Origin of the sequence: Mariniflexile gromovii, assembly GCF_017814435.1 — a bacterium.
Classification (GTDB): Bacteria; Bacteroidota; Bacteroidia; order Flavobacteriales; family Flavobacteriaceae; genus Mariniflexile; species Mariniflexile gromovii.
In genome coordinates, this window is the sequence record NZ_JAGJCB010000001.1 from 115343 (window position 1) to 173013 (window position 57671).

Here is a 57671-nt window from a genome sequence, read left to right on the forward strand (position 1 = left end):
GAGTCCTCCGTTTTATGAACCTTTTTTATTTTAAAATCTATCTTTTTTCTTGTGTTTATATAATCGGTAAAAAACCAATCAATGTTTTTATTTGTTTTCGATTTTAAATAAGCCTCAAAATCTGTTGTAGAAACTGGTTTTAACTTGTTTTCAATAATGAATGATGATAAACTGTTTTCAACCACATCATGGTTTATAAAATCATCTAAATATTTTAATCCCACGCCAGCTTTGTATTTGTTGGCAATGCTATTGTTGAATTTTAACAACGAATCTTTGGAAGTTGTTAACGATTGGTCTCTATTGGTTCTAGCCATTAGCATATAGGCTAGGGTGTATTTGTCGTTATATTTCATGTTGGCAGCATGAAAGGAACGAATCCCCCAAATTCCTGCTAAATTTCCTAAAAATTTCATATTGGGGTAATACTTGTCAACATAATCTATTAAATAATACATTTGAATACCATCAAGCAACCATTGATCGGTTCTTGGGTTTATAAGCAATGTATTTTCTAAATAATTATTTAAGGCAATTTTTAAAAGTTTCAGTTCATATTGAAAATGGTTAGGATAGGTTTTAATAAAGTTTGGCAAAAAATTTAAGCCATACACGGGGTTTTTGTTATAATCAATATCTGATAAAAGAAGTTGGTTGTGCGGGTAAGCCCCAAGTTTTTCTTGAATAAAGTTTGTTACCTTTTCGGTAATTAAAACCTTATCAATCATTTCTAAACCTTCATCATCAATATTGGTGATAAGTGAAAAGCCATCTTTTTGAATTGTATTGAATTTTGAAGTTTTACTTATGAATAATTTGTTGTTCAGAATATTTTCTCCTTCTAACGTAATAAGCTGTTTGTTAGCAGATTGTGTTTGGTTAATTACGTCTAATTCTGAAGTTAATTTATACCCCAATGGGTATTCAATTTCTAAATGTACATCGGCTGGAGGAATGTACATGTCATCTAAATCTTTATTGCTGTAGTAATGCCACTTACCATTGTAAACGGCAGGTGTAATATACCAATATCTTAAGTTTAAAGCACCTGTGTTTGTAATACCATAACTTGTGAATTTATCGCTAGGTATTTGTACTAGATATTCTAATTGAATGTTGTAAAAGTCATTTGGTTTTAAGGGCTTTTTAAGTTCAACTTTAATAATATCTATTTGGTTTTTTACATTTTGAAACACTAAATCTTCACCATCTTGTTTAATTGAAGCTATTACAGAATAACCTCTTTCTTCATTTTTAGCTAAATGAAACACATTTTTGTATTCATCTGCCAATCTTTGCGCAAGTGGTGTTTTTTTTGTTGAATAACTATTGTTCCAATCGTTTAAATAAATGGTTTGAAGCTCATCTTGGGTTGTGTTTTGGTATTGAATGGTTTGCGATATTTTAATTTGTTTGTTTTTAATATCAAAAACCGCCTTTAAGTCAATTTTGTTTTGACCAAAGCCTGCATAACATACCAATGCATATAACGCACAACAGAAAAGACGTAATTTCAATTTACTTTTAAACATTTAGAGGTTAAAAATTCGTAAGGCGATGCAATATAATAAAATAAACCTGCAATTTTTTGTTTGCAGGGCTAAGTTAGAAATTAGGACTCAATCCAGACCCATTATAGAAAGAGTCTAGAATGGTAACTACTTCTTCTTCAGTATCAACAAGATGGATTAAATCTAAATCTTTGGCACTTATATTTCCAAAAGACTCTAAAAGCGTGGTTTTAATCCAATCTAAAAGTCCTTCCCAAAATTTGGTTCCTACTAAAATAATAGGGAATTTTTCAATTTTATGTGTTTGAATAAGCGTAATGGCTTCAAACAACTCATCTAAGGTACCAAAACCTCCGGGCATAACTACAAAGCCCTGTGAATACTTTACAAACATGACTTTACGAACAAAAAAGTAATCAAAATCCAAACTTTTATCAGAATCGATATAAGGGTTATCGTGTTGTTCGAAAGGTAAATCTATATTCAATCCTACCGAGGTTCCGCCACCTAAATGAGCACCTTTATTTCCCGCTTCCATAATACCAGGACCACCACCGGTAATAACACCATAACCAGCTTCTACAATACGTTTTGCAATTTTCTCTGCAAGAAGGTAGTATGCATCTTCTGGTTTCGTTCTTGCTGAACCGAATATGGATACACACGGACCAATTTTACTTAGCTTTTCATAACCATTAACAAATTCGCCCATGATTTTAAAAATAGCCCAAGAATCGTTTGTTTTAATCTCGTTCCATGCTTTACTATGTTTTTCTAATCTCATATTGTGTCTATTTGTTTATTCGTTTAAATTCAATTATCAATTATCAATTATCAATTATCAATGGAGCTAATTCCTTTTTAAGAAACTTAGCCGTATAGCTTTTTTTGTGGTTGGCCACTACTTCGGGAGTACCTTCAACAACTACTTGTCCGCCACCTCTTCCGCCTTCATAACCAATATCGATAATGTGGTCTACAGTTTTAATAACGTCCAAATTATGTTCAATAATTAATACCGTATTGCCCTTATCTGCCAGTTTATTAAGTACGATCATTAATACTCGAATATCTTCAAAATGCAAGCCGGTTGTGGGTTCATCAAGTATGTAAAACGTGTTTCCGGTATCGCGTTTACTTAATTCGGTTGCCAATTTAATGCGTTGTGCTTCACCACCAGAAAGCGTTGTGCTTTGTTGCCCTAAAGTGATGTATCCCAGACCAACATCTTTAATGGTTTTTAATTTATTGTGAATTTTTGGAATGTGCTCAAAGAAAGGAACCGCTTCGTTGATGGTCATATCCAACACATCGCTGATGCTTTTTCCTTTGTATCGAATTTCTAAAGTTTCGCGATTGAAACGTTTACCTTGGCAAGTTTCGCATTCCACATATACATCGGGTAGAAAATTCATTTCTATAACCCTTAAACCACCACCTTGGCAGGTTTCACAACGACCGCCTTTTACATTGAAACTGAAACGGCCTGCTTTGTAACCACGAATCATGGCTTCGGGGATTTTAGCAAACAAACTGCGAATTTCGTCAAACGTCTTCGTATATGTTGCAGGATTGCTTCGTGGTGTACGGCCAATGGGCGACTGGTTGATATCAATCACTTTATCAATATGTTCTAAACCGCTAATACTTTTATAGGGCATCGGTTTTTTAACGCCATTAAAGTAATGGGCGTTTAAAATGGGGTAGAGGGTTTCGTTAATTAAAGTCGATTTTCCACTACCAGAAACGCCCGTAACCCCAATCATTTTTCCTAAAGGAATTTTTACCGATACATTTTTTAGATTATTGCCCGTACAGCCTTTAAGCTCGATAAACTTCCCATTGCCTTCACGTCGTTTTTTAGGAATTTCAATTTGTTTGGTACCGTTTAAATAATCGGCCGTTAAAGTATGGTGTGTTAAAAGCTCTTTTGGGGTGCCAATGCTTATTATTTCTCCTCCATATTTCCCAGCTTTTGGTCCAATATCTATCACATAATCGGCACGCTCAATCATGTCTTTATCGTGTTCAACCACAATGACTGAGTTGCCAATATCACGAAGTGATACCAGTGAATTTATCAATTTTTCGTTATCGCGCTGATGCAAACCAATACTAGGCTCATCTAAAATATAAAGGACTCCAACCAATTGTGAGCCAATTTGGGTTGCCAATCGGATGCGTTGTGCTTCACCACCCGAAAGTGATTTTGAGCTTCGGTTTAACGATAAATAATCTAAGCCTACATCCAATAAAAATTGAAGTCTCGATTTTATTTCCTTTATTACTTCTTCAGCAATTTGTAATTGTTTTTCAGATAAATGATGGTGTAAATCGTTAAACCATTGGGTTAACTCCACAACATCGGCATTCGCTAATTCAGCAATGTTTTTGTTGTTTATCTTGAAGAAAAGTGATTCTTTTTTTAAACGAGACCCTTCGCATTCAGGACATTTTACTTTGTCCATATAATCTTTTGCCCATCGTTTTAAAGAAGTAGATTCGGCTGTTTTATATTGATTTTCAATAAAATTGGCGACACCTTCAAAATCTATTTTATAATCGCGGGTAACACCCAAAGTTTTGCTTTGTACCGAAAATTTTTCATTCCCTCCATACAAAATCATTTGTTTGGCTTCTTCAGGAATGTCTTTATAAGCATCGGTTAATTTGAAGTTGAAACGTTGTGCAATGGTTTCAAACTGTTTAAAAATCCAACTACTTTTTTCGGGGCCATGTGGTGCAAGGGCTCCCGCTTTTATAGAAATACTATCGTCTGGAACTATTTTCTTTTCGTTCACTTTATATAGTGTGCCAATACCGTTACAAGTATCACAAGCGCCTTTTGGTGAGTTGAAAGAGAAATTGTTGGGTTCAGGATTTGGATATGAAATGCCCGAAGTAGGACACATTAAACTTCTGCTAAAATAGCGGGTTTCATTGGTGTCTTGATCTAAAACCATCAATACATCATCACCATGATGCATGGCGGTATTTATGGTTTCTGTAAGGCGTTTATCGTTATCTGCTGAATCGTCAATAACCAATCTATCTATAACAATTTCAATATCGTGGGTTTTGTATCGGTCCAGCATCATGCCTTTTGTAAGGTCTTTTATCTCGCCATCCGTCCTCACTTTTACAAAACCTTGTTTTGCTATTTGTTCAAATAATTCGCGATAATGACCTTTACGTGAACGTATTATAGGAGCTAAAACATTAATGCGTTTCCCTTTAAAATCGCTAATAATGAGTTCTTTAATTTGGGCATCACTATAGCTTACCATTTTATCGCCCGTATTGTAACTGTATGCATCACTGGCTCGTGCGTATAAAAGACGGAGGAAATCGTAAATTTCTGTGATGGTACCCACCGTAGATCGTGGCGATTTGCTGGTTGTTTTTTGTTCGATGGCAATTACGGGACTTAAACCATCAATTTTGTCAACATCTGGACGTTCCAATCCACCTAAAAACTGACGTGCATACGCCGAAAACGTTTCAATATATCTACGTTGTCCTTCGGCATAAATAGTATCAAAAGCCAATGATGATTTTCCACTGCCAGATAAACCAGTAATAACTACAAGTTTTTCACGGGGAATAGAAACATCAATATTTTTAAGGTTATGGACTCTAGCTCCTTTAACTTCAATAAAATCGTCAAATTGGGTCATAAATTGGCAAAAGCGCAAAGTTACGATTTTAGTTGTTAAATTCTTGTGAAGATTTATTTCATCTTTAATTACTGTTTGTTATTCCAATGCTTATCCGTTATTAATCATAAATTACTTCAAAGTGAGGTCTCGACTGCGCTCGACCTGACACGGGAAGTTTTATTATGATTGTTTATAGATATTCAAATTATTTCAGAAGATAAAATGAAATAATAGAATTTTAATTCTCAAGCGGTTCTTCAAGCACTTCAAGATTTACAATTAAATAACCACGTAATTTAAACTTGGCAATTTCCATGAAGGCTTTTTTTGATAAATCAATTTCTCTGCCTTTTACAAAAGGTCCTCTGTCGTTTACCGTTACAATAACCGATTCGCCATTAACCGTATTGGTTACCTTCACTTTGGTGCCAAATTTTAGGGTTTTGTGTGCGGCTGTATATAGGTTATTATCAAACTTTTCACCACTCGCCGTTTTTCTTCCATTAAATTTATCGTGGTAATAAGAGGCATGTGCATTTTCAAGATATGGTATATATGCAGTTGATGTAGAATCTATAAATATTGAATCGCTTAAAATGGAATCTATTTGAACGATATTGTACGAAGCACTTTTTTCCGTTCTTGTATTTGAAGATTTAAAGCTGCTTAAAATAATAATAAGCCCTAAAAAACCTATAATTTGAGTCGTTAACTTCATATACTTCTTTTAATAATTCTTACAAGTAACGAAAGAATTGATTTTTAATTATACGCCTAAAACAACTTTTTAGACTTTTTACTTCAAAAAAAAAAGAAGCTATATCATTACGACATAGCTTCTAAATATGTATGCTTGAAAATCTTTTTACGGATTAACTTTAGACATTTCACCAGAAGATAATGCTTTTGAGTAGTTAGCTTCTACATGTTTTACAACCCCAAAAAATTTAGTGTTGTCTTCGTTTCCTAAAAGCACTTTAGTATGGCCACTTTCATGATTAACAACCTCTTTTATTACCACACGCTTTCCATGTACACTTTTGTAATTAGCAACATTTCCTTTTTTTACTATGATGTTTAATTGTGGAAAATCTATATGGTTATACTTAATATTTGATGTTGAATTGATAACTAAAACATCGCCAATTTTTGGGTCGTTTTGTTTTAATTCAAGCGGATGTGTGTTATTTGCAAAAGCAAAACCAGATACGAGTAATAGTAATAAATAAATTCTTTTCATAATTTAAAATTTTTAAAGATTATTAATGTTCGAAGACTAAAATAGTAACAGAAAAGTAATTTTTAATACCGTTTAGAATTGTTTAACTTTTTTAGAATTTTCAAATAAAAATGAACGACCCTAACTAAATATGGGTGTAAGAAATGGGAGAAGATATTTAATGGTTTTTTGCTATTCCTTTTTATGTACTCAGGTTAAAAAATAGATGATTTTTATAGCTTTTGCCCTTAAAAAACTAGGGGTATTTTCAAAGTGTAAATTATGCTTAATTAACAAAAAATTAACTTTTGTACAGTATTGCTTAAATCTCGATGTCTCCTCGAGCATTGCCGAAGACAAAACGTGTTTTGGTTGAAGGTAGCTCGCAAAGCGAATCGAGAAGTGTTTTTATTAACTCAAGTAATAAAGAGGTCTCAACTACGCTCGATCTGACATGGAAATTGAATTATAACTAGTTACTGACTATCAGTTTCTAATTTTTCAGAATTCAATTTAGGTTTTTGTGAAGTTTTAGTATCATTGTAAATAGAATTAACATAAAAATATCAATATGAAATTATTAGGAATAGGCTCTAGGATTAACCATGCTGAATACGGAAAAGGTGTTGTAACCAATGTAACATCGCAACATTATTGGGTAACTTTTATAGAAAACGGATTGGAAACCATTGATTTGGATAGTGATTTTGAAGTTATTGAAGCGGCTGATGGTGATGTGGATACCGTAAGTTTTTTTGATGTTGAAAGTAGCTTGGTGAACATTTTAAAGAAGTGGAGCGATGCTAGTGAAATTGTGCCCATTGCCGATAAATATAAAGGAGGAAAACTTATTTTAGAACCAGCAGATACCAATTTAAAGTCATACGAATTGCCAATTGATACTTTTTTTCATAAAATAACCATGGTGCGCGACCGCTTACGTGTTATGGAGCAACGCGTTAATGCCAGTGATTTGGATGAGCAAGGTAAAATAGATTTGCAACAATATATTACTAGAATTTACGGCAGTTTAACCAGTTTTAATATTCTGTTTAAATCGGATAGTCATCGTTTTGTTGGGCAGAAGGGGAGTTAATACTAAGTTTGCAGTCTCAGTTTCAGTTTTCAGTAAAAGATAGTGATTGTGACTGAGACTAAAAACTCATTCAGTTCCTTTGATATGGCTAATTTCCAACCCAAAAACTCCCATTTTATGGAATGTAGGTAATTGAGCGCCACTTTCTGTGGTGGTCCAATCGCTCCATGTAGCTGTTAAGCCATTAATAGGTAAAATATCAACCCACATTTGAAAACTTGTGGGTTTTCCGTTATTATCCAAATGCCATAAATACGAATCTCCTGGAGTTGTGCCACCAGAAGTGTAGGTTACTAAAAGTGCTTTTTTATTGTTTTCTAAGTTTACCAAACGGCGTTCAGCCCCTTTGTCAAATACTTTATAAGGTGCCACTAACCAAAACGAATCGTTGTTAAAGTATTTAACGGCTTTTTCAATAAGTTCTTTTGATAAATCGGCATCCATAACCCTAAAACTGTGTACAAATGCTTGGTTTTTCGATGCATCTTTTAAATCAAGACTTACCTTATAATCTTTCCAGTAAACATCACAGGTGTTTTTGTTTTTCTGCCATTTAAATAGGTGCCTTCGTTTAAAAGTCCATTCTAAATAGTCTGTATTTTCAAAAGCTTTGTAATTAAGTGCTTCCAACATTTTGTAAGCTAAAGCATCGGCTTCCTTTCCTGTAATACCTTCGGGTAAATCTTCGTTATACTTAAAATATAAAAAACAAAAAAGCAGTAAACTGGGCAGTGTTAAAAACACAAGAACTCCAGTGGTAATTTTTACTGTTTTTTTAGATATCATTTAAGAGTGTTCAGGTAATAAAAAACCTAAATTATTAATTACTAATATATTAATCAAAGAAAACTGTTGAAAACCGACAGCGGCATGGTCTATTCGATTATCTGTATCTAGGTTTGCAGTTTATCTTTAAAATTAGAATACTGTCGAGTTTGTTTTTACTCAAAATTTAACGAATACTCTTTTAGTCTTTCTTTTGAAAAGCTAATGAGTTCGTCAAAAAAGGAAGAAAACTCCGTTTCAAATTCATTGTAAAACAGTTCTAATTCTTTAACTGCTTCATCCATTCCAGAAACATTTTTGGTACGTCTATTCATACCTGCCAAAACTCTAGAAATTCCTTCTATGGAAGCATAGCTCAGCAACCAATTGTCGGTAAGCATATAGGGCATCATTTTTTGAATGCGTTGTGGTAAGATTTCAAAATTGTTTTCTAACGAATTATAAAACGTTTCAACATAATTTTTTAGAGGGATATCACTGTATGTGTCCCAGTTTTTTGCCAAAAAATGATCGTATAGAATATCTACTATAATACCTGAATAATGCCCGTATTTTTCGTGCAATCGTTTGGTACTTAGTCTAACGGTTGGGTGCGCATCAGTGAATGTGTCAATGTTTCGATGAAGCAAAATTCCAATTTGAATGTCTTTCGGATAATTTTTATACGATTTGCCTTTAATACCATCTGCAATAAAATTTCCAATGGTAATCAAATCGTTATCTCCAGACAGGTAAATGTGCGCTAAATAATTCATTTGTGAAATTTACGAATTACGAATTTAGAATTGCAACTTTGAAATCGTAATTAATAATATTTTAAAAAATTGAACACTAAATTATTATAAAGCGATACCATATGACTATAAAAAAACAATAAAATATACATTTGAAGTGGTATATTTGTTCAATAATTTGAAAAAAACTTTATGACACTTATAAAATCAATTTCAGGAATTAGAGGAACTATTGGCGGAAACGTGGCTGATAATTTAACACCTATTGATGCTGTAAAATTTGCTGCAGCTTATGGTGTGTGGTTAAAACAACAACGCCAAAAGGATACTTACAAAGTTGTGGTTGGTAGAGATGCACGTATTTCCGGAGCCATGATTCAAAATTTAGTAATGAATACATTGGTTGGTTTAGGTATTAATGTAGTTGATTTAGGCTTGTCTACAACACCTACCGTTGAAATGGCTGTACCTATGGAACATGCCGATGGTGGTATTATTTTAACAGCAAGCCACAACCCCAAACAATGGAATGCATTAAAGTTATTGAATGAAAAAGGTGAGTTTTTAGATGCTGTTGAAGGTGCTAAAATATTAGATATTGCAGAAAGTGATAACATGAGTTTTGCCGATGTAGATAGTTTGGGTAAAATCACAAAAAACAAAGCATATATAGATTTACATATTATAGAAGTTTTAGATTTGCCTTTGGTAACCGTTCCTGCCATTGAGGAAGCCCGTTTTAAAGTGGTGGTAGATGGCGTAAATTCTACCGGAGGTATTGCTGTTCCTTTACTTTTAGAGCGTTTAGGGGTTGAAGTTGTAAAGCTATATTGTGAACCAAACGGTCAGTTTCCGCACAATCCAGAGCCTTTAAAAGAACATTTAACCGATTTGTCTGAAGCTGTAAAAAAACACAATGCCGATTTTGGTATTGTTGTAGATCCAGATGTAGACCGTTTAGCGTTCATGGATGAAAACGGCGACATGTTTGGTGAGGAATATACTTTGGTTGCTTGTGCCGATTATGTACTAAGCAAAACCCCAGGAAACACCGTAAGCAATATGAGTTCTACCAGAGCATTGCGTGATGTAACCGAAAAACATGGCGGTATGTACGAAGCCAGTGCAGTAGGTGAAGTGAATGTGGTAAAATTAATGAAGAAAAATAAAGTGGTTATTGGTGGTGAAGGTAACGGTGGTATTATTTATCCAGAATCCCATTATGGTCGTGATGCGCTAGTTGGCATCGCCTTATTTTTGAGTTTATTGGCAGAAAGAGGTATCTCTGTAAGCGAACTTAGAAAAAGCTACCCTAATTATTTTATGAGCAAAAAGAAAATTGAATTAACGCCTGGGTTAGATGTTGATGGTATTTTAAAGAAGATTGAAACCCGTTACCAAAACGAGCAATTAACCACTATTGATGGTGTTAAAATTGATTTTTCTGAAAGCTGGGTGCATTTACGCAAAAGCAATACCGAGCCTATTATTAGAATCTATACCGAAGCAAAATCGCAACAAGAAGCTGATGTCTTAGCCGATAAATTTATTGAAGAAATAGGCAGTATAGCTAAAGGCTAATTAAAAATAAGTATGAACATGAAATACATAAATACATATAATCTATGCACTTTAATAGTTATTTTGCTATTTAATTTTTCATGTCAAAAAGAAAAAGAAATAAGTTCGGTGCATCCTACAAACTGGAAACACCGAACCGTTAACCATCCTTTAAGCGATAGTTTGGAACAAGGTAAAACCTACCTATCTGTTTATTCTGAAATTTATAGTGAAACCGAACATCGGGTCCATAGTTTAACTGCTACCGTTAGTCTTCGCAACATCAATACAAACGACACGGTTTATATAGATAAAGCAACATACTATAATACCCATGGTGAAGCAATTAGAACCTATTTTAACAAAACAATTTTTATCGCTCCTATGGAAACTGTTGAAATTGTTATAGACGAGCTAGATAAAACAGGGGGCACCGGAGCTAATTTTTTATTTAATTGGAGAATTAAACCAGAATCAAACGCACCTTTTTTTGAAAGTGTTATGATTTCTACTTCGGGGCAACAAGGTATTTCATTTACAACACAAGGAAAAACTCTAAATTAATATGTTTGCTGCAATAGTTACTAAAATTTTATTCATGATTGCTGTCATTGACCCATTAGGGTCGGTACCAGTTTATTTAGAGGCAACAAAACATTTTGATTTAAAGTATAAAAGGAAGGTAGCCATAAGAGCATCAATTGTGGCTTTTTTAATTTTATTGTTTTTTATTCTAGTAGGTCAATTAATTTTGGAAGGCATGCAAGTATCTTTAGATGCTTTTCAAATTTCTGGCGGTGTGATACTATTCTTGTTTGCCTTAACCATGATTTTTGGCGAAGGGAAGCCAGAATCAGAAAAACATTCCATTAAAGATTATAAACACGTTACCATTTTCCCTGTTGCCATTCCATCCATTGCGTCACCTGGAGCTATTATGGCAGTGGTGCTTATGACGGATAATCATTTATATACTATTGAAGAACAGTTTATAACCATACTGTTGGTACTATTTGTTGTGGTATTAACCATGCTTTTACTACTGGCTGCTAATGGTGTTCAAAAAAGGGTAGGTGAGTATGGAATTACGGTAATTAGTAAAATAATGGGACTTATACTTGCATCTTACGCAGTACAAAGTATTCTTAGTGGTTTACGTGATTTTTTTGTAATCTTAAAATAGCTTATCTAAATTCAATATTTTATAGCTATGAATACCAAAAAACTATTGTCACCAGAACAACAAGAGGCGCTAATCAAAACTCTAAAAGTTCGTTTTGAAAAAAACACCAAACGTCATTTAGGTATAGATTGGTCTCAGGTAGAATTGAAGTTACGCACTAATGAAGAAAAACTTTGGTCTTTAAACGAAATGGAAGTATCAGGTGGTGAACCCGATGTGGTTGCGTATGATAAAAATACAGATGAATTCATTTTTTATGATTGTTCTGATGAAAGCCCTAAAGGACGTAGAAGTTTTTGTTACGACCGTGAAGCTTTAGATGCCAGAAAAGAGCACAAGCCAAAAAATAGCGCGATTGATATGGCTAAAGCAATGGGAATAGAACTGCTAACAGAAAATCAATATAGGGAATTACAACAACTTGGTGATTTCGATTTGAAAACCTCCAGTTGGCTAAAAACCCCCGATGATATAAGAAAACTTGATGGTGCTATTTTTGGTGATAAACGCTATAACAACGTTTTTGTATATCATAATGGTGTACAATCGTACTATGCTGCCAGAGGGTTTCGTGGGATGTTAAAAGTTTGAAATTTATTTTACGTGGTCTCCCTGTTATGTTTCCAACGCTTGTGTGTCCAAAAGTAATATTCTGGGGCTTCGTAAATTTGTTTTTCTACTTCACGTAAAAATAAATCTGTCAATTCATAATCTTTGAAATCTTTTGGATTTTCAGAAAGCGTTATAATTTCAGCTTCATAATGTCCACGCTTTACTTTGTTCACTTTTAAATAGGCAATGGTTAAATCTAATTTTTTTGCCAATCGTTCAGCACCCGTAAAGCATGGCGTTTCAATACCCATAAAGGTACCCCAATACACTTCTTTCGTAAGTCTTGGGGATTGATCGCTTAAAAAAGCGGTAATGCTTTTATTGCCTTCAATTTCATTTTGGTTAATCACGCTAATGGTTTCTTTGGTACTGATTAACTGTGTGTTGTATTTAGACCTAATATCGCGCACTAATTTGTCAAAGTACTTATTGGCCAGTTTTTTATAAACCCCAAAACCTTTAAAGTTGATGTAATTTTGTAACACCACAGACCATTCCCAACTTGCATAATGCCCATACATCAATAACACGCTTTTATTTAAAGATTCCAAACGTTGAAATTCTTCAGGATTCAAAACTTTAAAACGCTTTTTTAGTTCTTTTTCAGAAATGGTCATGGTTTTTGCCATTTCTAAAAACATATCACATAAATGCTTATAGAATTTTTTTTGAATGAGCTTTAATTCTTTTTCAGTTTTATTAGGCAACACAAGTTTTAAATTACTGTAAACTACCTTTTTGCGGTACCCAATTATATAATAAAGCAATAGGGATAAACCATCTGAAATTAAGTAAAGCAATCTAAACGGAAGTATGGAAACCATCCATAAAAGTGGATAAACAAGAATATATGCTAAAAGTTGCATGAATTAATTTTAGATTTGTAGCAGCAAATATATGTTAATTTGAAATTAAACGATTACACTTCATGGGCAATTTAGATTTAATAACCATCATTATTATTGCAGCAAGTATTATTATATCCTATAAGGGATTTGGCGATTATGCTTTTTTTGATACCTATAAATTCCATATTGGTGGAGTTCAAAGGGGCGAAAAAATACGCATGTTTAGTTCTGGTTTTTTACATGTAGACACACAGCATTTGTTGTTTAATATGTTAACCTTGTACTTTTTTGCAGGCACGGTAATTAATTATGTAGCGCCCTTAGGTTTTATCATAATTTACGTGGTTAGTTTGCTTGCAGGAAGTTTGCTGTCACTCTATTTCCATAAAAACGAATATCATTACAGTGCCGTTGGCGCAAGTGGAGCTGTAACAGGAATTTTATATGCTGCCATTTTGTTACAACCCGGTATGAAACTTATGATATTTTTTATACCCATCCCCATTCCTGCATATTTATTTGGTATTGCCTATTTGTTGTATTCCATTTATGGGATGAAAAACCGAATAGGAAACATTGGTCATGATGCACATTTTGGTGGTGCCATAGGTGGTTTTGTAGCTACATTAATTTTAGCACCAAATTTATTTCAAACCAATTTACTTATGATTGGTTTATTATTAATCCCCATTGTTTTATTGTTTATTTTGAAGAAAGCGGGGAAAATTTAGATTCTTTTGAAGTTAAAGACAATAGAGTCTAGCGTTCTAAAGGTCTAAATTTCTAAAAATCTAATTATTGGCACAGCTATTGAATTTATATATAGAATGAATAGGATATAATTATTTTAAATTATTGATATTCAAAACAATATTATTTTTTGTAAATTATTAAAAATTAAGGATTCAATAGTTTTTATGACATATTGACCTAAATACATATATGAAAAAATCTAATTTTATATCTCTAGACAGTTTGTCATTACAGGATTTTGATGAGAATTCAGAATTAATCCCGTTAATGACACCTGAAGACGAAGAAGAAATAAACAATGAAAAATTACCCGAAACACTGCCTATTTTGTCTTTGCGCAATACGGTATTGTTTCCAGGGGTGGTTATTCCTATTACTGCCGGTCGCGATAAATCCATCCGATTGATTAACGATGCGAATAAAGGGAGTAAAGTTATTGGGGTGGTGGCTCAAAAAGATGAATCTGTTGAAAATCCTTCAGCAAAAGAAATTCACGAAATAGGTACAGTTGCCAAAATTTTACGTGTTTTAAAAATGCCCGATGGTAACGTAACGGTTATCATTCAAGGTAAAAAACGTTTTAAAGTGGCAGAAGTTCTTACAGAAGAACCTTACATGAATGCCACTGTTAGGGAAATACCAGAGGCACGACCTGCGCAAAAAAATAAAGAGTTTATCGCGATCATTGAGTCCATTAAAGATTTGGCTCTTAATATCATCAAGGAGAGCCCAAACATTCCAAGTGAGGCCTCTTTCGCTATTAAAAATATAGAAAGCGATTCGTTTTTAATCAATTTTGTGTCGTCTAACATGAATTTGACAGTGGCTGAAAAACAGGCACTTTTAGAAATTGATGACCTAAAAAAACGTGCGCTTTCAACACTTAAGTTTATGAATGTTGAATTTCAAAAATTGGAATTAAAAAACGATATTCAGTCTAAAGTGCAGATGGATATGAGCCAGCAACAACGTGAATATTTCTTGCATCAACAAATGAAAACCATTCAAGAAGAATTGGGTGGCGTAAATCATGAAGAAGAAATTGATGAAATGCGCTTACGTGCCGAGGAAAAATTATGGGATGAAAAAGTGGCAAAGCATTTTGAAAAAGAACTGTCCAAAATGCAACGCATGAATCCGCAAGTGGCTGAATATTCCATTCAACGCAATTATTTAGAGCTGTTTTTAGATTTGCCTTGGAACGAGTTCAGCAAAGATAAATTCGATTTAAAACGCGCCATGAAAATTCTAGACCGCGACCATTTTGGTTTGGAAGACGTAAAGCGCCGTATTATTGAATATCTAGCGGTTTTAAAACTGCGTAACGATATGAAATCGCCTATTTTGTGTTTGTACGGACCTCCAGGAGTTGGTAAAACATCTTTAGGAAAATCTATTGCCGAGGCTTTGGGTAGACAATATGTGCGTATTTCATTGGGTGGTTTACGAGATGAAGCTGAAATTCGTGGCCATAGAAAAACCTATATTGGTGCGATGCCTGGGCGTATCATTCAAAGTTTGAAAAAGGCAGGAACATCCAATCCCGTTTTTGTTTTAGATGAAATTGATAAACTTTCAAATTCAAACCAAGGCGACCCATCTTCTGCCATGTTGGAAGTATTGGACCCAGAACAAAACAGCGAGTTTTACGATAACTTTTTAGAAATGGGTTACGACCTTTCCAAAGTAATGTTTATAGCCACTTCAAATAGTTTGTCAACCATTCAACCGGCATTGAGAGACCGTATGGAAATTATCAATGTAACGGGTTATACTATTGAAGAAAAGGTAGAAATTGCAAAACGTCACTTGCTTCCAAAGCAATTAAAAGAACATGGTTTAACCGAGAAAAACCTTAAAATAGGTAAGGCACAATTAGAAAAAATTGTTGAAGGTTATACCCGTGAATCCGGTGTGCGTGGATTGGAAAAGCAAATCGCAAAAATGGTGCGTTACGCTGCCAAAAATATTGCGATGGAAGAAGATTACAACATTAAAGTAACCAATGAAGATATTATTGAAGTATTGGGTGGCCCTAAAATGGAACGCGATAAATACGAAAACAATAATGTGGCTGGTGTGGTTACAGGCTTAGCTTGGACCAGTGTTGGTGGCGATATTTTGTTCATTGAATCCATATTATCAAAAGGAAAAGGCACATTGAGTATTACGGGTAATTTAGGTACGGTTATGAAAGAATCGGCTACTATTGCTATGGAATACATCAAATCAAATGCTGATGAATTTGGAATTAATTCAGAAGTTTTTGAAAAATACAACGTACATATTCACGTGCCAGAAGGTGCAACTCCTAAAGATGGCCCAAGTGCAGGTGTAACCATGTTAACATCGTTGGTGTCATTATTCACGCAAAGAAAAGTGAAGAAAAGTTTAGCCATGACAGGAGAGATTACACTTCGTGGAAAGGTACTTCCTGTGGGTGGTATTAAAGAAAAAATTCTGGCAGCAAAACGTGCTCGAATTAAAGAAATTTTATTGTGTGAAGAAAACCGTCGTGATATTGAAGAAATAAAACCCGATTACTTAAAGGGGCTTACGTTCCATTACGTTACCGATATGAGTGATGTTATAAAAATAGCGCTCACAAATCAAAAGGTTACAAACGCAAAAACGTTATAGAATCTTGGATATAATAGGTCTGTTCGAGCGCAGTCGAGAACTCTTATGGTGTAGTGAACCTTAAAAACATCTCGACTGCGCTCGATGTGACTTGGTAAATCTGTCTTGTCTCTTTTTACTTCATTTAAAATAAAAGATACATGCTACCGTTTTAAGATAGATTTACTTACTTTGCGATGTAAATATGCTAAAAAAAATTATCACGCTTTTTTGTTTGCTTCTTACAGTCTTAACCTATGCGCAGGTAGGAGGTGAGTCTACGTATCAATTTTTGAATTTGGTATCGTCGCCACGTCAGGCAGCTCTTGGAGGTAAAGTACTTACCATTGTAGATTATGATGTAACACAAGGACTTTACAATCCAGCAACTATAAACGTTGATATGGACAAGCAATTGGCATTAAATTACATCAGCTATTTAGGAGGTATCAGTTATGGTACGGCGGCGTATGCTTACACTGTAGATAGACGCACACAAACTTTTCATGCAGGTATTACTTATATAAATTACGGTTCGTTTGATGGTTACGATGAAGATGGTAATTCTACAGGAACATTTTCAGGAAACGAAACCGCCTTGTCATTTGGGTATGCAACTCAAATTGGGTACTCCGATTTTTATTTAGGTGCCAATGCAAAACTGATTACTTCTAAGTTAGAACAATACAGCTCTTTTGGCGCTGCGGTTGATGTTGGTTTGTTGTACATTAATGAAGATATCGATTTTCATGCCGCTTTAGCTGTTAGGAATTTTGGAACACAAATTACCACCTATGCAGGTTTAAATGAAAAACTCCCTTTTGAAGTCGATTTTGGTATGTCGCAAAGTTTAGAAAATGTACCCCTTCGTTGGCATCTTACTCTAGAAAATTTGCAGGAATGGCCTATAGCACGTCCAAATCCAGCAAGAACAACAAGCGATTTAAGTGGCAACCAAACCGATGAAAAAATTGGTTTTTTGGGTCAAGTAATGCGACACACTATTGTTGGTGCTGAAATTTTTCCTGAAGGCGGATTTAACATTCGTATTGGCTATAATTTTAGACGTGCCGAAGAATTACGAATTGTAGACCAACGAAATTTTTCAGGCTTATCCGCTGGTTTTTCAATAAAAATGAACAAAATGCGCTTTAGTTACACTCATGCCAAATATACAAGTGCTGCCAATTCAAACTTTTTTGGTTTACAGATAGATTTGCAATAGAAGTTTGTAAAGTTTGCATGTTGAAATTTTATAAAGAAAATTCAATTAAAAAAAACAGCAACTTTTTACTTTATAACTTTTAACTTTACCACCAACAAAATTTCAATGAAAAACATCACAATCGCTATAGACGGGTTTTCGTCCACAGGAAAAAGTACGGTCGCCAAACAAATTGCCAAACATTTGGGTTATGTATATGTAGATTCTGGAGCGATGTACCGTGCGGTTACTTTTTATGCCATGCAACATGGTTTTATAAATAATAATCATTTTGATGTTGAAGGTTTGGTTGCTAGTTTAAAAGCAATCACAATCAGTTTTAAATTCAATAAAGATGTCGGGTTTGCCGAAGTGTACTTAAACGGTACTAACATAGAAAACGATATCCGCACATTAGAAGTGTCCAGTTTTGTTAGTAAAGTTGCCGAAATATCCGAAGTACGCCAAAAACTGGTAGAACAACAGCAGCAATTGGGGAAAAATGGCGGCGTGGTTATGGATGGGCGCGATATAGGCACCGTAGTATTCCCTGATGCCGAACTTAAATTGTTTATGACTGCTTCAGCCGAAACAAGGGCAGAAAGACGTTATGCTGAATTAATTGAAAGAGGTGAAACCGTTACTTATGAAGCGGTGCTTAAAAATGTTCAAGAGCGGGATTATACAGATTCCAACAGAGAAGATTCACCCCTAACAAAAGCCAAAGACGCTATTCAAATAGATAATTCCAATATGAGTTTGCAAGAACAATTCAATAACATTTTGCAGCTAGCGAAACGAACTTTAGAAAATTCAGAAAAACTTTAAAATTTAAAGCCTAAATCACTTTCTTACTATTTTAACTTAGAAACTTTGAATCTCAGTAACTTTGAATCTCAGTAACTTTGAAACTTCAAAAAAAAACGAACCTTCATATAAATAAAGATTCGTCTTTCTTAAATATTTTTAGTGAATTTCCTAGATATTAGGAATTACCAATTCCTGTCCTGGATGAATTAAATCTGGATTCTTCAAAATATTGGTGTTTGCTTGAAAAATAGCATTGTATTTTGATGCATTGTCATAATACTGTTTTGCAATTTTACCTAAAGTTTCTCCACTTTTTACGGTATGTCTTGCGTAAACGCTTTCATCAGCAACGTTAATATTTGCTTTAATATCGCTTGGGTTTTCACCACCAATTTCTTTTATTTTGTCCCAAAGTAGGTTTTTTTCATAAGGTGTATTTGCCGCTCCTTTTACTTTTAAAACGCCATTTTCTTCAGTTACATCACCGTTTTGAATGTTTAGTTTTTCTCCTAAGTCTAAAACCGCTTGGTATTTTGCTTTTACTGCCATAATTATAAATGATTTAATAGTTTATTCTCTTTAAATATACTGAATTATTCAGCTATATTTTATTAATTTAAAGTTAACTTTTTGTCTTTGTTATTATGACACGAAAAAGAGCTGGAAGTCACAATTAATTTTGTTCACTCATTTTTAGGTAATTACCTTAATAATATGTATTTTTGCACTCCTTTTAGCGAATTTACGGAAAGATAAGAGGAACTGAAAACGAAAATTAATAACACTTCTGTGTGTTAATCGCTTAAAATCTTCCGAAACATACAGAATACAAAATGTAGTTTAATGGGCTATTTAAAACTAAAAACCTTATTGAATTACTTAATTATATTTTAAATGGCTGAAAAAGCAAATCAAGCTGAAGTTGAAGCAACTAACGCTCCAACAGTAGAAGCTCCAGTAGTATCTGAAGCTAAAGCAAACCCTGAAAAATTCTTAGCAAACTTTAACTGGCACAATTACCAAGAAGGTATTGATGAAGTTGATGAAAAGCAATTACAAGAATTTGAAAAATTAGTAGCTGAGAATTTCGTTGACACTTTAAACGATGAAGTTGTTGAAGGTACCGTAGTACACATTTCTGATAGAGATGCTATTATTGATATCAACGCTAAATCTGAAGGTGTTATTTCTTTAAACGAATTCCGTTACAACCCAAACTTAGCAGTTGGTGACAAAGTAGAAGTATTAATTGATGTTCGTGAAGATGCAACTGGACAATTAGTATTATCTCACAGAAAAGCTCGTGTAATCAAAGCATGGGACAGAGTTATTAAAGCTAACGAAACTGGTGAAATCGTTAATGGTTTTGTTAAATGTAGAACTAAAGGTGGTATGATTGTAGATGTATTCGGTATCGAAGCATTCTTACCAGGTTCTCAAATTGATGTGAAACCAATTAGAGATTACGATCAGTACGTAAATAAAACTATGGAATTCAAAGTTGTTAAAATCAACCACGAATTCAAAAACGTAGTAGTATCTCATAAAGCGCTTATTGAAGCTGATATCGAGGTTCAGAAAAAAGAAATTATTGGTCAATTAGAAAAAGGTCAAGTATTAGAAGGTATCGTTAAAAACATTACTTCTTACGGTGTGTTCATCGATCTTGGTGGTGTAGATGGTTTAATCCACATTACCGATTTATCTTGGTCTCGTATCAATCATCCAAACGAGATTGTAGAATTAGATCAAAAACTTAACGTGGTAATCCTTGATTTTGATGAAAACAAATCAAGAATCCAATTAGGCCTTAAACAATTATCTAAACACCCATGGGAAGCATTAGCTGATACTGTAGCTGTTGGAGACAAAGTAAAAGGTAAAGTAGTTGTTATTGCAGATTACGGTGCATTTATTGAAGTTGCTGATGGTGTAGAAGGATTAATCCACGTTTCTGAAATGTCTTGGTCTACACACTTACGTTCGGCTCAAGATTTCGTAAATGTTGGTGATGAAGTAGAAGCGGTTATCTTAACTTTAGATAGAGAAGAGCGTAAAATGTCTTTAGGTATCAAACAATTAACATCTGATCCTTGGACTGATATTACTGCTAAATACCCATTAGGTTCTAAGCACACAGGTATCGTTCGTAACTTTACAAACTTTGGTGTTTTTGTTGAATTAGAAGAAGGTATCGACGGATTAATTTACATCTCAGATTTATCTTGGACTAAGAAAATCAAGCACCCATCTGAATTCTGTGCAGCTGGAGATAAATTAGAAGTTATCGTACTTGAGTTAGATGTTGAAGGACGTAAATTATCTTTAGGTCACAAACAAACAACTGTAAATCCTTGGGATGCTTACGAAACTGATTTCGCTTTAGAAACTGTTCACAAGGGTGAAATTTCTGAAATCGTTGATAAAGGAGCTACTGTAGAATTTAACGAAGATATCGTAGCATTCATTCCAACACGTCACCTTGAAAAAGAAGACGGAAGTAAACTTAAAAAAGGCGATACTGCCGAATTTAAGATTATTGAATTCAATAAAGAGTTTAAACGTGTAGTTGCATCTCACACTGCTATTTTTAAAGCAGAAGAAATTGCTAACGTTAAAGCTGCTGCTAAGAAAATAGAAGCACAAGCTGCTGAGGCAAAACCAACTTTAGGTGATGCTAACGAAGCTTTACAAGCTCTTAAAGATAAAATGGACGGAAAAGCTGCAAAAAAAGCTAAGAAGTAATTTACTTTAACTAAAGTAAAACCATTTATAAACCAAAAGCCTTCAAGAAATTGAAGGCTTTTTTTATGTTCAATATTTTTAGATCTGTTAGGTTTTTAAAACCTGAAAGGTCTTTTTATAAAAATAGCCTAAGTTTTTAAATTTTACATTACATTTGTATTCCGAATACGTTTGGATAATCTATGAGTCAAAAAGTTTTACTTAACGAAAAAGAGGTAAACATCATTCTTCACCGATTGGCTTGTCAACTTATTGAAAAACATAACGACTTCTCAAACACCGTTCTTATTGGTTTACAGCCTCGTGGCGTGTTTTTAGCCGATAGAATCGCTAAAATTTTACGAGAAGATTATAAAGTTAAAAACATTCAATTAGGGCATTTAGACATTACTTTTTTTAGGGATGATTTTCGAAGAGGCGAAAAGCCTTTAGAAGCAAATACCACCAAAATTAATTTTTTAGTTGAAGATAAAGATGTTGTTTTTATAGACGATGTTTTGCATACAGGCAGAAGCATACGCGCCGCTTTAACCGCTATACAATCGTTTGGAAGACCCAACGAAATTGAGCTTTTAACACTTATAGACAGGCGTTTTAGCAGGCATTTGCCCATTCAGCCCAACTATAGAGGTAGGCAGGTAGATGTTATAAACAACGAAAAAGTAAAAGTAAACTGGAAAGAGCATGATAATGAAGATTCAGTTTACTTAATAGAAAAATAGAGTCAATTAAGAATTGACAATTAAAAATTAACAATTATAAGGTTTCAGTTTAAACAACTCTTTAGCAACTTTAAACTTTAAACTTTAAACTTTAAACTTTAAACTTAAAAAATGAGCGAATTAAGTGTAAATCACTTATTAGGAATCAAATATCTAAACAAACAAGATATTCAACTTATTTTTGAAACTGCCGATCATTTTAAAGAAGTGATTAACAGGCCTATTAAAAAAGTGCCTTCGCTAAGAGATATTACCATTGCTAATCTGTTTTTCGAAAATTCAACCAGAACGAAGTTGTCTTTTGAACTGGCTGAAAAACGTCTATCTGCCGATGTGCTTAATTTTTCATCATCACAATCTTCAGTAAAAAAAGGAGAAACCTTAATAGATACTGTAAATAACATCTTATCTATGAAAGTAGATATGGTCGTGATGAGGCATCCAAACCCAGGCGCAGGTGTCTTCTTATCAAAACACGTAAAAGCAAGCATTATAAATGCAGGTGATGGCGCACATGAACACCCTACGCAAGCTTTATTGGATTCCTATTCCATTAGGGAACGATTAGGTGGTGTTCAAGGGAAAAAAGTCGTTATTGTGGGCGATATTTTACACAGCAGAGTAGCGCTTTCAAACATATTTGCCTTACAGCTTCAAGGTGCTGAAGTTATGGTTTGCGGACCAAAAACATTATTACCTAAGTATATAAATGAACTTGGAGTAAAAGTTGAAACCGATTTACGTAAGGCATTGAATTGGTGTGATGTAGCAAATATGCTTCGTGTACAAAACGAACGCATGGATATAAGCTATTTTCCATCAACAAGAGAATATACACAACAGTTTGGAGTTAATAAAGAATTGTTAGATTCTTTAGACAAAGAAATTACCATTATGCATCCAGGACCCATCAACAGAGGGGTTGAAATTACAAGTGATGTGGCCGATTCTAAACAAGCCATTATTTTAGATCAGGTACAAAATGGGGTTGCCATTAGGATGGCAGTTATTTATTTGTTAGCTTCAAAAATAAAACAATAAATTATGATTATAGATCAAGACGGAACCATTTCAATAATCACTCAAGAAAAAGCTACCATTGTTGAATTGGTAAAAAAAATAGAGGCGTTATACCCAAAGTTTAAAAACAATAACATTATTGTATCTCTATCTTCATTAAACAAAATAGAGTTGCAGGATATTGTTGAGTTTCTAGCACTTTCAAATAAACATAGAGCTACCAATCATTCGTTTGTAATTGTTTCAGATAAAATAGATTTAGACGTAGTTCCAGATGAAATAGTTGTTGTTCCAACCACCCAAGAAGCATACGATATTATTGAAATGGAAGAAATGGAACGCGATTTAGGGTTCTAAAAAATGTTTATGAGTTTATGAGAACGTTTATAAGTTTATATGCCAATCCATTAAACTATAAACACATAACCCAATAAACCTATAAACTAATATTAAATGAAATTAACCATATTAGGTTGTTACAGTGCTACACCAAGAGCTTTAAACAATACCACATCGCAAGTATTAGAAATAAACAATCACATGTTTTTAATAGATTGTGGTGAGGGTACTCAGGTGCAACTACGCAAGCATAAAATTAAATTCAACCGTATAAAGCACATTTTCATTTCGCATTTACATGGCGATCATTTTTTTGGATTGGTAGGTTTAATTTCAACATTCAGACTGTTAACCCGTGAAACCGATTTACATGTTTACGGCCCTAAAGGCATTAAAGAAGTGGTAACGCTTCAAATGAAACTTGCCGATTCTTGGACCAATTACAATCTTATTTTTCATGAATTAACTTCAGAAAACTCAGAACTTATCTTTGAAGACGAAGAAGTAGAAGTACATACCATTCCTTTAAACCATCGTATTTACACCAATGGATTCCTTTTTAAAGAGAAGGAAGGCCACCGTAAATTAGATATTAATTTGGTTGAAGAAGCCAATATTGATGTTGCTTATTATAGAAAGTTAGCTCAAGGTTTTGATGTTGTAAATGAAGATGGCATCCTCATTAAAAACAATACCGTAACCAAACCGGGATTAAAACCAAAAAGTTATGCTTTTTGTAGCGATACCTATTACAAAGAAGATATTGTACCTCTTATAAAAAACGTAGATGTTCTTTACCATGAATCTACTTTTTTAGATAAACATGAACATTTGGCACTTAAAACAAAGCATTCAACCGCAAAACAAGCTGCTTTAATAGCAAAACAAGCCAATGTGGAAACATTATTGCTTGGACATTATTCAACGCGTTATGATAGCTTAAATGCATTTAAAGACGAAGCGCAAAAAGTTTTTAATAATGTAGAATTGTGTGAAGACGGAAAAACATTTAATTTCTAATTTCATCAGAATTCAAAACCCATTGCACAGCCTCTTCTAAAGATTCGCAAAGTTTTACACTGTTTTTTAAAAATATTTTTTCTAAAGTAGCACTCATAAAACCTGCATCGTTATACCAAACAATGGCAGCCGCTTCAATAAAATCGTATTCTTTACTAAAAGTAACCCAAACAAAAGGATCTATAGAGTATGAATTTACTTTGTTGGATATAAAACCAATCTTTTTGGTATTGCCATAATGCTCAATAATCATGTTGGCTATTTTTTGGATGATGGACCAATCTACATGCAATTCGTGGTTCAATTCGGCCACCACAAAATCTTCACAAATAAAAAACTTACCAAATGAAAGTTGTATTTTTTTATGACTAAACTTTGATAGATTTTTAAATTCTTCAAATTTCATGTCAGAAATATACAACTTATTTTTTAAAACAAAAATGCGTTTAATGTTAAGCATATGTAAAGCAGAGCCTATAAAATAGCTTTGGTATGCTTGTAATAAGCTTTATAAAGGAGTTTTGATGTAATGTATTTTAAAAATGAGGAAATTTATTTATTATCAAGTTCTTTTAAATTTTGAATCCATTCAATTGCTTCAGATAAGGATAAACATCGTTTTATAGTAGTTTTAGCTATTCTCTTTTCTAGACTAGCATTTAAATAATTCATTTTATTATAAGCTACAATGGCTCCTGCAACTATTATGTTATATTTTTTTTGAACTTTATTCCAGGTTTGAGGGGTCATAGAATATGAATTCACTCTGTTTGATATATAGCCCAATTTAGCATCAGCACCATAAAATGCTACAACATAATCCATAGCTTCTTGAATCATTTTCCAATCGAAGTGTATCCCTTCATTTATTTCAGAAATAAAGAAAGTTTCAAAAAAATAGAAGTTACCAAAAGGCATTTCTAATTTGTAGTGTTTCAGTTTAAAAAACTCAGAATTTTCAAACCTCATATGTATGAATTAGGGATATACTAATTTATTAAGTTTAACAATACGATTATTAAAAAAAGGAAAATAAATTTTTGTTATTTTGTAATTATGGAACAAGACTTAAGTAATTACAGAAAATCATATGAAAAAAGTGAATTTCTACTAGAAGATGCACCAGAGAATCCTATAGAATTATTTCAAAAATGGTTCTATGAAGTTGATAAGTTTTTTGGTGAAGATGAAACCAATGCTATGACCATTAGTACCATTGGTTTAGATGGGTTTCCTAAAAGTAGGGTAGTACTTTTAAAACGATTTACCCACGAAGGATTTATTTTTTATACCAATTATAATAGTGAAAAAGGCAAGGCCATAGCACAAAACCCCAATGTGTGTTTGTCTTTTTTTTGGCATGGTGCCGAACGACAAATAATTATAAAAGGCAAAGCCGAAAAAATTGCTGAAAATTTAAGTGATGGGTATTTCGAATCGAGACCACGTGGTAGTCAATTAGGAGCTTTGGTTTCGCACCAAAGTGATGTTGTACCTAGTAGAGTTTACCTAGAGCAAAAACTTGCTGAATTAGAAAAGGAATTTGAAGGAAAAGAAATACCAAGACCAGAATATTGGGGAGGCTATATTATTAAGCCCGTTGAAATGGAGTTTTGGCAAGGGAGACCAAATAGATTGCATGATAGAATACGTTATCAATTACAACCAGATTATAATTGGTTAATAAATCGTTTATCTCCTTAAATCGCATTATGAATTATCATATGAAATTTTTAAAAACAGTATTTCATCGATGTATTACAATTAATACCGATGTATGGATTGTTTTTGGTCGATTTTAACATTTAATTAACGTTTACTTCAGAATAGGAGTTTAGTTTTACACAACCTAAATTACCTACTTATGAAGTTATTAACCAAACTGCCATTATTGGCACTGTTAGCTATATTTAGCTTTTCCTGTACCGAGGATAGTCTTGATGAGAAAGCAGATGCGATAGAATTAAACTTTACCGATCCTGAAACCAAAACCATTGAAGTAGAGATACTTGAACTTATTAATAACCATCGTGAATCTATGGGTTTGAACGTCCTATCTGATATGATAGTGGTTAAAAAAGTAGCATTTACCCATACCGATTATATGGTAGATAACAATCAAATATCCCATGCAAATTTTTACAAAAGAAGCGATTATTTAAAAGCAAATGCGGGAGCTATTAAAGTGTCTGAAAATGTGGCTTATGGTTATAGTTCTGCGGAATCTGTGGTTAAAGCTTGGTTAAAAAGCGAAGGACACCGTGCAAACATTGAAGGTGATTTTACAAGTTTTGATTTGGCAGCAGAACAAAATAGCGAAGGAAAATGGTTCTATACCAACATTTTTATAAAAAAATAATTTAATTTATATTTTAATAAGCATGTAAATTATAACCGTAAATAAGACTATTTTAAAGTTAATATAGTAACTTGAATAGCTAATTTGCAATGATATTTAGTTGTAAATTATACCATAATTTTCATCATATAAAAACAAAAAAATCATCAAAATAATAGTTTTTTGTTGATTTTTTTAATTGATTTCAGAACACTTTTAAATTAATACATTCTTACAACAATAAATTGCGTACGTCTGTTTAACTGGTGTTGTTCTTCTGTACAAGGAGCTGCATCATTACATTGGTTGGTTAAATTTTGTTCGCCATAACCTTTATATTCACTAATTCTTTCAGGATTTATGCCCTTATTTATTAAGTAATTGTATGTGGTTTTTGCTCTTTTTTGCGAAAGTTTGTTGTTGTATTTTGATGACCCTCTAGAATCGGAATAAGACTCAATTTTAATGACCATATCTGGATATGTGGTAGTCATTAAGGTTACAATACGATCTAATTCAACCGTGCTTTCCTTTCTAATATCATAATTATTGTAATCAAAATATATTGACTGAAGTTCTGTAATGGGCTTTGATTTGATTTTATCTGGACTTAACACAATACTTGTATTAATGCTTGTTGTGTTTTTATCAATGCCTTTTGAGGATACCGCTTTGGTATAATCTAAATAATCATCTTTTTTAACTTGGATGTAGTAATCGGTATCTCTATCTATATTAATATTGAAATGTCCATTTTCACCTGTTTTCACTGTATCTAAAGAAGAGCTACGGCTATCTAACAAGGTTACTGTGGCATTTGCTATAGGTTTGTTTGTTTCTGCATCGGTAACTGTGTCTTCAATTTTTAATTGTGGGACTCTATAAAAAGCATAAATATCATCACTACCCATGCCACCATTTCTATTTGAAGCGAAGTATCCAGATAAACCATCTTCATTCATAAAGAAAGAGAAATCGTCTTTACTGGAATTTACAGGAATACCTAGATTGATGACATTAATAATTTTATCGTTTTCGTCTGAAACTGTTTCGAAAATATCAAGCAAACCTAAACCTGGGTGACCATCGGATGCCAAGAAAAGCTTACCATCGTTATTTATAAAAGGAAAACTTTCATTTTTATTGGTGTTAACAGGAGCTCCTAAATTTTGAGGTGTTCCATAACCATTGCTATTTATGTCTACATAATAAATATCGGTACCACCCATACCTCCTGGCATGTTGGATGTAAAATATAGCTTTGTTTCATCGTTATTTAAAGCTGGGTGGGCAATAGAGTAGGTGCTGCTGTTAAAGGGCAACTCTTCAATGTTTGTCCATTTGCCATCCACCAAATTTGCTTTGTAAATTTTAAGGTTTGTAACGTTTTCATCTGTTTTACCTAAAATTTGTTCATTGAAATCACTTCTTGAAAAATACAAGGTTTTACCATCTTTTGAAATGGCTAATGACCCTTCATGGTATACGGTATTAACTGACCCCTGCAATTTGAATTTATTGTTCACAATACTGTCGCTACTGGAGGTGGCTTTTACATAGATATCTAAAAAAGGTTCTTCATTCCAACCATCAATATGTTTTAAAATGACGCCTTCGTCTCTTGAAGAAATAAAATAAGTATTTCCGTTTTTTTCATAAGCACCAAAATCGCTAAACTTAGAATTGAAATTAACATCCTTTAAAAAATAATGGGGTTTCACATTATAAATTTTGTTAATAAAATCATTATCGTTTACAATATCAGATTCTTTTAGATCACCACCTTCATCTTTAAAACGCTTTAACCATATACGAGATTCTTTATAATCTTGAACACCTCTTAAGGCCTGTGCATAGTTGTAGTAATATTGATTAGGAACATTTGGTTGTTTTATCACTTTTTTATAGTAAACCACTGCACTATCTGGATTACGCAAATATGCATAACAATTGGCTAATTGTCTGGTAGCGTAATCTGCATTGTCGTTTTTTGAGATAAGTTCTTTATAAGCATTAGTGGCGGCAACAAATGAAAACTTATTGAATAAATTATCTGCTTTTTTTTGCAAGCCAGTTTGCGAAAATGATGCCATGCCCATTACTAAAACAATGCTGCTTATCATGTGGTTTTTTAATCTCATGGGTCTGAATTTTAAATAAAAAATCTAATGAAAGCGTTTTTATTTGTTTACATATGTTATTCCATTTTAATTACAATAAATTCTGTACGTCGGTTTAATTGATGTTTTGCTTCATCGCAACTAACACCATCGGCACATTCATTAATTAATCTTCGTTCTCCATAACCTTTGTGTTCTGCAATTCTAGATGGGTTTACACCTTTAGAAATTAAATAGTTATAAGTAGAATTAGCTCTGTTTGTAGATAGCCTGTCGTTGTATTCATGAGTTCCTCTGGAGTCAGTATGTGCTTCAATACGAATAACCATATCAGGGTAATCAGAAGTCATTAATTTTACAATCTTATCTAATTCTAAAGCATATTCTTTAAGAATGTTATACTTTTCGAAATCAAAATAAATAGGATTTAATTCAGCACTTTTTACTCCTGTAGAATCTTGACTGGTAATGTTTGAATTGTAATCTAAATTAGTAGTGTTTAAGTCGGCTAGCTTAACAACATCTGGCTTCGGATTTAATAATAAATTGGCATTGATGTTAGTAAGCTCCGTTTGAAGGTTTTTAGATGTAAAATCTCTGTAATCATCAATATATTTGTTCTGACTTGCTACAATTCTATAATCTTTATTTCTATCAATATTTATTTGATAAAAACCATTTTCATCGGTTTCCATATAGGCTATTTGGTTGCCTTTATCATCAAATAATTTAATCATGGCTTTAGGAACAGGTTTTGTGTTAATAGCGTCTGTTACAACACCTTCAACTTCTAATGATGGCACTCTATGAAATGCATAGATATCATCACTACCACGTCCACCTTTTCTGTTTGAGGCAAAGTATCCTGTGATGCCATCTTGATTCATGGCGAATGAAAAATCGTCACTATTGGAATTAACAGGAACGCCTAAGTTTATAACATCTACAATTTCATCATTTTCACCTTTAATAGTTCCGAATATATCCAATAAACCTAAACCTGTGTGCCCATCAGAAGAAAAGAACAGCGTATTTTCATTATTAATAAAAGGAAAACCTTCCGCACTTTCAGTATTTACAACATCTCCCATATTTTTAAGGTCAGTAAGGGTACCATCAGGATTGATGTTAACTACCCAAATATCAGAACCACCGTGCCCTCCAGGTCTATCGGAAGAAAAGTATAATTTGGTATCATCACTATTTAAAGCAGCATGTTGCGTTGAAAATTCATCGCCATTTATAGATAGATCTTCAACATCTTTCCAGATGCTATCCCGTAAAGTAACTCTATAAATTTTCATATTGGTAAGCCCTTTTTTATCTTTTACTTCAATTTGGTCTTTGAAGTTGTTTCTTGAGAAATACATGGTGCGACCATCTTTTGTTATGGTTACTGGTCCATCGTGGTAAATCGAGTTTATATCACCTTTTAATTTAGCAGAATGATCGACATTTCTTTTTGTTTTAGCATCAGTAACATAAATATCTAAAAATGGTTGTTCATTCCATCCATATAGGCGTTTTACGGCTACGCCTTCATCTCTAGATGATGTAAAGTAAACTTTTCCGTTCTGCTCGAAAGCACCAAAATCACTGTATTTAGAATTGAAGTAAACACGATCTAAAAAATATTGCTGTTTTGCACCAAAAACACTTGTGATGAAGTTGATGTCTTTTGAAAAATCGTTGGCATTTACTACACCTCCCGAATCTTTATAGCGTTGCAACCATTCTTGAGATTCGTCATATTTTTTCATACCTCTAAGAGACTGTGCATATTTATAGTAATATTCTATAGGCACATTTTCTTGCTTTACAACATTTTTATAATATCTAGATGCATTGTTTGGGTCTCTTAAAAAGGCATAACAATCGGCAAGTTTTCTAGTTGCATAATCTTTGTTGTAATTATTCGCAATAAGTTCTCTGTAAACTTCAGCAGCTTTAACAAATGAGAACTTATTAAATAAGGTATCTGCACGCTTTTGTTTTCCTTGTTGTGAAAACATAGAAATGCTTAACATTAATGCGATACAAACTAATATGTGATTTTTAAGATTCATGAAAAATAGTATTAGAAATATCTAGGTGATTTTAATTTTGAACTTAAGAATTTGAATTCATACATGAGCAATATCTCGTGAGAACCAGTAGTGTAGTCTGCAATTTCTGAGATTGGTTTTTCATAGGCATAACCAATACGAAGCTGTCTAGAAACTTGAAAATCAGCAATGACGCCTATGGCAGCTGTTTGTTCGTTTATTCTATAGGAGCCACCTAACCAAACCTTTTCTTTGTATAGGAAATTAGCGGTAAGGTCATAAGAAACAGGAGCTCCGTTGGTTGCTTTTACTAAAAATGCTGGTTTTAATTTGAAGTTTTTACTTAAATCTACAACCACACCACCTGTAAAATAATAACTCCATCTATCTAAAGCTTCAAAGCCTTGTTCGGTATTTTTATCGGTATTTAAAACTCTAGGGGTTGATAAACCAAGGTAAACTCTATTGGTACTCCAGTATAGCCCTAAACCAACATTTGGAGTCCATCTATTTTCTATACCATATATAGAAGGATCAAAACTTTCATATTCACGAAAATCGGCATCTAAACCATATTGGGTAAACCCAGCTTTTATACCAAAAGCTAATTTTCCTGTTCTTCCTGTTGGAATACTATATGAAAAATCGCCGTATAGATATGAGAAGTTTTCAGGCCCTAAATCGTCTTCAATAAAAGATAAACCCACCCCAATTCTATCGTTTCTAAGTGGCGTATGTATGGACAGAGTTTGTGTTATTGGTCCTCCTTGAAAACCAACCCATTGGCTTCGGTGTAATCCAACAATACTCAAAGCTTCTCTACTACCGGCGTATGCAGGATTTATAGAGATTGTATTGTACATATACTGTGTGAATTGCGGTAATTGTTGTGCAACTCCAACCGTACAACTTAACAATGCAATAGCTATTATGTTATGTTTTATAAATTTCATAGGTTGAGTTTTATTTGGTTCCTAAGTAAACAGGACCAGTAAATGGTGCCAATCCACTATCTTTTAAAATTACTATATAATAATAAGTTCCATTTGGTACTTTTCCGGAAGCACCAATAGATTTTTTACTTGCGTTACCTGTCCAGGTATTGGCTGGAGGGGTTGCCCTGGTTTCGAATTCGGTTACTGACGGGTAATTGTCTGACTCAAAAATTAAAGCGCCCCATCTATTAAATATTTTCACTTCGGCAACAAAACCGCATAAGTCAATTCCAGTGATATAAAAGAAATCATTAACTAAGTCGCCATTAGGAGTTACCGCTTTAGAAATTATAACATCGGTATCTTTACAAGCTAACACTTTACAGTAATTAACATTCATGGTGATATCGCTTATGCTAATACAGCCGTTATGTGTAGTGGTATATCTAAACACATAGGTTATACCATTCAAGACCGTTTCCCTAGTCCACATGATATTGGTAGCGTCAAATATGCTTCCATTTAATGTTGCGTTAGGCTCACCCTCTAGTATTTCCCAAGTTCCAGTGGTGTTAAGTCCATCAATAGTTAGGTTATTCAGGTCAAGTGGACCTTCATCGTAACACCAATCATCAGCATTTAAGTCTGTTTTTATTTCATTAAGAGCTACATTCAGTGTTTGCGTATAAGTAGCTTCATTATTACATTCATCTCTTACGGTCCATGTTCTAACAATCACATAATCTTCATATACATTATCTTCAAATGTGCTGGTTTCATTAAACGTTTGTGTAATATTTGATGCAGATGAACAATTATCTGTAAATGTTAACTCAGCTACTTCAGGGATATTATCACAACTTACATTCAATACTTCATCGTATGCTGTTGCAATAACAGGAGCTTTTGTGTCTTGAACGGTGATGATTTGTCGGCGGTCAGTTGTTAAACCACATGCATCAGTAGCCGTCCAAGTACGCGTAATAATATAATTATTAGGACAACTTCCATTAGTTCTTACATCTTGTACCGTTACGTTTGCATCACCACAATTGTCAATAGCTGTTAAGGTTGCAGGATTAGGTATGGCATCACATTCAACGGTTAATGTAGTAGGAGGTAAGGTTCCAACAAATGTTGGTGCTTTTGTATCGCGTACAGTAATGATTTGAGTATGTTCTGTAGTTAAACCACATAAATCGGTAGCTGTCCAAGTACGAGCAAGTGTATAATTATTTGCGCAACTACCATTAGTTCTTACATCTCTAACTGATACTGTTGCAGAACCACAAATATCGGTAGCTGTTAATGTTTCAGGCGTAGGAACTGCATCACATTCTACTACCAAATTTGAAGGAGGTAATGTTGTTTGGACAAACGTTGGAGGTGTTGTATCTTGAACTGTTATGGTTTGAATGTGTGTCTTGGTAAGATCACATTCATCAGTTGCGGTCCATGTACGGATAATTTTATAATTATTTGCACAATTACCGTCTTCTCTTTTTTCATCGAATGTAACCGTTGCAATACCACAGTTATCGGTGGCTGTGAGAGTTACAGAAGCGGGTATACTATTACATTCCACAGTCATATCTCCAGGGAGCACAGTTTCTACAAACTCTGGAGCCGTAGTATCAGATGTTGAAATAATTTGGTCTGCCGTTGCTATATTCCCACAAGCATCTATAGCTGTCCAAGTACGAGTAATAGTAAATGTACCAGAGCAAGCACCGTCGGTTCTAACATCATTGAAAGTTACAATAGGCGATGAATCACAGTTATCGGTTGCTGTAGCAGTTCCAAATGCAATAGGTGATAAATCATCACTACATTCTGCGCTAACATTGGCTGGAAGAGAAAGTACTGGCGCAGTTGAATCAACCACTGTAATAGTTTGAACAAAGTTTGAGCTAATATTGGCACACCCATCAGTAAAGTTCCAAGTGCGCACTCTTACATAAGCACTAGGGCAATTGGCATCATTTGTTGTTACGTCACTAACCAATATTAAGTTAGGAGTTGAACAGTCATCGGTAGCGGTAGGAGCAAGTGCCAAAGCGGTATTTATTCCATCTACATCACTACATTCAAGAGTTCTGTCCAGATCACCCAAAGTATTGGTAACAATAGGTGCAACATTATCTTTTATTAAGTAAGTAGCGGTAGTGGTACTTTGATTGTTACAAGCGTCGGTTGCAGTAAATATAACCGTTATGGCTCCATCATCACATTTCACAGACGTATCAGAACCATAATCGTTGCTCCAAGTAACCGTACTACAATTATCAGTAGCTGTAGCTCCGGCATTAGAGTTTAACCATGCCGTTAAAGTTGCTTGGGTATCTCCAACACCACATTCTATTTCTAAATTAGAAATGAGGTTAGTATTGTCAATAATAGGTGCCGTTTGGTCGTTACCGGTATGCGTAATGGTTTGGTTTTCCAGTTTGTTTCCACAGGCGTCCACTACTTCAAAAGTATATACTAAAGACCAAGAACAGTCATCACCTGTCTGAGTTGTATCGATTAGGTTTACGGTTACAGTGCCTCCACAATTATCGGAGTAATTGGCAGCTACTGTTGTAGCGTTAAATGGATATGTTGTTTGCGCATCGGTAGCACAAACATCAACATCAATCACACCTGTTGGGGCTGTACCTGTAGGTGCCGTTTGATCGCTACCGGTATGTGTGATGGTTTGGTTTTCCAGTTTGTTTCCACAGGCGTCCACTACTTCAAAAGTATATACCAAAGACCAAGAACAGTCATCACCGGTTTGAGTTGTACCCGTTAGGTTTGCGGTTACTGCGCCCCCACAATTATCGGAGTAATTGGCAGCTACGGTTGTAGCGTTAAAAGGATTTGTGGTTTGCGCATCTGTAGCGCAAGCATCTGTATTGGCAGTACCAATTGGAGCGGTACCTGTAGGTGCAGTTTGGTCGCTACCTGTATATGTAATGGTTTGGTTTTCCAGTTTGTTTCCACAAGCGTCCACTACTTCAAAAGTATATACCAAAGACCAAGAACAGTCATCACCTGTCTGAGTTGTATCCGTTAGGTTTACGGTTACAGCACCCCCACAATTATCGGAGTAATTGGCAGCTACGGTTGTAGCGTTAAATGGATATGATGTTTGTGCATCAGCAGCACAAATGTTAACATTGCTTACTCCTGTTGGAGCGGTACCAGTTGGCACTGTTTGATCGCTACCAGTATGTGTGATGGTTTGGTTTTCCAGTTTGTTGCCACAAGCGTCCACTACTTCAAAAGTGTATACCAAAGACCAAGAACAGTCATCACCGGTCTGAGCTGTATCTATTAGGTTTACAGTTACAGCGCCACTGCAATTATCGGAGTAATTGGCAGCTACGGTTGTAGCGTTAAATGGATATGTTGTTTGCGCATTGGCTGCACAAACATCTGCATCAGTAACACCTGTTGGAGCGGTACCTGTAGGTGCCGTTTGATCGCTACCAGTATGTGTAATGGTTTGATTTTCCAGTTTGTTGCCACAGGCGTCCACTACTTCAAAAGTATATACCAAAGACCAAGAACAGTCATCACTGGTCTGAGTTGTATCGATTAGGTTTGCGGTTACAGCGCCCCCACAATTATCGGAATAATTGGCAGCTACGGTTGTAGCGTTAAATGGATATGTAGTTTGTGCATCGGCAGTGCAAGCATTTGCATTGGTTGTACCTGTGGGAGCGGTACCTGTTGGAGCAGTTGAATCAACCACTGTAATAGTTTGAACAAAGTTTGAGCTAATATTGGCACACCCATCAGTAAAGTTCCAAGTGCGCACTCTTACATAAGCACTAGGGCAATTGGCATCATTTGTTGTTACGTCACTAACCAATATTAAGTTAGGAGTTGAACAGTCATCGGTAGCGGTAGGAGCAAGTGCCAAAGCGGTATTTATTCCATCTACATCACTACATTCAAGAGTTCTGTCCAGATCACCCAAAGTATTGGTAACAATAGGTGCAACATTATCTTTTATTAAGTAAGTAGCGGTAGTGGTACTTTGATTGTTACAAGCGTCGGTTGCAGTAAATATAACCGTTATGGCTCCATCATCACATTTCACAGACGTATCAGAACCATAATCGTTGCTCCAAGTAACCGTACTACAATTATCAGTAGCTGTAGCTCCGGCATTAGAGTTTAACCATGCCGTTAAAGTTGCTTGGGTATCTCCAACACCACATTCTATTTCTAAATTAGAAATGAGGTTAGTATTGTCAATAATAGGTGCCGTTTGGTCGTTACCGGTATGCGTAATGGTTTGGTTTTCCAGTTTGTTTCCACAGGCGTCCACTACTTCAAAAGTATATACTAAAGACCAAGAACAGTCATCACCTGTCTGAGTTGTATCGATTAGGTTTACGGTTACAGTGCCTCCACAATTATCGGAGTAATTGGCAGCTACTGTTGTAGCGTTAAATGGATATGTTGTTTGCGCATCGGTAGCACAAACATCAACATCAATCACACCTGTTGGGGCTGTACCTGTAGGTGCCGTTTGATCGCTACCGGTATGTGTGATGGTTTGGTTTTCCAGTTTGTTTCCACAGGCGTCCACTACTTCAAAAGTATATACCAAAGACCAAGAACAGTCATCACCGGTTTGAGTTGTACCCGTTAGGTTTGCGGTTACTGCGCCCCCACAATTATCGGAGTAATTGGCAGCTACGGTTGTAGCGTTAAAAGGATTTGTGGTTTGCGCATCTGTAGCGCAAGCATCTGTATTGGCAGTACCAATTGGAGCGGTACCTGTAGGTGCAGTTTGGTCGCTACCTGTATATGTAATGGTTTGGTTTTCCAGTTTGTTTCCACAAGCGTCCACTACTTCAAAAGTATATACCAAAGACCAAGAACAGTCATCACCTGTCTGAGTTGTATCCGTTAGGTTTACGGTTACAGCACCCCCACAATTATCGGAGTAATTGGCAGCTACGGTTGTAGCGTTAAATGGATATGATGTTTGTGCATCAGCAGCACAAATGTTAACATTGCTTACTCCTGTTGGAGCGGTACCAGTTGGCACTGTTTGATCGCTACCAGTATGTGTGATGGTTTGGTTTTCCAGTTTGTTGCCACAAGCGTCCACTACTTCAAAAGTGTATACCAAAGACCAAGAACAGTCATCACCGGTCTGAGCTGTATCTATTAGGTTTACAGTTACAGCGCCACTGCAATTATCGGAGTAATTGGCAGCTACGGTTGTAGCGTTAAATGGATATGTTGTTTGCGCATTGGCTGCACAAACATCTACATCAGTAACACCTGTTGCGGCTGTACCCGTGGGAGCAGTATTGTCATTAATATTAATCGTTTGGTTGGTAGTTGCTGTAGCACCACAGCCATTAGTAATTGTAAAAGTTCTTGTTACAGTAATTGGGCAACTTGAACCTTGTGTTATTACATCAATATAAGTGATGCTTGCAATACTTCCATTACCAGAAACAGTGTAACCTGGTGCAACATAAGTATCTTTTATATCTACTGATTGTGTAGCACTATAGGGATATCTTGCAGCTGTTAATGCGGTAATATCATTCACATCACAACCTTCAATATTAATTGGGCTTGGTGCAGTAATTGCTGGAGGTTGGCTGATATAATCCAAATAATCAATGGCAATTGTGATAGGAGCAGGAATTGGATCACCAATACACAAACCATTCATTTCATAACCCTGTATTAAAGTAAAACTAAAAGGAACATTCGAATTTTCTCCAACACCATTAATAGTTCCATTTACAGTTACATTAGGATCAAAATTTGGATCGGTTAAAATGGAACAGTTTGTAGTTACAGTTAAACTTAAACTAATCTCAGCTAAAACTTCATCAGGATTTCCAAAAGGAAGTGTCTCTAAATTCCAAACAATAGATCCGTTATCACCAAGCAAAGGGTTATACACAGGTACATTTGTTGTAGCTAGTGAAAAAGGGTTAAAGGTTATATTAAGGCTATTAGGATCGATACCATCCGGTAAAGGAATAGTAAGAACTGTATTTACAGTATTTTCGCTACCTGTATTTTTTATTTGAATAGTATGTTCTGAAGATTCTCCAGGTGCTAATTCGTAAGGTGAAACAGGGGGATTTCCATTAACAGATGTTAATTCAATAACCCCTTCAGGTTCAGGAACATAGGCCTCAACTGAAAATGTAATATTGAAAATAGCATATGTATCTACGGCTGATCCATATTCAAAAGAAGTAGAAGTTTGGTTATTGTTTATGTATTTGTTATTAGCATTATCTACATCAAACATAACAATATCCAAACCTGTATTGTTAAGGTGTTGAGGATTTCTTGTATTGCCCCCTGTTATGATTGCAGAGTTAAAAAAGTTGGTAGAGTTATTAGGTGTAACATTACTACCGGTATAGCTTAAATTTTCATAAGCACCAGTGTCTTGTCTTAACATTCGAAAATAATCACCTGAAAACTCAATATCCCCTTCACCAGCCATAAGTCCTAATTTTAAATTTACAGGTCCATTTGGAATGGCATTAAATCCAGATACATTTAGAAAATATGAAGCCGTAGTGTTTTCTACAAAAGCATGTCCATCAAATACGGTTACGTCCCTCCATTTCATTTTAGAGTTTTCATACACCACAACGATGCCCCAGCCACCATAATAACCTGTTGCATCAACATTTCCTTCTCTTAATGCAATATCAGCAACAAAATATTCACCAATACCATTTTGCTGTACATATTCTGTTATTTCAGAATAAGCAGAATACATGTTTTTGTCAACACCATTTGTTGGAAAATAGATCTCTGTAGCATTTAATTCTGTATAGACAGACGCTGAAGGTCCTTTTATGGAAACTTTACGCTTGTCAAAGGTTTTTGTAATAGCAGGTCCACCAGGAATAAGTGTTTTTGTGACATCAAAAGTAAAACCAGGATCCGTTTCTACTTCACCAAAAGCTCTACCAGTCCAATATAAACCAGCATAAATAATTTTTGAACAATCTGGAATAGCACCATTTTCAGTAGAGAACGTTAAATTGGCTGAAGATGAATTAAATGTATTATCATCATTATCAATATCAACATACATCATATCATTATTGTTGGATGTATTTGTAGGGTACGTGAAACCATCCAATTGTAGGTTGGTATTCCCAATCATAGTAAAGTCTCCTTTAATTGTATAATTGGCCCTTGGAGCAAATGGCACCCTTACTTGAGAGTAACCAATTTGAATACATAAAAACAAAAAAAACAATGTAGCCAATTTAAAAGCCAATGTTTTTGTATTTGATTTTTTAAAGTATTGTTGTTTCATTTCTTAATCTTTTAAATGGATCTTATGCTTTTGTTTTTTATGATGGAATTTCGTTTTTATAAAAAACTCGAACATTAGAGTTTGATTTAATAAAATCTTTAATCTGTTGTTCACTACATTTAAAATAGCATTTTATATAAATGAATTTTAAATTACCGAATCCTTGTATATTGGTTAGGTCTAATTTGTTGTTTAAATCTTCAACCTTTTTTAAAGTAATGGTTATTAATTCTATATCATTGAATGCAGAGTTATTTCGATATAGCACATCGAAAGATTTTAAATCGTTAAATGTCAACTTAGTAACTTTATTGCTATAATTATTGTTTTCCTTTATGGTTCTATTATTAACATAAAAAGTGGGCTGAAGTTTATAAGTTAAATCATAAAAATCTGCTCGGTCGTTAGCTTTTGTGTTTTTAGAAGTTACTTTAGAAAAGGTATTATTTTCATTAAGCTCAAAAATCCCGTTTTCTTGTGCTGATAATTTATTATAAGAAAATAAAAAAATGCAAATAGAAAATAAAAAAATACAGGATGTGATTATCGATTTATTTCTCATGGCAAAAAAAGATTTTTTTAATTAAATTATACTATACCGATATTAAAGAAACATGATTTTACTATCAGTTTCTAAACGTTAAAATCAATAATAAAATAGTTCTTGAGGGATAAAATTGAATAACAATTTTTGTGTTATGTTTATATGTAAAATTAGATTAGGGGTCATAACTTGCAATTCTATAGGTATATCAAATTAAAGAATATGATTAACGTTGGTCAAAATAATATGATATATCACTTATATATTCGTTTAAAAGCTTTTAGATACATTTAAAAGCAAAAATTAACTACTTGTTAGCCTTGTTATTATCAAATTATTGCTTGTTTTTATGAAATAAATAATAGCATCATATTTTTTATGCTTAATTTTAATTAATCAATTAGAAATATTTTTATGAAAAAGTTAATATTAGTTAGACATGCAAAATCTTCATGGGAACATAATGTGATAGATCATGAAAGACCTTTAAATGAAAGAGGTGCAACAGATGCCCATAACATTTCTGTTCATTTAAATTCAAATAAAATTAATATTGATGCTGTTTTATGTAGTGATGCCGTTAGAACAAAAACAACGGCCGCTATTTTTTTTGAAAACCTTAAAATAGCCAAATCAATGCTGCAATTGAATCATGATTTGTATGATTTTTCAGGAAACAACCTTCTGCAAGTTATAAAAGATTGTGATAATGCAGTAAACAATTTAATGGTGTTTGGGCATAACCATGCCATTACTGCTTTTGTAAATACTTACGGTGATGTTTATATTGATAATGTACCTACATGTGGTGTTGTTCAAATTGAATTTAATATAAGTGATTGGAAAGATTTAAATAAAGGAAAAACCGTAAGTGCTTTATTTCCAAGAGATTTAAGGTAGAATTTATTTTTCTATCAAATTCAAGCACTTATTTTGTATGTTATTATTAAGCAAAAGTATGCTTAAACATTAGCTTTTTAGCAAATTATTTATTCTAAATAGAATATATTTGTGAAAAGCATTACAACCTCAATAACCCGTATGACAAAAGCAGAAATTCATTCAAATAGCTATATAAATAGAGAAATTAGTTGGTTACAATTTAATGCAAGAGTGTTGCAAGAGGCTTCAGATGAAAGAGTTCCATTAATAGAAAGATTGCGTTTTTTAGGTATATTTTCTAATAATTTAGATGAATTTTTTAAAGTAAGATATGCCACTGTAAAACGGATTGTTGAGGCAGGAAAAGGTGGTAAAAGCGAACTAGGAGGTATAAAAGCCAACGAACTACTAGATATAATTACCCAAATAGTTATAAAACAACAAAGTGAGAGTTTAGAGGTTTTAGACTGTATCCATAAAAGATTAGAAGCTGAGAATATTTTTGTAGTTGATGAAAATCAAATAGATAGCTCACAGCACGATTTTATAAAAAGATATTTTATCCGAAAAGTAAGTCCAGCATTGGTTACTATTATTTTAAATGATTTGGTGGTACTGCCTAATTTAAAAGATAGTGCTGCATATTTAGCCGTTAGAATGGTTATGGAGGATAATAAAAAGCAATTTGCTCTTATTGAAATACCAAAGTCTATCAATCGTTTTGTTGAACTACCTAAGCAAGGTGATAAAAGTTTTATTATCATGATTGATGACTTGTTGCGCCATTGTTTAGGTTATATTTTTAATATTTTCGACTTCAAAACAGTATCTGCCCACATGATTAAAATTACGCGCGATGGCGAACTGGATTTTGAAAGTGATTTAAGTAAAAGTTTTATTGAGAAAATATCCGACAGTGTAAAACACCGTCAAATAGGCGATCCTGTTCGATTTGTTTATGACAAAACCATCGATACAGAAACATTGGAGTTTTTAATGTCCAAAATGGGTATAGATAATACAGATAGTATCATTCCAGGTGGTCGTTACCATAACAGACGCGATTACATGAGTTTTCCCAGTTTAGGAAGAACTGATTTGCTTTACGATAAAATTGAGGCATTACCCATTAAAGGCCTTAGTTTGGAAACCAGTATTTTTAAAGCAATTGAAAAGAAAGACTATTTGCTACATGCACCTTACCAAACATTTTCATATATCGTTAAGTTTTTACGGGAAGCCGCTTTAGATCCTCAAGTAAAAACCTTAAAAATCACCATTTACCGCTTAGCACAAATTTCGCACATAGCAAGCTCGCTTATTAATGCCGCTATCAATGGTAAGTCCGTAACGGTTTCCATAGAACTTCAAGCGAGATTTGATGAACAGGCAAATATAGATTATGCCCAACAAATGGAAGATGAAGGCATTAATTTGGTGTTTGGCGTAAAAGGTTTAAAAGTACACAGCAAAATGTGTGTTATCGAGCGTGAAGAAGGTAAAAAGCTAAAACGTTATGGCTTTATAAGTACAGGTAATTTTAACGAGTCAACTGCCAAAATATATACGGATTATACACTTTTCACCGCAGATCAACGCATTTTAAAAGATGTTAATAAAATATTTAGTTTTTTTGAAACCAACTATAAAATTTTTAGATATAAACATTTGATAACATCGCCGCATTACACAAAAAAAGCTATATTTAAATTGATAGATGCTGAAATTAATAATGTGAAAAATGGAGGAGAAGGTCTAATTCGATTAAAAATGAATAGCATTTCTAGTTATAATATGGTAGATAAACTTTATGAAGCTAGCAATGCAGGTGTTAAAATTCAAATGATTGTTAGAGGTATTTGTTGTTTAATTCCAGAGGTGCCCAACATGAGTGAAAATATTGAGGTTATTAGCGTTATCGATAAGTTTTTAGAACATTCTAGGGTTTATATTTTTGGGAATAACGGCGACCCAAAAGTTTACATTTCATCGGCAGATTGGATGACAAGAAACATTGAAAATAGGGTAGAGGTAAGTTGTCCAATTTATGATGCTGATATAAAACAAGAAATTATAGAAACATTCAACATTTGTTGGAGCGATAATGTAAAAGCACGTATATTAAACGCTTCACAACAAAACGAATATAAAATAGATAATAACGAACCAGTAAGATCACAATTTGCTACCTACGATTATTATTTAAAAAAATTAGAAAACTAGTATGCTATCAATTAAAAAATATGCAGCAATCGATATAGGTTCAAATGCCGTTAGGTTGCTCATTTCAAACATTATAGAACAAAAAGGAAAACCAGTTCAATTTAAAAAAAACTCGTTGGTGCGCGTGCCTATTCGTTTGGGCGCCGATGTTTTTGTTAATAATAGAATTTCTAAAGAAAACACCCAACGTTTGGTTGATACGATGTTAGCGTTTAAATTACTAATGAAATCACACAAAGTAGTTAAGTATAAAGCATGCGCTACTTCAGCCATGCGAGAATCGACCAATGGAAAACAAGTTGTGGACTTAATTTTAAAGAATTCTGAAATTAGCATTGATGTTATTGGAGGTGAAGAAGAGGCTGCCATTATTGCCGCAACCGATTTAAACTCTTATATAGACCCAAGCAAAACCTATTTGTATGTTGATGTTGGGGGCGGAAGCACCGAATTTACAGTGATACATGAAGGTGTTCAAATGGCTTCAAGATCCTTTAAAATTGGTACGGTTCGTTTGTTGAACGATATGGTTTCTAAAGAAGCATGGCACGAATTGGAGCAATGGATAAAACTACATACTGCTGAGTACGATAAAATTTCTGTGTTGGGTTCTGGTGGGAACATCAATAAAATATTCAAAATATCGGGGAAAGCCATGGGGAAACCTTTAACCTATTTCTACTTAACATCTTATTACCAAATGCTTCAAAGTTATTCGTACGAAGAACGTATTACAGAACTGGATTTAAACCAAGATAGGGCAGACGTTATTATTCCAGCCATGCGTATTTACTTGTCTTCAATGAAATGGAGCGGAGCTAAAAATATATATGTACCAAAAATTGGTCTGGCAGATGGTATTATTAAAAGTATCTATTTCCAAACCGTATCGAGCAATACACAGTAAAATTTTGCACTTCACCTTGTTAAATTGTACAGTTTTATTTTTATAATATATATTCGTACAACATAAATTGAAAAAATTTATAACCCAAACCTCTTTACGTATGAAAAAAATATTACTATTAATTCTACTTGGTTTTTCATTTCATGGCTTTTCTCAAGATGTAAAGTATGGTGTAAGAGGTGGTTACAATATTTCAAATTTAGATTTTGAAGATACGCCTGTAATGGCAAATAAGCACAGAAACAGCATGTATATTGGTTTTTTTGGAGACATTCGTTTTACAAAAACAGTTTCTTTGGTGCCTGAATTACAATTTTCTGCTGAAGGCGCCAGAATTGAAGTATGGCAATTAGATTATATTCAAGCGCCTATTTTATTCAAATTCCGATTAAGTGAAAAATTTCGTTTAGCTGCTGGTCCGCAAGTGGGACTAAAAATATTTAAGGAAAATGATGATATGCGGAATTTCGCTTATTCTGGTGTAGCCGGAATAGATTATAAATTAACCCATATGTTGTTTGCCGATATTAGATATACTTACGGTTTTGTAAATGTATTTGATGAAAATTTAGCTATTTCAGCAAAAAACTCAAACATTCAATTAGGTATAGGATACAAGTTTTAACCGTGTATAGTCTCGTTTTTTCCTAATTTTACTATTATTTGACTCTCATATTCAAGAAGTTGCTGCCATTTGGTGTCAACTTCTTTTTTTTCTCCATATTGTCGTGCAAAACCTAAAAACATGGTGTAATGGTTCGCTTCGCTTACCATAAGATTTCTGTAAAAGGTTGCCAATTCTTTATCTTTTAATTCTTCTGAAAGTAATCTAAAACGTTCGCAACTTCTGGCTTCAATTAGGGCAGCATAAAGTAACCTGTGTACTAATTGGGTGGTTCTACTACCTCCTTTTGGAAAAAACTTTAGGAGTTCAATAACATAATCATCCCGTCTATCACGTCCTAAAACCCAACCACGTTCTAAAATTTTATCATGAACCATTTTAAAATGGCTAATCTCCTCTTTTACCAAAGCAACCATTTCTTGTACCAATTCGGTATACTCTGGAAAGCTTACAATTAGTGAAATGGCTGTACTGGTTGCTTTTTGCTCGCAAAAGGCATGGTCTGTTAATATTTCTTCAATGTTTTTTTCAACAATATTAACCCATCTTGGGTCTGTTGGTAATTTAAGTCCTAGCATAGCTAATAATCTTCAATTTCTTTTATACTATAATTTCCTTTACTATCAATTTTGATATCATAATATAGAACTTTTTCCGCTTTAGGAAAAATAAAACCTCCCAATAAATACACATGGTTTTTTTCTAATGGGAAATCTTCGTTAATCCAAACCTTATTATTTATAGCTTTATTTAAACTATCTTTTAGGGTTTTATCTTGTTCTAAAAAGAAATTTGCGTCTAATTTTTTATTAAAAATCAATACATCATTCTTTTTAATTTTTACTTCAGAGATCCAATCTCTAAAATGATCTATGTGTGTAAGTGTCGCATCCACTTTATATTTAAACTTTACAGACCTGTTCATGTCTGTATACGTTTTAATACTAATTGAAAAACCATTGCTTAAAAGTGTGTCTGTTTTTACTTCGGTATATTCTTTAGGAATATATTCTTCAATTTCAAGCGTACCTAAAGTATCTTTGAATTTTTCAACAGACTCTTTTAATGTATCTTTTTTTGTTTTTCCGCCATTACAACTTATAAAGGCCAAAACAATCAATAACATGTATATTAACTTGTTCATATATAGTAGTTTATATGTCTAAATCAAAAGTTTTTCTTAAAGTGTCTATATTTGGGTTTTTCTCTTTAAGTTTTTCGAATTTCTCAAGTGTGGTGTAGGCATATTGTTTCTCCAATTCTTCATTTACAGTAATAGATAAGCTAATATCAAAATTGCTTAAAGTTTTGCGTATGTACAACATAAGGTCGTACTGGTTACGCTCCAATTCCACTTTATTGGTGGCATTTGGGTATTCTAAATGAATGACCGTTCCTTTTACTTTTGGGGTATCTATCGATAAGATAGACGCCAAATTATGTTTTCCGTCATTTTGAAGTATCACTATAAATTCGTTCCAAGCTTTAATCAATTCAGCTTCGGTAAAAGGTTCTTTAGGTAAGTTTTCTTCATCTATAACCACATCCATCTGCTTGATTAGATGCTCTTTTTTAACCCTTAGACTTTTTAATGAAAGACCCGAAGCGCGATTATTATCAATTTTTAAATCAACTTTTGGTGGTACGTTAACTTGAAACTTATTGGAAGCATCGGAAGTAGATTTTATTGACGCAGTTTTGGTTTCTGCAACGATTGATTGATTTTCAACTTTATTAGAAACAGAAACTCGAACGGGCGTAATACCTTTCTTTTTAAAGAATGAAGGCGGAATTATGTAATGTCTGCTATTTTTTTTTTCTCCATCAAAAGTGATAGAGGCAAGTTGCATAAGGCATAACTCGATGAGCAAGCGTTGGTTTTTGCTGCTTTTATATTTAAGGTCGCAATCGTTAGCCAGATTAATACCTTGAAGTAAAAACTGTTGCGATGCTTTTTGCGATTGTTCTAAATATTTCTTTTTGGTTTCTTCGCCAACCTCCAATAATTCGATGGTTTCTGGTGTTTTACTAACCAATAAATCTCTAAAGTGTGATGCTAGACCCGCAATGTAATGATGCCCATCAAAGCCTTTGGAAAGGGTGTTGTTAAATTGAAGGAGCAGTTCGGGTATTTTATTTTCCAGAATAAGGTCGGTGCTTTCAAAATAGGTTTCGTAATCTAGAACGTTTAAATTTTCGGTTACGGCCTGTCTTGTTAAATTTTTACCCGAAAAACTAACTACACGGTCAAAAATGGATAAGGCATCACGCATGGCGCCATCTGCTTTTTGAGCAATGATATGCAAGGCATCATCTTCTGCATTTATACCTTGTTCTTCGGCAATATATTTTAAATACTCCTTCGCATCGGTTACTGTTATCCGTTTAAAGTCGAATATTTGACAACGCGACAAGATGGTTGGTATAATTTTATGCTTTTCGGTAGTTGCAAGAATGAAAATACAATGCTTTGGCGGTTCTTCCAATGTTTTAAGAAAAGCATTGAAAGCCGCTTGCGATAGCATGTGCACCTCATCAATAATATACACTTTGTATTTACCAATTTGAGGCGGAATACGCACTTGATCCGTTAAGCTTCTAATATCATCAACAGAGTTGTTTGATGCCGCATCCAGCTCAAAAATGTTGAATGCAAAATCTTCATCGCCCGTTTCGGTGCCATCACTGTTAATCATTTTAGCCAAAATACGGGCACAAGTTGTTTTACCAACACCACGAGGTCCTGTAAAAAGTAAAGCTTGTGCTAAATGATTATTTTCAATGGCATTAAGTAAGGTATTTGTAATAGCCTGCTGACCCACAACGTCTTTAAACGTTTGCGGACGGTATTTTCTAGCTGATACTACAAAGTGTTCCATGGAGATTCTTAAAGTAACAAAGTTAAAAAATGAATTCAGAATTCAGAATTTAGAATTCAGAATTTAATAGGAGTTATTAACAAATATGGACTCTTGATAATATTGAGTTTTTTTGATTATGTTAGAATTAAAGACGAAATCCGTTCGGCTACCAATAAAGTTTATTGAAACGTAATTTTATCTTAGCATTGAAATATATTTTAACCCATACATCGTTCAGAAATAGTTATATTTAAAGAAATAAAATTCCATACTATGAGGCTATTTTTTTTGGTTACTTTTTTTATCATATTTATCAGTTGTACTGACAAATATGATAAATATAAAAAAACACCAGAGTATATTACAAAAGCATCTGCTTCAAATGCAGCTTATTATAAAGCTTATGATGAAACTTTGAAATTATGGAATGTCGCTTTTGAAGAATTATATATTCCAACCACTCATGGTATTGCACATGTAATTGTAAGTGGTCCTAAAAATGCAGATCCAGTTGTTTTACTTCACGGTATGAATGCCAGTTCTACTATGTGGTACCCTAATATTGAATCGCTTAGCAAAAACCATCGCGTGTTTGCAATAGACCTCCTTTTAGAACCCGGAAAATCTTATTTATATAATGATATTGAAAGTGTAGAAAAAGTTATCGATTGGTATAAAGAAGTTTTATTTGCTTTGGAGTTAGAAAGTTTTCATATAATTGGAGCTTCTCGAGGTGGTTGGTTGGCTGTAAATTTAGCTTTAAGCAATCAGAAAAGGATAAAAAGCTTAATATTATTAAGTCCTGCTCAAACATTTACATGGATTAGACCCAGTGCAGATTTATTTAAAAATATTGCAAAATTACTTTCTTCAAAGGAAAAACAAATTGAACAAAGCTTAGAAAGCATGTCTAGCAATGTAGCTAATATTAGCGCTGTATACTTAAAGCAATATAAATTAGGTTTAGAAAAAGATTCTGAAAACAAATTTGTAAGTAGCATGAAACCTTTTTCTAATAAAGAATTAAAATCTTTACAAATGCCTGTTTTAGTTTTAATTGGTGATGACGATATGATTAATGAAAAAAGAACGGTAGAGATTGCCAATATGTTGCCAAAAGGAAAAGGTGAAGTTATACAAAACGCAGGACATTTTTTATCTATTGATCAAGCTGAAACAGTCAATAAAAAAATGCAGGCCTTTTTAAAATAGTAATAATGATACATTTGACTAGCTGTGTTTATAATATTGAGTATTCTTGACTTTGTTAAAAAAAAACATCGAACTTAGTTTATCAACGGATAATGTCTATTGAAACGGAACTTTAATTTGTTATTCTACGGATAATGGAAAAACTTATCTTAATATCATTTGTGGTTTTATCATTTGGATTTTCCAAAATTGAGAGTTTTAGAACTGCTCAATATCCTGACTTAATAGAATTTAACGGAACAGAATACTCACTGAGCACCAATCCTTTAGAACCATATTTTGAGAAAAACCCTGACAAAAGACCTCAATGGACTTCAACAGCTTTATATCGTGGTTATATTGGACATTTTGGAATAATTGATAGCACACTAATATTGACTGATATTTCACAACCAAGACGTGTAAAAGAAAAAGACGGCAAAACAATTTTTAAGAATATATCAATCAAAAAAAGCATATTCCCAGAAATAGACACCATTAAAATAGATTGGTATTCTGGAATTTTAATTTTACCGTATGGTGAAAGAATTAAATATATTCATTCTGGATATGCGTCCGAATATAGCAATTATATATTATTGGAAATAAAAAATGGGAAATTCAAGAGACACAAAAACTATAGACACAAAGAGTTTTTGAGATTTAAGGAAAAACAATATAGCGAATTCAAAAAAACTGAAACATATAAAAATCAGTTTGAACATATTAAAAATAACTATCCCGAAAGTAACAAAAAGTTTATTGAAGAATTTTTGAAAGACCATATAATAAATTATACATCTGAATTTTTAGACGAACAATAAATACTGCGTTCAACATAATATAAGAGTTTAACCAACCACTCCAAAATAAAATTACTTTCATTATAACCAAAACTTAGCAAATAGGTGCTTTAGGGATAGAAGTGGAAATCCTTTTTGTGAGGTACGAGCAAAAAGATTGCAACGGATAGCCCGACCCGCTAGGGTAAAGCCAAAATATTAATGGTTATTTTTGTTTTTTGTGTGCTAAGTGTTGTATTTTTGTTGGGAGTAAATCGCCTTATCGCTGAATACCCAACTTTATTGGGTATCTTATTTTATAAATTGAAAGGTTTGTAAGTAAGATCCCCGCTTTCGTGGGGATTTGGAGGAAAGTCCGAACACCGTAGTGCAATATAGTGGTTAATGGCCACCAGCCGAAAGGCTAGGACAAGTGCAACAGAAAGTATGTACAGGTAATGCTGTAGTGAAACCAGGTAAACTCTATGTGGTGCAATGCTATGTAAACCAGCGCTTGAAGGCGGCACGCTTGATGCTGGAGGGTAAGCAGCTAAAGTGTATTGGCAACAATGCACTCAGATAAATGATAAGGGCTTTTTTTAGGAAAAGTACAGAATTCGGCTTATAGATTTACTTTTTAAAACACAGGCTCTTTGTATTTGCAAAGGGCTTTGTTTTTAAAAAAAGATAATGAATAATGATCGTTTCAACCAAACATCTAATCTTCAGCATCTAAATTTTCGAAAAAGCTAAACATATTACCTCCGTAACTTTTTGAGTAGCTGAAATTCAATAATTTTGATAAATCGGTGTGTTTTGAGTGTTCTACGATAAGTAAACCATCCTCAAGCAATAAGTTGTTTTTAAATACTAATTCCGGAATTTTGGCAAAGGCATCGTCTGCAAAGTTATAAGGTGGATCTGCAAAAATGATATTAGACTGCAAAGTGGTTTTTTCTAAAAATGTAAACACATCACTTTTAATGGTCTGTATGGGCATTTTATAATCTGAAGCTGTTTTGTTAATAAACTTGATGCAGCCAAAATCTTGATCTACACAGGTTATTTGTTCGGTACCTCTTGAAGCGAATTCGTAACTGATGTTACCTGTTCCAGCAAACAAATCCAATACGATTAATTCATCAAAATAAAAGTTGTTGTTTATAATGTTGAACAACGATTCCTTTGCCATATCGGTAGTAGGACGCACCGGTAAGTTTTTTGGCGCTATAATTTTTCTGCTTTTGTAAATTCCTGAAATTATGCGCATTACAAACTTTTTATTAAAGTGAAATTGGAATGATTGTGTTTGGGGATTTCTAAATATTTGTAAGTTTCATTCCTGTTTCCAAAACTCACGTTCCTTATATATTTATAGGCTATGTTGTATAAGGTATCTTCTTCAGAAACAGCACCAATAAACACTAAATTAAATGTTTCGGGGTTTAAGTTTAATTGTTCGGTTGCAAATAAAACGTAATAGATAAAATCTTCTGGTGTGTTATACTCGAACGTATTGTATAAGATTAGTTTTGCTTTATCAACTATAATAGTTTCAAAATGGTTTTTACTAATATTTACATATACTTTGGGAGTATTTGCATTTTTTTCAATTTGTAGAATTTCTTCAATTAAAACGGTAGAAACATGTTTGAAGGTAAACGCTCCAAATTGGTCGTAAATAAAGTTGTTTATGTTTATGTAGGGTACATAAACATTAATACTATCGTTTACCAGAACTTCGTCATGCGCTATGAAATCGGATACCAAAATCTTGGAATTAAACTTTAAGTAATCGGCAACACAATCTTCTATAAACAAAGGTTTCGGTACCAAAGTTGAAAGCTCATTGTCATGTACAATGGTTATAGAGCTGTATGTGTTTTGGGTAACGTTTTCGGTATTGAAAAGATGTTTTAAATGATCTAGAACTTCTAAAGGATTTAGTTTTTTCTGAAAACTAACTTCCTTTAAATTGATTATAGTATTTGTATCTCGGTTTAGGATACAAAAAGAAAGTCCACTCAAACTTATTTGAATGGACAATTCTAGGTTATTTAGTTTGTTAAAAGCTTTATTCGTTTGAGCCATAGGTTTTTGGCCAGTTTCCAATAGTTTTAACTTCGTTCATTGAGCCTACTTTTAAAGCATCACCATTAACACCGTCAACAGATATTACTTGATTTTCTTGAATAACCATATCGCGATCTTGGTCAAATAGAATAACATCTTTTTTAACCGAAGCTTCAAATACTGGTATATTTATATCATTCTGTCTTAATAAACCTGCTTCTAATTTAAACTTTTCTCCTGGTTTTCCAACCGGAACGTTCATCATGGTTTTGTAACGTGTTGAATTTTTAAACAAAGAATCTTTTACAGGAACATATCCTAAAGTATCAATTTCTACAATGTCTTTATAAGTATCAACTCCAAAACGTTTTGTTAATTCTGTATCTATAACTTGAGTGTCTCTACGTTGTGTAATGGTATACTTACCTGTTTCAATAAATTTAACCAATTCGTCAAAATTATCTGTAAACTTACCATTTACTTGTTTGTATGCTAATTGAGAATCTCTAATATCAATTAAATTCTTAATTACTTTTTCATAACGCTTCTTTTTTTCTTGATTAAATAAAATAGGTGTGTACACAGACATATATGTTTGGTAACCCAAGAAAGCAATTAATACCCAAAGCCCAATATTTAATACAGGCTTAAACTTTGAAGGTATAAATTTATCAATTAACTTAACCAAGACAATTGTAAGCAGTATAGCTCCAACAGCAATAAGAATAAATTTCCACATAATCGTTTTATAATTTAAATAGTTTGTTAAAGGTGTTTCGCAAATCTACAATTTTTTTTTAATCGTAAAAATCTATTATCGGTAAAAATCATTTCTATCTTTGAATAATTTATAATTTACAAACATAAATGACCCCGTCTGAATTCTATTCCCTTATAAAACAACAGTTTCCGTTTCAACCCACCATTAAACAAAATATTGTTTTACATCAGCTTTCTGAATTTATTTTTAATAAGGCCCCAAATACCCTTTATTTGCTAAAAGGCTATGCTGGTACTGGTAAAACCACTATTGTAGGCACCATTGTTAATAATTTATGGAAAGCCAAGAAAAGTTCGGTATTAATGGCTCCAACAGGTAGAGCAGCTAAAGTAATCGCTAATTATTCGGGAAAAGAAGCCTTTACCATTCATAAAAAAATATATTTTCCTAAAAAAGATAAAGGTGGCGGTGTATCGTTCGTTCTGCAACCCAATAAGCATAAAAACACCATTTTTATTGTAGATGAAGCTTCCATGATACCAGATACGCCAGGAGATTCGAAATTATTTGAAAATGGCTCGTTGCTGGATGATTTAATGCAATATGTATATTCAGGACACCAATGCAAATTACTTTTAATAGGCGATACGGCACAATTACCACCTGTGAAGTTAGATTTAAGTCCCGCATTGGATGAAAACACCCTGGCTTTAAATTACAATAAAGAGGTTACTAGAATGGAATTGGATGAAGTAGTAAGGCAAGAGCATGATTCTGGAATTCTTGTAAATGCTACCTCATTACGCGAATCCTTGTCAAATGGGTTCAATAATTCATTTAAATTCAATTTAGCACATTTTAATGATATTGTTAGGCTTATTGATGGTCATGAAATTATGGATGCCATTAACGATGCCTATAGCGATTTAGGCAACGAGGAAACTGCCATTATTGTGCGAAGTAACAAACGCGCCAATTTATACAATCAACAAATTAGAAATAGAATTTTATTTAATGAAAGCGAACTCTCTGCGGGCGATTATTTAATGGTAGTTAAAAATAACTATCATTGGATTAAACCAACCACCGAAGCAGGATTTATAGCCAATGGCGATATTATTGAAGTTCTCGAAATTTTTAGTATAACCGAATTGTATGGTTTTCGCTTTGCGGAAGTTAAAATCCGAATGGTAGATTACCCGAAAATGGCTCCTTTTGAAACGGTTTTATTGTTAGATACTATTGAATCTGAAACACCTTCGTTATCCTATGAAGATTCCAATAGATTGTATCAAGAGGTGATGAAAGATTTTGAAAATGAAACAAGCAAGTACAAAAAGTTTTTAAAAGTAAAAGCTAGCAAACATTTTAATGCGTTGCAGGTTAAGTTTTCTTATGCTATAACCTGTCACAAATCGCAAGGTGGACAGTGGAATACCGTTTTTGTTGAACAACCTTATTTGCCAAATGGTATAGATAAGGACTATTTACGCTGGTTGTATACCGCTGTAACCAGAGCCAAAGAAAAACTGTATCTTATTGGTTTTACAGATGATTTTTTTGAAGAAAATTAATAACAGTTTACAGTCTCAGTTTTCAGAAACAAAATTTTTATATTTATAAACAATTTAAAGTTCCTTTTTTGGGTTTATAGGGATATGACATTAGAAACCATTATTAGTATTTGCCTGGGTATCGGACTTTCCGCATCGGTTGGTTTTAGGGTGTTTTTACCTTTATTCGCTTTAAGTTTAGCAGCTTTTTTTGATGTTTGGCAACTAAACGATTTTTGGCAATGGATTGGAAGTACTACTGCATTAATAACATTGGGAGTTGCCACAGTTGTGGAGATTTTCGCCTATTTCATACCCTATATAGATAACCTTCTTGATAGTATAGCCGTACCATTGGCTGCTCTAGCAGGAACCGCAGTCATGCTCTCAACAGTATCCGATTTAAGTCCGGTTGTTACATGGGCACTAGCCATTATTGCCGGAGGCGGAACTGCAGCAGCAATATCAGGATCTTCAAGTGCAACACGATTAACTTCAACAGTTACTACCGGTGGAATTGCGAACCTAGTAGTTTCAACGGTTGAAACAGGAACTTCCATCATAATGTCGATTATTTCTATATTTATGCCTTTTCTTGCATTCGTAATGGTAATTCTATTATTTTTTGTAATTTTTAAGTTCTATAAAAAGTTTACATCACCTAAAATAAAAAACCACTAATTTTTATTCTATTTTTGAAACAGAATTTTAATATATGAAGATTATTTCAATGATTCCTGCACGTTATAGTGCATCACGCTTTCCAGGAAAACTTATGCAAGACCTTGGTGGAAAATCGGTAATTGTTCGTACTTACGAAGCAACCGCTAACACCAACTTGTTTGATGATGTGATAGTGGTTACCGACAGCGATATTATTTATAACGAAATTATAAACCATGGCGGAAAAGCCATGATGAGTAAAAAAGAACATGAATGTGGAAGCGATAGAATTGCTGAAGCTATTGAGTTTTTGGATATTGATATCGTCATTAATGTTCAAGGAGATGAACCATTTACCGACAAAGAATCCTTAGAAAAATTAATAGCCGTATTTAAAGATGACCATGACAAGAATATCGATTTAGCTTCTTTAATGGTTCATATAACTGGAGAAGAGGACATAAACAGCCCCAATACCGTTAAAGTAGTGGTAGATCAATCTAACTTTGCATTATATTTTTCAAGAAACCCAATTCCATATCCACGTGATAAAAGCATCCCTGTTAAATATTTTAAACATAAGGGTGTTTATGCATTTAGAAAACAAGCGTTATTGGATTTTTATCGTTTCCCGATGTTAACCTTGGAAGCTTCTGAAAAACTTGAACAATTACGCTATTTAGAATATGGTAAGCGTATTAAAATGGTAGAAACAACCACCGAAGGTGTAGAAATTGATACACCAGAAGATTTAGAACGCGCCAAAAAAGCATGGAAATAGACTATAAGAACATAAAAGTTATTGGTTTTGATGCCGATGATACGCTTTGGGTAAACGAAACATATTTTCGAGATGCCGAAATGGAATTTGGTAAATTATTATCGGAATATGAAACCTTAAACACTATAGATCAGGAACTTTTCAAAAAAGAAATCGATAATTTGCCATTGTATGGGTATGGTGTAAAAGCTTTTGTGTTATCTATGGTTGAAAGTGCCTTGGAACAATCAAACTATAATATTTCAACCAAAAGTATTGAAGCTATTTTAAATATAGGTAAAGACATGCTCAATAAACCAGTAGAATTGCTTGATGGGGTTGAAGAGGTGTTAAAAATAGTATCGCAAAAGTATCGGCTTGTATTGGCAACAAAAGGCGATTTGCTGGACCAAGAGCGTAAACTTGAAAAATCCGGTTTAACTAAATATTTTCACCACATTGAAGTTTTAAGTGATAAGCAAGAAGCTAATTATTCAAAATTATTAAACCATCTCGATATAAAACCATCCGAGTTTTTAATGATTGGAAATTCGCTTAAATCGGATGTTTTGCCTTTAGTTAATATAAAAGCGCATGCCATACATGTACCTTTTCATACCACTTGGGCACACGAGCAAGTTAGTGTAAAGGAGACCAATGGAAAGCACTATAAAACAATTAGTAGCTTAAGGGAGCTTTTAAAATTATTAAGTTAAAATAGTAAGTAACCAGACAAGAAAAATTAAAATATTAGTATTTTTACATCTTGAAAAAGAAAACAATTAAATGAGTTATAAAAACTTTCCAATGGTGTCAAAAGTAGTTTTTGGCAGAGGTAGTTTCAACCAGTTAAGTGAAATTTTAGCCCCAAAACGCTTAAGCATGAACGCTCCATTTATTTATATAATAGATGACGTGTTTAAAAACAATCAATGGTTAACATCAAGAATTCCATTAGCTTACGACGATAAAATACTATTTATATCTACAGAAGAAGAACCAAAAACATCACAAGTAGATGCTATAGTTGAAGACATTATTCTAACAACCAAAGAATTGCCTTCAGGTATTATTGGTATTGGTGGAGGCTCTGTTTTAGATTTGGCAAAAGCCGTATCCATTATGCTTACCAACGAAGGTGAAGCTAAAGATTACCAAGGTTGGGATTTAGTTAAGCATCCGGCCATATATCATGTTGGTATTCCAACCATATCGGGTACCGGTGCCGAAGTATCTAGAACTACGGTTCTTATTGGTCCTGAAAAAAAATTAGGCATCAATTCAGATTTCACACCTTTCGATCAAGTTATTTTAGATTCCGAACTTACTAAAGATGTTCCAAAAAACCAGTGGTTTTATACTGGTATGGATTGCTATATTCACTGTATTGAATCTTTAAAAGGCACCTATTTAAACACTTTTAGCGAAACTTATGGAAATATGTCTTTAGAGTTGTGTAAAGAAATATTTCTAGATAACAACTTAACTGCTGAAGAATCTGAAGAAAAACTGATGATGGCTTCATGGCACGGTGGTATGAGTATTGCCTATTCACAAGTTGGTGTAGCACATGCCATGAGTTATGCCTTAGCTTATGTTTTGGGTGTAAAACACGGTATTGGAAATTGCATCGTTTTTGATCATTTAGAAGAATTTTATCCAGAAGGCGTAAAGCTTTTTAAAGCGATGAAAGAAAAACACAATATTATGCTGCCTCAAGGTATTTGTGCCGATTTAAGCGATGCAGATTTTGATAAAATGACCACTATTGCCTTAAATTTGGTACCACTTTGGGAAAATGCCTTAGGAAAAAATTGGAAACAAATTATAACACCAAAAAAGCTAAAAGAACTTTACCAAAAAATGTAATATCTGTGGTTTGAAAGATTAACCATATTTTTAATAATGCATAAAGAACTAAATCTGTTTTTTATGCATTTTTTTTGAAAGCTTGAAAAAGCAAAGCGTTAAAAATATTCCTCTAAATAGTATTTATTAAGCATATGGTATCTCCTTTATAATGCTTATCTTTAAACTAATAGGTCTTTTAAAAAGAAATATACTTTTAAAGTAAACTAATAACTCTCCTAATTAAAATAGTTGAATTTTGGGTATTATTCAAAATAAAGTGACTTTTTAAAAACATTTCAGTCATAATAATATAACCAATCAATAACACCTTGAAAACGACTAGCGAATTCCAAAATCTAACCGATGAGGAACTTGTAGAAAATATCATTAAAACTAAAAACGATATCCTATTTGGAATTTTGTATGAAAGGTATTCTCATTTAGTTTATAACAAATGCTACGGCTTTACTAAAACAAGAGTAGAGGCAGAGGATTTAACACAAGATGTTTTTGTAAAGCTTTTTCAAAAACTTTCATCTTTTTTAGGTAAATCGAAATTTTCCACATGGTTATATGCTTTTACATACAATATGTGTGTAGATTATGTGAACAAGCATGTTTTAAAAAAAGTAAGCACTAATGATATGGACGTTGAAGATTATAGCCCCTTGCAAATTGAAGTAGACGATTCCTCATTATTTCTTTTAAAAGAAGAAACTTTAAAAAAAGCATTGGAAATTATTGCTCCAGAAGATAAAATGATTCTTTTATTAAAATATCAAGATGATTTTTCAATTAAAAAAATCACAACAGTTTTGGAAATTAGTGAAAGTGCCGTA

50 protein-coding genes and 1 other RNA gene (2 of these 51 running past the window's edge) are annotated in these 57671 nt (G+C 33.5%); 29 read left to right on the plus strand and 22 right to left on the minus strand.

Annotation, left to right across the window (positions count from 1 at the left end; all coding sequences use genetic code 11):
• From J8H85_RS00400 to J8H85_RS00420, 5 genes are all read right to left on the minus strand, one after another.
• Nucleotides 1-1532: the 5' portion of a gluzincin family metallopeptidase gene (locus tag J8H85_RS00400; RefSeq protein ID WP_245243698.1), read on the minus strand. 1315 nt of this gene lie to the left of the window's left edge; the window shows 1532 of its 2847 coding nt (coding positions 1-1532); its start codon is at nucleotides 1530-1532; the stop codon falls past the left edge of the window.
• A 73-nt stretch (nucleotides 1533-1605) separates the two neighbouring features.
• Entirely contained in the window at nucleotides 1606-2295 is a 690-nt protein-coding gene (locus J8H85_RS00405) for an LOG family protein (RefSeq protein WP_209651562.1), read from the minus strand.
• Between the two features lie 43 nt (nucleotides 2296-2338).
• A complete protein-coding gene (uvrA, locus tag J8H85_RS00410; protein ID WP_209651564.1) occupies nucleotides 2339-5188 on the minus strand; it encodes an excinuclease ABC subunit UvrA in 2850 nt (949 codons plus the stop codon).
• A gap of 220 nt (nucleotides 5189-5408) precedes the next feature.
• Nucleotides 5409-5888 carry a septal ring lytic transglycosylase RlpA family protein gene (locus J8H85_RS00415; protein WP_209651566.1) on the minus strand — a complete coding sequence of 160 codons (480 nt, stop codon included), beginning with the start codon at nucleotides 5886-5888 and terminating at the stop codon, nucleotides 5409-5411.
• Between the two features lie 147 nt (nucleotides 5889-6035).
• Nucleotides 6036-6410, minus strand: coding sequence for a hypothetical protein (locus J8H85_RS00420; RefSeq protein WP_209651568.1), 375 nt, complete (start codon nucleotides 6408-6410; stop codon nucleotides 6036-6038).
• A 550-nt stretch (nucleotides 6411-6960) separates the two neighbouring features.
• Here J8H85_RS00420 and J8H85_RS00425 point away from each other — a divergent pair.
• On the plus strand, nucleotides 6961-7485 hold the full coding sequence (locus J8H85_RS00425; protein ID WP_209651570.1) for a hypothetical protein: 525 nt from the start codon (nucleotides 6961-6963) through the stop codon (nucleotides 7483-7485).
• 66 nt (nucleotides 7486-7551) lie between these two features.
• On the opposite strand, the gene J8H85_RS00430 is transcribed toward J8H85_RS00425, so the two are convergent.
• Nucleotides 7552-8271, minus strand: a complete 720-nt coding sequence (locus tag J8H85_RS00430; RefSeq protein WP_209651572.1) for a hypothetical protein — start codon at nucleotides 8269-8271, stop codon at nucleotides 7552-7554.
• 155 nt (nucleotides 8272-8426) lie between these two features.
• Complete coding sequence (locus J8H85_RS00435) at nucleotides 8427-9026, minus strand: acyl carrier protein phosphodiesterase (protein WP_209651573.1); 600 nt, start codon at nucleotides 9024-9026, stop codon at nucleotides 8427-8429.
• A gap of 171 nt (nucleotides 9027-9197) precedes the next feature.
• Between J8H85_RS00435 and glmM the strand changes: the two genes are divergently transcribed.
• From glmM to J8H85_RS00455, 4 genes are read left to right on the plus strand one after another with little or no spacing between them, the layout of a single operon-like run.
• Nucleotides 9198-10586 (plus strand): phosphoglucosamine mutase, encoded by a 1389-nt coding sequence (gene glmM / locus J8H85_RS00440; protein ID WP_209651575.1) that lies wholly within the window; start codon nucleotides 9198-9200, stop codon nucleotides 10584-10586.
• An 18-nt stretch (nucleotides 10587-10604) separates the two neighbouring features.
• On the plus strand, nucleotides 10605-11129 hold the full coding sequence (locus J8H85_RS00445) for a DUF3124 domain-containing protein (RefSeq protein ID WP_209651577.1): 525 nt from the start codon (nucleotides 10605-10607) through the stop codon (nucleotides 11127-11129).
• Between the two features lies 1 nt (nucleotide 11130).
• On the plus strand, nucleotides 11131-11748 hold the full coding sequence (locus tag J8H85_RS00450; RefSeq protein WP_209651579.1) for a MarC family protein: 618 nt from the start codon (nucleotides 11131-11133) through the stop codon (nucleotides 11746-11748).
• A 27-nt stretch (nucleotides 11749-11775) separates the two neighbouring features.
• Nucleotides 11776-12339: a DUF4256 domain-containing protein gene (locus J8H85_RS00455; RefSeq protein WP_209651581.1), complete on the plus strand. Its 564-nt coding sequence runs from the start codon at nucleotides 11776-11778 to the stop codon at nucleotides 12337-12339.
• 8 nt (nucleotides 12340-12347) lie between these two features.
• Here the strand turns inward: J8H85_RS00455 and J8H85_RS00460 are convergent, their stop codons facing one another.
• Complete coding sequence (locus J8H85_RS00460; protein ID WP_209651583.1) at nucleotides 12348-13226, minus strand: lysophospholipid acyltransferase family protein; 879 nt, start codon at nucleotides 13224-13226, stop codon at nucleotides 12348-12350.
• Nucleotides 13227-13288: 62 nt separating this feature from the next.
• On the opposite strand from J8H85_RS00460, the gene J8H85_RS00465 reads away from it, so the two are divergent.
• The 4 genes from J8H85_RS00465 (at nucleotide 13289) to cmk (ending at nucleotide 18612) form a co-directional block, all read left to right on the plus strand.
• On the plus strand, nucleotides 13289-13939 hold the full coding sequence (locus J8H85_RS00465) for a rhomboid family intramembrane serine protease (RefSeq protein WP_209651585.1): 651 nt from the start codon (nucleotides 13289-13291) through the stop codon (nucleotides 13937-13939).
• Nucleotides 13940-14150: 211 nt separating this feature from the next.
• Nucleotides 14151-16601 (plus strand): endopeptidase La, encoded by a 2451-nt coding sequence (lon, locus tag J8H85_RS00470; protein ID WP_209651586.1) that lies wholly within the window; start codon nucleotides 14151-14153, stop codon nucleotides 16599-16601.
• A gap of 184 nt (nucleotides 16602-16785) precedes the next feature.
• Complete coding sequence (porQ, locus tag J8H85_RS00475; RefSeq protein WP_209651588.1) at nucleotides 16786-17805, plus strand: type IX secretion system protein PorQ; 1020 nt, start codon at nucleotides 16786-16788, stop codon at nucleotides 17803-17805.
• Nucleotides 17806-17910: 105 nt separating this feature from the next.
• Nucleotides 17911-18612 (plus strand): (d)CMP kinase, encoded by a 702-nt coding sequence (gene cmk, locus J8H85_RS00480; RefSeq protein WP_209651590.1) that lies wholly within the window; start codon nucleotides 17911-17913, stop codon nucleotides 18610-18612.
• A gap of 150 nt (nucleotides 18613-18762) precedes the next feature.
• Here the strand turns inward: cmk and J8H85_RS00485 are convergent, their stop codons facing one another.
• Nucleotides 18763-19143 (minus strand): LysM peptidoglycan-binding domain-containing protein, encoded by a 381-nt coding sequence (locus J8H85_RS00485; RefSeq protein ID WP_209651592.1) that lies wholly within the window; start codon nucleotides 19141-19143, stop codon nucleotides 18763-18765.
• 345 nt (nucleotides 19144-19488) lie between these two features.
• On the opposite strand from J8H85_RS00485, the gene rpsA reads away from it, so the two are divergent.
• From rpsA to J8H85_RS00510, 5 genes are all read left to right on the plus strand, one after another.
• Nucleotides 19489-21339, plus strand: coding sequence for a 30S ribosomal protein S1 (gene rpsA / locus J8H85_RS00490; protein ID WP_209651593.1), 1851 nt, complete (start codon nucleotides 19489-19491; stop codon nucleotides 21337-21339).
• Between the two features lie 182 nt (nucleotides 21340-21521).
• Nucleotides 21522-22061 (plus strand): bifunctional pyr operon transcriptional regulator/uracil phosphoribosyltransferase PyrR, encoded by a 540-nt coding sequence (pyrR, locus tag J8H85_RS00495; protein WP_209651595.1) that lies wholly within the window; start codon nucleotides 21522-21524, stop codon nucleotides 22059-22061.
• Nucleotides 22062-22172: 111 nt separating this feature from the next.
• Nucleotides 22173-23102: an aspartate carbamoyltransferase catalytic subunit gene (locus J8H85_RS00500; protein ID WP_209651597.1), complete on the plus strand. Its 930-nt coding sequence runs from the start codon at nucleotides 22173-22175 to the stop codon at nucleotides 23100-23102.
• A 3-nt stretch (nucleotides 23103-23105) separates the two neighbouring features.
• Nucleotides 23106-23438: a ribonuclease Z gene (locus tag J8H85_RS00505; protein ID WP_209651599.1), complete on the plus strand. Its 333-nt coding sequence runs from the start codon at nucleotides 23106-23108 to the stop codon at nucleotides 23436-23438.
• A gap of 96 nt (nucleotides 23439-23534) precedes the next feature.
• On the plus strand, nucleotides 23535-24440 hold the full coding sequence (locus tag J8H85_RS00510; RefSeq protein ID WP_209651601.1) for a ribonuclease Z: 906 nt from the start codon (nucleotides 23535-23537) through the stop codon (nucleotides 24438-24440).
• On the opposite strand, the gene J8H85_RS00515 is transcribed toward J8H85_RS00510, so the two are convergent.
• Both J8H85_RS00515 and J8H85_RS00520 read right to left on the minus strand, forming a co-directional pair.
• Nucleotides 24430-24846 (minus strand): hypothetical protein, encoded by a 417-nt coding sequence (locus J8H85_RS00515; RefSeq protein ID WP_209651603.1) that lies wholly within the window; start codon nucleotides 24844-24846, stop codon nucleotides 24430-24432. The two genes, J8H85_RS00510 and J8H85_RS00515, sit on opposite strands and share 11 nt — an antisense overlap.
• Before the next feature lie 146 nt (nucleotides 24847-24992).
• Nucleotides 24993-25409, minus strand: coding sequence for a hypothetical protein (locus J8H85_RS00520; RefSeq protein WP_209651605.1), 417 nt, complete (start codon nucleotides 25407-25409; stop codon nucleotides 24993-24995).
• 87 nt (nucleotides 25410-25496) lie between these two features.
• Here J8H85_RS00520 and pdxH point away from each other — a divergent pair, with 87 nt between their 5' ends.
• Nucleotides 25497-26144: a pyridoxamine 5'-phosphate oxidase gene (gene pdxH / locus J8H85_RS00525; protein ID WP_209651607.1), complete on the plus strand. Its 648-nt coding sequence runs from the start codon at nucleotides 25497-25499 to the stop codon at nucleotides 26142-26144.
• Nucleotides 26145-26304: 160 nt separating this feature from the next.
• Nucleotides 26305-26799, plus strand: coding sequence for a CAP domain-containing protein (locus J8H85_RS00530; RefSeq protein ID WP_209651609.1), 495 nt, complete (start codon nucleotides 26305-26307; stop codon nucleotides 26797-26799).
• Between the two features lie 200 nt (nucleotides 26800-26999).
• Here J8H85_RS00530 and J8H85_RS00535 read toward each other — a convergent pair whose 3' ends face one another.
• The 5 genes from J8H85_RS00535 to J8H85_RS00555 are packed head-to-tail and all read right to left on the minus strand — an operon-like array spanning nucleotide 27000 to nucleotide 39758.
• Nucleotides 27000-28919 (minus strand): OmpA family protein, encoded by a 1920-nt coding sequence (locus J8H85_RS00535; protein WP_209651610.1) that lies wholly within the window; start codon nucleotides 28917-28919, stop codon nucleotides 27000-27002.
• A 56-nt stretch (nucleotides 28920-28975) separates the two neighbouring features.
• Entirely contained in the window at nucleotides 28976-30964 is a 1989-nt protein-coding gene (locus J8H85_RS00540) for an OmpA family protein (protein ID WP_245243700.1), read from the minus strand.
• An 11-nt stretch (nucleotides 30965-30975) separates the two neighbouring features.
• Entirely contained in the window at nucleotides 30976-31896 is a 921-nt protein-coding gene (locus J8H85_RS00545) for a PorP/SprF family type IX secretion system membrane protein (protein WP_209651612.1), read from the minus strand.
• A 10-nt stretch (nucleotides 31897-31906) separates the two neighbouring features.
• The gene (locus tag J8H85_RS00550) at nucleotides 31907-39196 is read right to left on the minus strand and encodes a gliding motility-associated C-terminal domain-containing protein (RefSeq protein ID WP_209651614.1); all 7290 of its coding nucleotides are present in this window, start codon (nucleotides 39194-39196) and stop codon (nucleotides 31907-31909) included.
• A gap of 37 nt (nucleotides 39197-39233) precedes the next feature.
• A complete protein-coding gene (locus J8H85_RS00555) occupies nucleotides 39234-39758 on the minus strand; it encodes a hypothetical protein (protein ID WP_209651615.1) in 525 nt (174 codons plus the stop codon).
• Between the two features lie 396 nt (nucleotides 39759-40154).
• Here J8H85_RS00555 and J8H85_RS00560 point away from each other — a divergent pair, with 396 nt between their 5' ends.
• From J8H85_RS00560 to J8H85_RS00575, 4 genes are all read left to right on the plus strand, one after another.
• On the plus strand, nucleotides 40155-40640 hold the full coding sequence (locus tag J8H85_RS00560; protein ID WP_209651616.1) for a SixA phosphatase family protein: 486 nt from the start codon (nucleotides 40155-40157) through the stop codon (nucleotides 40638-40640).
• Between the two features lie 141 nt (nucleotides 40641-40781).
• Nucleotides 40782-42845: a polyphosphate kinase 1 gene (gene ppk1 / locus J8H85_RS00565; RefSeq protein WP_209652149.1), complete on the plus strand. Its 2064-nt coding sequence runs from the start codon at nucleotides 40782-40784 to the stop codon at nucleotides 42843-42845.
• 1 nt (nucleotide 42846) lies between these two features.
• Nucleotides 42847-43752 carry a Ppx/GppA phosphatase family protein gene (locus tag J8H85_RS00570; RefSeq protein WP_209651617.1) on the plus strand — a complete coding sequence of 302 codons (906 nt, stop codon included), beginning with the start codon at nucleotides 42847-42849 and terminating at the stop codon, nucleotides 43750-43752.
• 100 nt (nucleotides 43753-43852) lie between these two features.
• The gene (locus J8H85_RS00575) at nucleotides 43853-44377 is read left to right on the plus strand and encodes a porin family protein (RefSeq protein ID WP_209651618.1); all 525 of its coding nucleotides are present in this window, start codon (nucleotides 43853-43855) and stop codon (nucleotides 44375-44377) included.
• Here the strand turns inward: J8H85_RS00575 and miaE are convergent.
• Genes miaE through dnaX form a run of 3 tightly spaced genes read right to left on the minus strand, consistent with a single transcriptional unit; the run spans nucleotide 44374 to nucleotide 47256 of the window.
• Nucleotides 44374-44955 (minus strand): tRNA-(ms[2]io[6]A)-hydroxylase, encoded by a 582-nt coding sequence (miaE, locus tag J8H85_RS00580; protein ID WP_209651619.1) that lies wholly within the window; start codon nucleotides 44953-44955, stop codon nucleotides 44374-44376. The genes J8H85_RS00575 and miaE overlap by 4 nt on opposite strands.
• Before the next feature lie 2 nt (nucleotides 44956-44957).
• Entirely contained in the window at nucleotides 44958-45521 is a 564-nt protein-coding gene (locus J8H85_RS00585) for a hypothetical protein (protein WP_209651620.1), read from the minus strand.
• Nucleotides 45522-45531: 10 nt separating this feature from the next.
• On the minus strand, nucleotides 45532-47256 hold the full coding sequence (gene dnaX, locus J8H85_RS00590; RefSeq protein WP_209651621.1) for a DNA polymerase III subunit gamma/tau: 1725 nt from the start codon (nucleotides 47254-47256) through the stop codon (nucleotides 45532-45534).
• A gap of 255 nt (nucleotides 47257-47511) precedes the next feature.
• Here dnaX and J8H85_RS00595 point away from each other — a divergent pair, with 255 nt between their 5' ends.
• The 3 genes from J8H85_RS00595 to rnpB all read left to right on the plus strand — a co-directional run bounded on the left by J8H85_RS00595 (nucleotide 47512) and on the right by rnpB (nucleotide 49852).
• A complete protein-coding gene (locus J8H85_RS00595) occupies nucleotides 47512-48450 on the plus strand; it encodes an alpha/beta fold hydrolase (RefSeq protein WP_209651623.1) in 939 nt (312 codons plus the stop codon).
• Between the two features lie 134 nt (nucleotides 48451-48584).
• Nucleotides 48585-49253, plus strand: coding sequence for a hypothetical protein (locus J8H85_RS00600; protein WP_209651625.1), 669 nt, complete (start codon nucleotides 48585-48587; stop codon nucleotides 49251-49253).
• 294 nt (nucleotides 49254-49547) lie between these two features.
• Nucleotides 49548-49852: RNase P RNA component class A (rnpB, locus tag J8H85_RS00605), an RNA gene on the plus strand.
• A gap of 77 nt (nucleotides 49853-49929) precedes the next feature.
• Here rnpB and rsmD read toward each other — a convergent pair.
• From rsmD to J8H85_RS00620, 3 genes are read right to left on the minus strand one after another with little or no spacing between them, the layout of a single operon-like run.
• Nucleotides 49930-50481 (minus strand): 16S rRNA (guanine(966)-N(2))-methyltransferase RsmD, encoded by a 552-nt coding sequence (rsmD, locus tag J8H85_RS00610; RefSeq protein ID WP_209651627.1) that lies wholly within the window; start codon nucleotides 50479-50481, stop codon nucleotides 49930-49932.
• Complete coding sequence (locus J8H85_RS00615) at nucleotides 50481-51302, minus strand: DUF3822 family protein (protein WP_209651629.1); 822 nt, start codon at nucleotides 51300-51302, stop codon at nucleotides 50481-50483. The genes rsmD and J8H85_RS00615 overlap by 1 nt, the downstream gene beginning before the upstream one ends.
• On the minus strand, nucleotides 51286-52023 hold the full coding sequence (locus J8H85_RS00620) for a hypothetical protein (RefSeq protein ID WP_209651631.1): 738 nt from the start codon (nucleotides 52021-52023) through the stop codon (nucleotides 51286-51288). The genes J8H85_RS00615 and J8H85_RS00620 overlap by 17 nt, the downstream gene beginning before the upstream one ends.
• 128 nt (nucleotides 52024-52151) lie before the next feature.
• Here J8H85_RS00620 and J8H85_RS00625 point away from each other — a divergent pair, with 128 nt between their 5' ends.
• The 6 genes from J8H85_RS00625 to J8H85_RS00650 form a co-directional block, all read left to right on the plus strand.
• Nucleotides 52152-53579 (plus strand): ATP-dependent DNA helicase, encoded by a 1428-nt coding sequence (locus tag J8H85_RS00625; RefSeq protein ID WP_209651633.1) that lies wholly within the window; start codon nucleotides 52152-52154, stop codon nucleotides 53577-53579.
• Between the two features lie 84 nt (nucleotides 53580-53663).
• Nucleotides 53664-54239 (plus strand): DUF4126 domain-containing protein, encoded by a 576-nt coding sequence (locus tag J8H85_RS00630; protein ID WP_209651635.1) that lies wholly within the window; start codon nucleotides 53664-53666, stop codon nucleotides 54237-54239.
• Between the two features lie 34 nt (nucleotides 54240-54273).
• Nucleotides 54274-55002, plus strand: coding sequence for a 3-deoxy-manno-octulosonate cytidylyltransferase (kdsB, locus tag J8H85_RS00635; protein WP_209651637.1), 729 nt, complete (start codon nucleotides 54274-54276; stop codon nucleotides 55000-55002).
• Entirely contained in the window at nucleotides 54993-55697 is a 705-nt protein-coding gene (locus J8H85_RS00640; RefSeq protein ID WP_209651639.1) for an HAD family hydrolase, read from the plus strand. The genes kdsB and J8H85_RS00640 overlap by 10 nt, the downstream gene beginning before the upstream one ends.
• 70 nt (nucleotides 55698-55767) lie before the next feature.
• Nucleotides 55768-56850, plus strand: a complete 1083-nt coding sequence (locus J8H85_RS00645; protein ID WP_245243701.1) for an iron-containing alcohol dehydrogenase family protein — start codon at nucleotides 55768-55770, stop codon at nucleotides 56848-56850.
• Between the two features lie 311 nt (nucleotides 56851-57161).
• Nucleotides 57162-57671, plus strand: the 5' portion of a protein-coding gene (locus J8H85_RS00650) for an RNA polymerase sigma factor (RefSeq protein WP_209651640.1). Its footprint extends 60 nt past the window's final position; the window shows 510 of its 570 coding nt (coding positions 1-510); its start codon is at nucleotides 57162-57164; the stop codon falls past the right edge of the window.

Excerpts from the sequence above, each read along its gene's own strand:
- J8H85_RS00405 (WP_209651562.1), bottom strand. The coding sequence starts at position 2,295 with ATGAGATTAGAAAAACATAGTAAAGCATGGAACGAGATTAAAACAAAC.
- uvrA (WP_209651564.1), bottom strand. The coding sequence starts at position 5,188 with ATGACCCAATTTGACGATTTTATTGAAGTTAAAGGAGCTAGAGTCCAT.
- J8H85_RS00415 (WP_209651566.1), bottom strand. The coding sequence starts at position 5,888 with ATGAAGTTAACGACTCAAATTATAGGTTTTTTAGGGCTTATTATTATT.
- J8H85_RS00420 (WP_209651568.1), bottom strand. The coding sequence starts at position 6,410 with ATGAAAAGAATTTATTTATTACTATTACTCGTATCTGGTTTTGCTTTT.
- J8H85_RS00425 (WP_209651570.1), top strand. The coding sequence starts at position 6,961 with ATGAAATTATTAGGAATAGGCTCTAGGATTAACCATGCTGAATACGGA.
- J8H85_RS00430 (WP_209651572.1), bottom strand. The coding sequence starts at position 8,271 with ATGATATCTAAAAAAACAGTAAAAATTACCACTGGAGTTCTTGTGTTT.
- J8H85_RS00435 (WP_209651573.1), bottom strand. The coding sequence starts at position 9,026 with ATGAATTATTTAGCGCACATTTACCTGTCTGGAGATAACGATTTGATT.
- glmM (WP_209651575.1), top strand. The coding sequence starts at position 9,198 with ATGACACTTATAAAATCAATTTCAGGAATTAGAGGAACTATTGGCGGA.
- J8H85_RS00445 (WP_209651577.1), top strand. The coding sequence starts at position 10,605 with ATGAAATACATAAATACATATAATCTATGCACTTTAATAGTTATTTTG.
- J8H85_RS00450 (WP_209651579.1), top strand. The coding sequence starts at position 11,131 with ATGTTTGCTGCAATAGTTACTAAAATTTTATTCATGATTGCTGTCATT.
- J8H85_RS00455 (WP_209651581.1), top strand. The coding sequence starts at position 11,776 with ATGAATACCAAAAAACTATTGTCACCAGAACAACAAGAGGCGCTAATC.
- J8H85_RS00460 (WP_209651583.1), bottom strand. The coding sequence starts at position 13,226 with ATGCAACTTTTAGCATATATTCTTGTTTATCCACTTTTATGGATGGTT.
- J8H85_RS00465 (WP_209651585.1), top strand. The coding sequence starts at position 13,289 with ATGGGCAATTTAGATTTAATAACCATCATTATTATTGCAGCAAGTATT.
- lon (WP_209651586.1), top strand. The coding sequence starts at position 14,151 with ATGAAAAAATCTAATTTTATATCTCTAGACAGTTTGTCATTACAGGAT.
- porQ (WP_209651588.1), top strand. The coding sequence starts at position 16,786 with ATGCTAAAAAAAATTATCACGCTTTTTTGTTTGCTTCTTACAGTCTTA.
- cmk (WP_209651590.1), top strand. The coding sequence starts at position 17,911 with ATGAAAAACATCACAATCGCTATAGACGGGTTTTCGTCCACAGGAAAA.
- J8H85_RS00485 (WP_209651592.1), bottom strand. The coding sequence starts at position 19,143 with ATGGCAGTAAAAGCAAAATACCAAGCGGTTTTAGACTTAGGAGAAAAA.
- rpsA (WP_209651593.1), top strand. The coding sequence starts at position 19,489 with ATGGCTGAAAAAGCAAATCAAGCTGAAGTTGAAGCAACTAACGCTCCA.
- pyrR (WP_209651595.1), top strand. The coding sequence starts at position 21,522 with ATGAGTCAAAAAGTTTTACTTAACGAAAAAGAGGTAAACATCATTCTT.
- J8H85_RS00500 (WP_209651597.1), top strand. The coding sequence starts at position 22,173 with ATGAGCGAATTAAGTGTAAATCACTTATTAGGAATCAAATATCTAAAC.
- J8H85_RS00505 (WP_209651599.1), top strand. The coding sequence starts at position 23,106 with ATGATTATAGATCAAGACGGAACCATTTCAATAATCACTCAAGAAAAA.
- J8H85_RS00510 (WP_209651601.1), top strand. The coding sequence starts at position 23,535 with ATGAAATTAACCATATTAGGTTGTTACAGTGCTACACCAAGAGCTTTA.
- J8H85_RS00515 (WP_209651603.1), bottom strand. The coding sequence starts at position 24,846 with ATGAAATTTGAAGAATTTAAAAATCTATCAAAGTTTAGTCATAAAAAA.
- J8H85_RS00520 (WP_209651605.1), bottom strand. The coding sequence starts at position 25,409 with ATGAGGTTTGAAAATTCTGAGTTTTTTAAACTGAAACACTACAAATTA.
- pdxH (WP_209651607.1), top strand. The coding sequence starts at position 25,497 with ATGGAACAAGACTTAAGTAATTACAGAAAATCATATGAAAAAAGTGAA.
- J8H85_RS00530 (WP_209651609.1), top strand. The coding sequence starts at position 26,305 with ATGAAGTTATTAACCAAACTGCCATTATTGGCACTGTTAGCTATATTT.
- J8H85_RS00535 (WP_209651610.1), bottom strand. The coding sequence starts at position 28,919 with ATGAGATTAAAAAACCACATGATAAGCAGCATTGTTTTAGTAATGGGC.
- J8H85_RS00540 (WP_245243700.1), bottom strand. The coding sequence starts at position 30,964 with ATGAATCTTAAAAATCACATATTAGTTTGTATCGCATTAATGTTAAGC.
- J8H85_RS00545 (WP_209651612.1), bottom strand. The coding sequence starts at position 31,896 with ATGAAATTTATAAAACATAACATAATAGCTATTGCATTGTTAAGTTGT.
- J8H85_RS00550 (WP_209651614.1), bottom strand. The coding sequence starts at position 39,196 with ATGAAACAACAATACTTTAAAAAATCAAATACAAAAACATTGGCTTTT.
- J8H85_RS00555 (WP_209651615.1), bottom strand. The coding sequence starts at position 39,758 with ATGAGAAATAAATCGATAATCACATCCTGTATTTTTTTATTTTCTATT.
- J8H85_RS00560 (WP_209651616.1), top strand. The coding sequence starts at position 40,155 with ATGAAAAAGTTAATATTAGTTAGACATGCAAAATCTTCATGGGAACAT.
- ppk1 (WP_209652149.1), top strand. The coding sequence starts at position 40,782 with ATGACAAAAGCAGAAATTCATTCAAATAGCTATATAAATAGAGAAATT.
- J8H85_RS00570 (WP_209651617.1), top strand. The coding sequence starts at position 42,847 with ATGCTATCAATTAAAAAATATGCAGCAATCGATATAGGTTCAAATGCC.
- J8H85_RS00575 (WP_209651618.1), top strand. The coding sequence starts at position 43,853 with ATGAAAAAAATATTACTATTAATTCTACTTGGTTTTTCATTTCATGGC.
- miaE (WP_209651619.1), bottom strand. The coding sequence starts at position 44,955 with ATGCTAGGACTTAAATTACCAACAGACCCAAGATGGGTTAATATTGTT.
- J8H85_RS00585 (WP_209651620.1), bottom strand. The coding sequence starts at position 45,521 with ATGAACAAGTTAATATACATGTTATTGATTGTTTTGGCCTTTATAAGT.
- dnaX (WP_209651621.1), bottom strand. The coding sequence starts at position 47,256 with ATGGAACACTTTGTAGTATCAGCTAGAAAATACCGTCCGCAAACGTTT.
- J8H85_RS00595 (WP_209651623.1), top strand. The coding sequence starts at position 47,512 with ATGAGGCTATTTTTTTTGGTTACTTTTTTTATCATATTTATCAGTTGT.
- J8H85_RS00600 (WP_209651625.1), top strand. The coding sequence starts at position 48,585 with ATGGAAAAACTTATCTTAATATCATTTGTGGTTTTATCATTTGGATTT.
- rsmD (WP_209651627.1), bottom strand. The coding sequence starts at position 50,481 with ATGCGCATAATTTCAGGAATTTACAAAAGCAGAAAAATTATAGCGCCA.
- J8H85_RS00615 (WP_209651629.1), bottom strand. The coding sequence starts at position 51,302 with ATGGCTCAAACGAATAAAGCTTTTAACAAACTAAATAACCTAGAATTG.
- J8H85_RS00620 (WP_209651631.1), bottom strand. The coding sequence starts at position 52,023 with ATGTGGAAATTTATTCTTATTGCTGTTGGAGCTATACTGCTTACAATT.
- J8H85_RS00625 (WP_209651633.1), top strand. The coding sequence starts at position 52,152 with ATGACCCCGTCTGAATTCTATTCCCTTATAAAACAACAGTTTCCGTTT.
- J8H85_RS00630 (WP_209651635.1), top strand. The coding sequence starts at position 53,664 with ATGACATTAGAAACCATTATTAGTATTTGCCTGGGTATCGGACTTTCC.
- kdsB (WP_209651637.1), top strand. The coding sequence starts at position 54,274 with ATGAAGATTATTTCAATGATTCCTGCACGTTATAGTGCATCACGCTTT.
- J8H85_RS00640 (WP_209651639.1), top strand. The coding sequence starts at position 54,993 with ATGGAAATAGACTATAAGAACATAAAAGTTATTGGTTTTGATGCCGAT.
- J8H85_RS00645 (WP_245243701.1), top strand. The coding sequence starts at position 55,768 with ATGAGTTATAAAAACTTTCCAATGGTGTCAAAAGTAGTTTTTGGCAGA.